The organism is Xanthomonas cissicola (assembly GCF_008801575.1).
GTDB lineage: Bacteria > Pseudomonadota > Gammaproteobacteria > Xanthomonadales > Xanthomonadaceae > Xanthomonas > Xanthomonas cissicola.
In genome coordinates this window covers 1-57,671 of the sequence record NZ_VZPL01000008.1, presented here as the reverse complement: position 1 = coordinate 57,671, position 57,671 = coordinate 1, and the positions used below count along the sequence as shown (strand labels likewise).

The following is a 57,671-nucleotide window of genomic DNA, read 5'->3' as shown; positions in this document are numbered from 1 at the left end:
CAGCTGGTCTGCAGCTCTTGCAGCAGCGCCGGCGAAAAGCGCGCCTTGGGGAAACGCAGGAAACGATACGGCTGCGCGTCGAGCAGGCGGCCAATGCGATCAAGCTGGAAGACCAATTCGTACTTACCCTCCACCTGCGCGCGGCTCATGGTTTTGGGATACGCAAAGCGGTCGCGAATGAGTTTGAAGACCAGCGGATAACTGGGCAGCGTAAAGACCACCATGACCATGCCGGGAGTGCCATCGGCGTGCACCAGCTGTTCGGATGGATGCGCCTGAAAATGGCTGAAAAACGTGCGGTAACGCTCGGTCTTGCCCTGCTTGGCGCGGCCCAGCATCGTGTATAGCTCATCGACCGGCTTGTGGGTGAGCAGGCTGCGCAGGAACACCACCGCATCGCCGACAGTGGACAGGTCGGCTTGAAAATAGCTGCGCGAGTTACTGAACAATTGCGCGACATCGCTGCGTCGGGTCAGCACCGCTTCGGCGCGCAGGCCGGCGTCGTCGTTGATCAGCGCGATCACGCATGGCGAAAAGCGATGTTCGCCGAACACGCGTCCGACCAGATACGCACGCCGCTCGCGATAGAATACCGTCTCCAGCAATTCCACGCTGCGCACCGGATGCTCGCCCCAATGCGCCAGGTCGTCTAGCAGACGCACCGCGATGGCAGCCGCGCAGCGGGTGCGGTGCGCATACGGCACGGCGAACGCGTAGTCGCCCAGCACCCGCACCAGCATGTCGGTCAAGCGGCCGGGCGAGACCGCATAGGTGTGGCGCGCAACAGGCACGGTGATGGCGTCGGTCGGTTCGATATCCAGCGCGATGAATTCGATGTCCGCATCGACCCCGTGGGTACCGAAGTAGCGCCGGGTCAGGGTGTTGTAGAACGTCTTGTACAACTCCTGGTCGATCAACCCGCTCAGCAACGCAGCGTAACGATCGCGCGCACGCATCCATAGCGCGCGGTCGTGCGCCTGACCCAGCAGTACTGCGCGCAGACGCAACATGCATTCGGCGATGTATTGGTCGTAGAGCGCGATGCGCGCCACTGCGTCTTCGCGCGCGCCGCTCCAATCGCGTGTTTCGAACCGCTGTTTGGCGCATGCGGTGATTTCGGAAAAGCGCGCGTGATAGTCCTCGAACGCTTCGTACACGGCCTGGGCGATCGCCAGCGCACGGCGCTCGGATTGTGGTGGCAACGATGGATGGTTCATGGCGACGGTGTCCCGGAGCGCTTGCGGCGGCGCGCGGCCAATGGCGTGGCGGTCGCCTGTTGCGCATGCGCGGCGTGTTCGCGCGCCTGGCCCTGTAGCCAGGTGCGAAACGCGAGAAACCCGCCATGGGTGCTGGAACGCGGCGGATACACCAGGTAATGCGACCAACTGGTCTTGAGCCGTTGCGTGGACAACGCCACCAGCTGACCGGACGCCAGCAACAGACGCGCGCGCGTCACGCGCCCCAGTGCGACGCCGACGCCATCCAGCGCGGCACGATGGTGTGCCTCCGATTCGTCGAGCACGGCGACATAGCGTCGCGGCACATCGCCGCCGAACGCCGCGAACCAGCGCGACCAGGCGTCATCCGGGTCGCCCAGCAGTGGCCACTGATGCAAGGGTGGCGCCTCCACGCCGCCCATGCGGGCGATCAGGGCCGGGCTAGCCATGGGCACCAGCCATTCGTCGAACAATGGCTCGGCGATGACGCCAGGCCATTGCCCGGCGCCGATACGCATGGCGGCATCCACTTGCTGCTGGCGCTCGAAATCCACCAGCCGCTCGCTCGACAGCAGGTTGATTTCGATGGTGGGATGACTTGCCAGAAATTCGCCCAGGCGCGGCACCAGCCAGGCCGATGCCATCGACGGCGTGAGACTCAGCGTCAGGGTGTCTTCGCGACGCGCACCGAAGGGCTCGAACGCCTCGACGATGGCGTCCAGATGCGGTGCGATGCGCTCGAGCAGTTGTTGGCCCTGCGGCGTGGCGGTGACGCCGCGCGCATGCCGTTGCAGCAGCGGATATCCCAGCCGTTGTTCGAGCGCGCGCATCTGATGACTAAGTGCGCTGACGGTCAGATGCATCGCGCAAGCGGCGCGCGACAGGTTACCCAGGCGTACCGCGCTGACGAAGCCTTGCAATGCGTGAAGCGGCGGACGCGACATGGCCAACCCTTGAATGGAATTCAATACTTACTTGTAAAAGCCTCGCTTTTACCTCCCCTAGCCTGCGCCTACTGTGGATTCCACTCAAGTGGAGGTGGGTCATGCGCATCTTTAGCGAACTGTTGTTTCAGCACGGCCACATTGCCGATGTGGCGCTGGCCCAGCGCCTGGCGGAACCGGACACGGCGGTGGAGGCGATGCAACGGCACACCGCAATGGAATCGCTTGGATCTCCCGTGCGGCCACAGCCAAACGTGCAGACGATGACCGATCCGCCTTCGCAAACCCGGCGCGAGCGACGCATGGCGCGGCTCAGCCGACGCCTGCTGCGTGGCGTGACGGGATTGTCGCCGTTTCGCTGAAACGAAAAGGCCCGTCTCTTCCGAGACGGGCCCTGCAGACGACATGCGGAGACAGCAGGCGGCGCGGCGACTCAGGCCTTGAGCGTGGCCAGGATGTCGTTGAAGGTCTTGCTGGGGCGCATCGCCTCGCTGACCTTGGCCAAGTCGGGATGGTAGTAACCGCCAATCTCCACCGGCTTGCCCTGCGCGCCGTTGAGCTCGGCCACGATCGTGGCTTCGTTCTCGGTCAGGGCCTTGGCCAGCGGCGCGAACTTGGCCTGCAAAGCCATGTCTTCGGTCTGCGCAGCCAGGGCCTGTGCCCAGTACATCGCCAAATAGAAGTGGCTGCCGCGGTTGTCGAGCTCGCCGACCTTGCGCGCGGGCGACTTGTTGTTGTCTAGGAACTGACCGTTGGCGACATCCAGCGCCTTGGCCAGCACGGTGGCCGATGGGTTGTCGTAACGGTTGCCCAGGTGCTCGAGCGACGCGGCCAGGGCCAGGAATTCACCCAGCGAATCCCAGCGCAGGCAGTTCTCTTCGACGAACTGCTGCACATGTTTGGGCGCCGAACCACCGGCACCGGTTTCGAACAGGCCGCCGCCGGCCATCAGCGGCACGATGGACAGCATCTTGGCACTGGTACCGAGTTCCATGATCGGGAACAGGTCGGTGAGGTAGTCGCGCAGCACGTTGCCGGTGACCGAGATGGTGTCCTGACCCTTGCGGATGCGCTCCAGCGAGAAGGTCGTCGCTTCCACTGGCGGCAGGATGCGGATATCCAGGCCGTTGGTGTCGTGATCCTTCAAATACTGCTCGACCTTGGCGATCACCTGCGCATCGTGCGCGCGCGCCTTGTCCAGCCAGAACACGGCCGGCGTCTCGCTCAGGCGGGCGCGCTCCACGGCCAGCTTCACCCAATCCTGGATCGGCGCGTCCTTGACCTGGCACATGCGCCACAGATCGCCGGCTTCCACTGCGTGCTCGAACACCGTTTTGCCGTTGCCATCGGTGACCTTGACGGTGCCGGCGCCGGACATCTGGAAGGTCTTGTCGTGCGAGCCATATTCTTCGGCCTTCTGCGCCATCAGCCCCACGTTGGGCACCGAGCCCATCGTGGACGGATCGAACGCGCCGTGCGCCTTGCAGTCGTCGATTACCGCCTGATATACGTCCGCGTAGCAACGATCCGGAATCACCGCCTTGGTGTCCTGCAACTTGCCTTGCGCGTTCCACATCTGGCCGGAGTCGCGAATCATCGCCGGCATGGAAGCATCGACGATCACGTCGCTGGGCACATGCAGGTTGGTGATGCCCTTGTCCGAATTGACCATCGCCAGGCCCGGACGCTGCGCGTATTCGGCCTGGATATCGGCAGTGATCTGTACCTGCTGCTCTTCCGGCAACGTGCCGATGCGTGCGTACAGATCGCCGATGCCGTTGTTGGGATCGAAGCCGACCGACTTGAGCGCATCGGCATGCTTGCTCAGCGTGTCCTTGTAGAACTCGCCGACCACCACGCCGAACAGCACCGGGTCGGAGACCTTCATCATGGTGGCTTTCAGATGCACCGAGAACAGCACGTCGCAGGCCTTGGCATCGGCAATCTGCGCGTCGATGAAGCTGGCCAGAGCGCGCTTGCTCAACACCGCAGCGTCGACGATTTCGCCGGCTTTGACCGCGACCTTGTCTTTCAGCACGGTGCTGCTGCCATCGGCACCGACGAATTCGATCTTCAACGTGCCGGCGTCGGCGATGGTGGCGGACTGCTCGCTACCGAAGAAATCGCCGGACTCCATGTGCGACACGTGCGACTTGGAATCGCTGCTCCACTTGCCCATGCGATGCGGGTGCTTGCGTGCGTAATTCTTCACCGACAGCGGTGCACGACGATCGGAATTGCCCTCGCGCAGCACCGGATTCACCGCGCTGCCCTTGACCCTGTCGTAGCGCGCCTTGATGTCTTTTTCCGCAGCATCCTTGGGCTCGTCCGGATACGCCGGCAACGCGTAGCCCTGGCCTTGCAGCTCCTTGATCGCGGCCTTAAGCTGCGGCACCGAGGCGCTGATGTTGGGCAGCTTGATGATGTTGGCTTCCGGCGTGGTGGCCAGCTCGCCCAGTTCGGCCAGGTCGTCGGCGATCTTCTGCGTGTCGCTCAAATGCTCGCGGAACAGCGCAAGAATGCGCCCGGCCAGCGAGATATCGCGCGTTTCGACCACGATGCCGGCGGTATCGGTGTAGGCATCGATGATCGGTAGCAGCGACTGCGTGGCCAGGTAGGGTGCTTCGTCGGTGAGCGTGTACAGGATCTTCGGTGTCTTCGACATGAGGTGCGATGGCTCTTGTGGTCGGGAGGAGCGCCGGCATTCACGGACGATGGCAGTGGTGCGCGCGACGGGGGTCGTTGATGCACACCGGTTAGCCAGGGTTGGATGCGGCGATGGATCAGCACGGCATTGTCGCGTCTGAGCCGCGCCCGGGTAAAGCGACCACAGGCGGATGCTTCGTCCCGTCACCAGGGCAATCGACATGGATGCAGCTGAAACAAATGCGATGCAACAAAAAGGCGCGACTTGATCGGTCGCGCCCTGTTTGCGTGGCTCAGTGAAATGTCGAGCCGTCGGTCGACGGGATCGGCGGCGACGCGCACCGATGCTGTACATCGCCAATGTCGCCCAACCTTACTTGACGGTGATGGTCTGCGGATTGCCTGCAGGCTTGCCGTCCACCATGACCTGCGCGGTGTAGGTGCCGGCCGGCCAGCCATCGGGCTTGCTGAAGCTCAGGTTGGTGGTTTCGGCACCGGTGGTGTTCAACGTCGCGTTCTGTTCGCCAGCCACCTGGCCATCCTGGTAGGTCAGCTTTGCCGATACGGCCACGTTGCTCGCGCTGCCGTCCGTCTTGACCGAGACGATGATGGTGTCTTTGCTGCCGACACTGGTCCCCGGGGTCACCGTCTTGTCGGCTGCGGCCTGGGTGCCGACGGCCACGCTGGACACCGTCACTGCGCTACCCGTCGCAGCACCGCCATCGGTGCTGGCCGCACCGGTTGCGCTGCCCTGGGCTGCCTGATCGCTCGCCGGCGGGGTGGCGGCCGGGCCGGCATCGCTTCGGTCGCGGCACCGGAAGTGGGGTCTTTGGAAACGCTGTCGTCGTCGGCCTTCTTGCTGCAGCCAGACACGGCGAGAACGCCCGCCAACGCCAGGGCCAAGCTGCTCGAAACAGAGGTAGTACGCATAAATCGATTCTCCGGTAGCCAGAACGCCTGCAGTGGCAGTGTTCGAGTTGGTTTCTGGGTTTGTTGAATGACGTTGCCGCCAGCGACTGGAAGCCGACCCGCCGTTACGACTTTGCGGGCAAGCGCAGCACCTGCCCGGGAAAGATCTTGTCCGGGTCCTGCAGCGTTTCGCGGTTGGCTTCGAAAATACGTGGCCACAGATTGCCGTCGCCTAGATGGCGCTTGGCAATACTGGAGAGGCTGTCGCCGGCCTGGACGGTCACCGATTCTTCAACGAGCTGTGCGGTGCTTTGTACACTGGTGCGCACGTTGGAAAAATCGGGCGCAGGCGTCACCTCGGCGGTGCTATCGACCGATGAGGTGACGTTGGAGAAATCTGCCTTCTTGTCGACACTCATTGCTGCAATCCCTGTGCATCGCGGTGTCAGCAGGGTGCGCGGGGCGCTGTTAAGCATGGATCGCGCCGCCGTGAAGCCCGCGCGATCCCGCATGAGCGCGATCTACTGACGCAGGTCGCGGAAAATCGACAGCGGCGTCGGGACACTGGCCGAGCTGCGCAGCGGATTGATGTCCAGGCCGCCACGACGTGTGTAGCGCGCTTCCACCAGCAGCCACTGCGGCGCGCACTGCGTCAGCACGTCGTTGAAGATGCGCTCGACGCATTGCTCATGAAACTCGGCGTGGTCGCGGAAACTCACCAGATAACGCAGCAATCCCTCGCGATCGATCGGTGCGCCGCGGTAACGCAAGGTGAGGCTGGCCCAGTCCGGCTGGCCAGTCACCGGGCAATTGGATTTGAGCAAGGCCGAGGTCAGCACTTCTTCCACCACTGGCTGCGCATGCGCGCAGAGATAGGTCGCGTTCGGCGGGCCGTAATCGTCGATGCTGACATCCAGCGCGTCGATCGATTCGCCCTCGCCCACCGCATCGATCGGCGGCAGGCCGAACTCTACCGCCACATCGGCACCGGCGCGCGTGGACAGGTCGGTCGCAATGCGCGTGCGCACCGCTTCGGCGCTGTTGAAGCGGGTGGCGTTGAGCGAGTTGAGATACAGCTTGAGCGACTTGGATTCGATCAACGAGGGCGAATCGCAGGGCACGTGCAAGGTGGCGGTGGCTACGCAGGGCTTGCCCTGTGCATCGAGCCAGCTGAGTTCGTAGGCGTGCCAGCGATCGCGGCCGATAAACGGCAGGTCACCAGTCAGCCCGATGGCCTGGCGCCCGGCCGCACGCGGAATCGGAAACAGCAACGACGGGTCGTAGCCGCTCGGATAGGCGACCTCACGACCGAGGGTGGAATCTTCTGGGGTATTCATGTCGCCATTTTAGGCCGCACGGGCTGGCCGTGAGGTGTATGGCAACGCGTGACAGAGAGCGAATGGAAAACCCGAAGATCGCCGCTCTAGAATCGAGCCACCGGCCCAACCAGCGAAAGCGGGAATCGCCCAGCCACGGACGATTCCCCATTCCCCATCACCCCTGCTGCAGATAATCCAGCGACACCTGCAACAGCGCGCGCAAGCCCACATCCAGCGACGACTCGTCCAGCAGGAACTGCGGCGAATGGTTGCTGGGTGCGGTGGCCGGGTCGATACCCTTGGCGGTGGAGCCGACGAAGAAGAACATCGACGGAACCTGCTGGGCGTAGAACGAGAAATCTTCAGCGCCCATCTGCAACGGCGGTTCGTACACATTGTCGGCACCCACCACGGCCTGCAGGCTTGGCAGCATCCTGGCCGTCAGTGCGGGGTCGTTGACAGTGGCCGGATTGCCCGGCTGATCCGGCACCTGCGCCTGGACCTTGGCCCCATGCGCGGCGGCGGTGTGTTCGGCCACGTTCTTGAGATCGGCAAAGATCTGCTGGCGCATGCCCTCGTCGAAGGTGCGGATGGTGCCGACCATTTCCACATCGTCGGGGATGATGTTGTAGCGGATGCCGCCCTTGATCGCGCCGAAGCTGAGCACCGCCGGCTGCTTGGACAGGTTGGCGCGGCGGCTGATCACCGTTTGCGCGGCGCCGATCATGTCGGCGCTGGCCACGATCGGGTCGATGCCGTTCCACGGCGCCGAGCCATGGGTCTGGCGGCCGATCATCTTGATCGCGAAGCGGTCCGAGGCCGCCATCAGCGGGCCGCTGCGCACCGCGATCTTGCCGGCCTGCACGCTGGAGAACACATGCAGGCCGAACACCGCCTGCGGCTTGAAGTCGGCAAACAGGCCTTCCTTGAGCATCAGCGAGGCGCCGCCCTCTTCGTTGCCTGGGGCGCCTTCTTCGGAGGGCTGGAAGATCAGCATCACCTCGCCGGGCAACTGCTCGCGCATGCCCACCAGCGCTTCGGCCACGCCGAGCAGGATGGCGGTGTGCGCATCGTGGCCGCAGGCATGCATCACCCCGACCTGCTCGCCGCGGTATTCGGCAGTGGCCTTGGAAGCGAACGGCAGCCCGGTCTGCTCTGTCACCGGCAGCGCGTCCATGTCCGCACGCAGCGCGATCTTCGGCCCCGGCTTGGCGCCCTTGATGATGGCAACCACGCCGTGATGGGCGATGCCGGTGCGCGGCTTGAGGCCCAGCTTGCGCAGCTGCGCGGCCACGGTGGCGGCCGTGCGCTCCTCGCGGTTGGACAACTCCGGGTGCTGGTGGAAGTCGCGGCGCCACTGCACCACCTTGGCCTGCAGCGGGGCGGCAGCGGCCTGAACGTCGGGCCGCTGCGCAGTCTGCGCGGTGGCGAGCATGGGCAGGGCGAGCAGCAGCGCGCTGGTCAGCAAGCGGGAGGGGCGCATCGGCAATCCTCAAAAGATGGTTGCCTAATGTAGTGCAGGCGCGTGCCGGATGGGCTGTAGTGGGGCCCGATTCAGCCCGGCGGTCAACCGCGGTCGCCGTGGCGCGTTGCCGCTGCAGTGCAAGTGTGACCGTTGCGGTCGTTTCGCCAGCCGAGCCGTTACTTCAGTAACGCTCAATTGGGAGAGCGCAACGATATGCTTTGCACAGCCGCCCCCACGGTCGCATCCACGCGCCCGGCCCGCCCTCAGGAGTTGTCGCATGTCGCGTTTTTGGAAGGTCACGCTGCTGGTTGTCGCGGTGCTCGTCGTGGTGTTCGTCGCAGTGCGGATGATGGGTGGGGGCAATCACGGCAAGCGCGCAGGCGCGCCGGACGGCAATGACCCGGAGAACAGCGGCCCGGTACCGGTGACGGTGGTGGCGGCCACCACGCAGGACGTTCCGGTCTATGCCAGCGCGCTGGGTACGGTCACCGCGCTCAATACGGTCACGGTCAGCCCGCAGGTGGGCGGCCAGCTGATGAGCCTGAATTTCAAGGAAGGCCAGGAAGTGAAGAAGGGCGATCTGCTGGCGCAGATCGATCCGCGCACGCTGCAGGCCAGCTACGATCAGGCACTGGCGGCCAAACGCCAGAACCAGGCGCTGTTGGCGACCTCGCGGGTGAATTACCAGCGTTCCAACGACCCGGCCTACAAGCAGTATGTCTCGCGCACGGATCTGGATACCCAACGCAACCAGGTGGCCCAGTACGAGGCCGCGGTTGCGGCCAACGATGCGCAGATGCGCTCGGCGCAGGTGCAATTGCAGTTCACCCGCGTCACTGCGCCGATCGACGGCATCGCCGGCATCCGTGGCGTGGACGTGGGCAACATCGTCACCAGCAGCTCCACGATCGTCACCCTGACCCAGATCCGCCCGATCTACGTGTCTTTCAACCTGCCCGAGCGTGAGTTGCAGGCAGTGCGTACCGGTCAGACGGCGGCGCCACTGGCCGTGGCGGCACTGGATCGCGGCGATGCGCATGTGATCAGCAGCGACGGCAAGCTGGATGTGATCGACAACCGCATCTCCGCCGACAGCGGCACCTTCGGCGCACGCGCGATCTTCAACAACACCGACAACGCGCTATGGCCGGGCCAGTTCGTCAATGTGCGCCTGCAGCTGCGCACCATCGCCGGCGGTACCGTGGTGCCGTCCCAGTCGGTGCAGCGCGGCCCTGACGGTGATTACGTGTACGTGGTGGGCAGCGACAACACCGCACAGATGCGCACCGTGGTGCAGGGCGTGGAAGTGGACGACAGCCATGTGCAGATCACCAAGGGCCTCAAGCCCGGCGAGCGGGTGGTGACCGAAGGCCAGTTCCGCCTGAAACCGGGCAGCAAGGTCAGCGCGCTCAAGCCGGGCGAGACGCCGCCGGAACCGACCGAGGCCGAACTCAAGGCCGCGAAGGACAAACAGAGCCGTGGTGGTGGCCCCGGCGGCCGTCGTGGCGGCGGTCCGCGCTAATTCTCGACCATCGGCGACGGAACCTCCGTCGCCGATGTGCGCCGGCGCTGCATGCGCCGGCTTCGCCTGACGTCTTCAGCAAGGACACCCCCCGTGGGCTTTTCGACCATCTTCATCCGCCGCCCGATCGCCACTTCGTTGTTGATGGCCGGCGTCCTGCTGCTGGGCATCCTGGGCTACCGTCAATTGCCGGTCTCGGCATTGCCGGAAATCGACGCGCCCAGCCTGGTCGTCACCACCCAGTACCCCGGCGCCAATGCGACCACCATGGCCTCGCTGGTGACCACGCCGCTGGAGCGCCAGTTCGGGCAGATTTCCGGCCTGCAGATGATGACCTCCGATTCGTCGGCGGGCCTGTCCACGATCATTCTGCAGTTCTCGATGGAGCGCGATATCGATATCGCCTCGCAGGACGTGCAGGCGGCGATCCGCCAGGCCACCCTGCCCTCTTCGCTGCCGTACCAACCGGTCTATAACCGGGTCAATCCGGCCGATGCGGCGATTCTCACGCTCAAGCTCACCTCCGATTCGCTGCCGCTGCGCGAGGTCAACCGCTATGCGGATGCGATCCTGGCCCAGCGCCTGTCGCAGGTGCCGGGTGTGGGCCTGGTGTCGATCGCCGGCAACGTGCGCCCTGCCGTGCGCATCCAGGTCAACCCGGCGCAGCTGTCGAACATGGGCCTGACCATGGAGTCGCTGCGCAGCGCGCTGACCCAGACCAACGTCAGTGCGCCCAAGGGCTCGCTCAACGGCAAGACCCAGTCCTACAGTATCGGCACCAACGACCAGCTCACCGACGCGGCGCAGTACCGCGAGACCATCATCAGCTACAAGGACGGCCGCCCGGTGCGGCTTGCCGACGTGGCCAACGTGGTCGATGGGGTGGAGAACGATCAGCTTGCCGCCTGGGCCGACGGCAAACAGGCGGTGCTGCTGGAGATCCGCCGCCAGCCCGGCGCCAACATCGTGCAGACGGTGGAGCAGATCCGCAACATCCTGCCGCAGCTGCGATCGGTGTTGCCGGCCGATGTGCATCTGGAGGTGTTCTCCGACCGCACCGAAACCATCCGCGCCTCGGTACATGAGGTGAAGTTCACCCTGGTGCTGACCATCGCGCTGGTGGTGGCGGTGATCTTCGTGTTCCTGCGCCGGCTGTGGGCCACCATCATTCCCTCGGTGGCGGTGCCGTTGTCGCTGGCCGGCACCTTCGGGGTGATGGCCTTCGCCGGCATGTCGCTGGACAACCTCTCCTTGATGGCGCTGGTGGTGGCGACCGGGTTCGTGGTCGACGATGCGATCGTGATGATCGAGAACATCGTGCGCTACATCGAACAGGGCAAGAGCGGGCCGGAAGCGGCCGAAATCGGCGCCAAGCAGATCGGCTTCACCGTGTTGTCGCTGACCGTGTCGCTGGTGGCGGTGTTCCTGCCGCTGCTGTTGATGCCGGGCGTCACCGGTCGGTTATTCCACGAGTTTGCGTGGGTGCTGTCGATTGCGGTGGTCATCTCGATGCTGGTGTCGCTGACGTTGACGCCGATGATGTGCGCCTACCTGCTCAAGCCCGATGCCTTGCCCGAAGGCGAAGACGCGCACGAGCGCGCGAGCGCGGCCGGCAAGACCAACCTGTGGACGCGCACCGTGGGCACCTATGAGCGCAGCCTGGACTGGGTGCTTGCCCACCAACCGCTGACCCTGGCCGTGGCGATCGGTGCGGTGGCGTTGACGGTGGTGCTGTATGTGGCCATTCCCAAGGGCTTGCTGCCCGAGCAGGACACCGGCCTGATCACCGGCGTGGTGCAGGCCGATCAGAACGTGGCGTTCCCGCAGATGGAGCAACGCACCCAGACGGTGGCCGCCGCGTTGCGCAAGGACCCGGCGGTGACCGGCGTGGCAGCCTTCATCGGCGCCGGCACCATGAACCCCACGCTCAACCAGGGCCAGCTGTCGATCGTGCTGAAGACGCGCGGCGACCGCGAGGGCCTGGACGAGGTGCTGCCGCGCCTGCAGAACGCAGTGGCCGGCATTCCGGGCGTGGCCTTGTTCCTCAAGCCGGTGCAGGACGTCACCCTGGACACGCGGGTGGCCGCGACCGAATACCAGTATTCGATCTCGGACGTGGACAGCAGCGAGCTGGCCACCTGGGCCGGGCGCATGACCGAGGCAATGCGCAAGTTGCCCGAGCTGGCGGACGTGGACAACAACCTGGCCGACCAGGGGCGTGCGCTGGAACTGAGCATCGACCGCGACAAGGCCAGCATGCTCGGCGTGCCGATGCAGACCATCGACGACACGCTGTACGACTCCTTCGGCCAGCGCCAGATCTCCACCATCTTCACCGAGCTCAATCAGTACCGCGTCGTGCTGGAAGTTGCGCCGGAATTCCGCACCAGCACCGCCTTGATGAACCAGCTGGCGGTGGCCAGCAACGGCAGCGGCGCGCTCACCGGCACCAACGCCACCAGCTTCGGCCAGGTCACCTCGTCCAACTCGTCCACTGCCACCGGCGTAGGCGCGCAGAACACCGGCATCGTGGTCGGTGCCGGCAGCATCATTCCGCTGGCCGCGCTGGCCGAGGCCAAGGTCACCAACACACCGTTGGTGGTGAGCCACCAGCAGCAGCTGCCGGCCATCACCATCTCGTTCAACCTGGCGCCGGGGCATTCGTTGTCGCAGGCAGTGGCGGCGATCGAGAAGGCGCGCGAAGAACTCAAGATCCCGACCCAGGTGCATGCGCAGTTCGTCGGCAAGGCCGCCGAATTCACCGGCAGCCAGACCGACATCGTGTGGCTGCTGCTGGCCTCGATCGTGGTGATCTACATCGTGCTGGGCGTGTTGTACGAAAGCTACATCCACCCGTTGACCATCATCTCCACGTTGCCGCCGGCCGGTGTCGGTGCGTTGCTGGCGCTGATGATGTGCGGGCTGAGCCTGTCGGTGGACGGCATCGTCGGCATCGTGCTGCTGATCGGCATCGTCAAGAAGAACGCCATCATGATGATCGACTTCGCCATCGACGCACGCCGCGAGGGGGCGACTGCGCACGATGCGATCCGGCGCGCCTGCCTGCTGCGCTTCCGCCCGATCATGATGACCACCGCTGCCGCCATGCTGGGCGCGTTGCCGCTGGCGCTGGGCACCGGCATCGGCTCGGAACTGCGCCGCCCGCTGGGCATTGCGATCGTCGGCGGCCTGCTGCTATCGCAGCTGGTCACGCTGTACACCACCCCGGTGATTTATCTGTACATGGAACGCGCCGGCGAGCGCCTGCGCGCATGGCGGGCGCGGCGGGCGGCACGCCGTGACGGCATCAACCCGGCGCCGACCTCGGAGCGCCCGGCATGAGGACCGGTAGCGGCATCGCTGATCGGTCTACTGGCCCGCGGCATCGCCCGCTCGCGCACACGCGGGGTAGCCGCCTTGGCTTCGGCTTTGGTTCTGGCCCTTACCGATTCCCGATTCCCGAATCCCAGTTCCCGAATCCCGATTCCCGATTCCCGGCAGTCACCCCATGAACATCTCCGCGCCCTTCATCAAGCGCCCGATCGGCACCTCGCTGCTGGCGATCGGTTTGTTCGTGATCGGATTGATGTGCTACCTGCGGCTGGGCGTGGCAGCGCTGCCGAACATCCAGATTCCGATCATCTTCGTGCACGCCACCCAATCCGGTGCCGACGCCAGCACCATGGCCTCCACCGTCACCGCGCCGCTGGAACGTCACCTGGGCCAGTTGCCCGGGATCGACCGCATGCGCTCGTCCAGCTCGGAGAGCAGCAGCCTGGTCGTACTGGTGTTCCAGAGCAGCCGCAACATCGATTCGGCCGCGCAGGACATCCAGACCGCGATCAACGCATCGCAATCGGACCTGCCCTCCGGGCTAGGAACGCCGATGTACTCCAAGGCCAACCCGAACGACGACCCGGTGATCGCCATCGCGTTGACCTCGGAGACGCAATCGGCCGATGAGCTCTACAACGTGGCCGATTCGCTGCTGGCGCAGCGGCTGCGCCAGATCACCGGCATCAGCTCGGTGGACATCGCCGGTGCGTCCACCCCGGCAGTACGCGTGGACGTGGACCTGCGCGCACTCAACGCGCTGGGCCTGACACCGGACGATCTGCGCAATGCGGTGCGCGCGGCCAATGTGACCTCGCCGACCGGATTCCTGTCCGACGGCAACACCACCATGGCCATCATCTCCAACGATTCGGTGTCCAAGGCCGCCGATTTTGCGCAGCTGGCGATCTCCACCCAGTCCAACGGGCGCATCGTGCGCCTGGGCGATGTGGCCACCGTTTACGACGGCCAGCAGGATGCCTATCAAGCCGCCTGGTTCGACGGCAAACCGGCGGTGGTGATGTACGCCTTCACCCGCGCCGGCGCCAACATCGTCGAGACCGTCGACCAGGTGAAGGCGCAGATTCCCGAACTGCGTAGCTATCTGCAGCCCGGCACCACGCTCACGCCCTACTTCGACCGCACGCCCACCATTCGCGCCTCGCTGCACGAGGTGCAGGCCACGCTGATGATCAGCCTGGCGATGGTGATCCTGACCATGGCGCTGTTCCTGCGCCGGCTCGCGCCCACCCTGATCGCCGCTGTCACCGTGCCGTTGTCGCTGGCCGGCTCGGCGCTGGTGATGTACGTGCTCGGCTTCACCTTGAACAACCTCAGCCTGCTGGCGTTGGTCATTGCGATTGGCTTCGTGGTCGACGATGCGATCGTGGTGATCGAAAACGTCATGCGCCATCTGGACGAAGGCATGTCGCGCCTGGACGCGGCGTTGGCCGGTGCGCGCGAGATCGGGTTCACCATCGTGTCGATCACCGCCTCGCTGGTGGCGGTGTTCATCCCGATGCTGTTCGCCAGCGGCATGATCGGTGCGTTCTTCCGCGAGTTCACCGTGACGTTGGTGGCGGCGATCGTGGTGTCGATGCTGGTCTCGCTGACCTTGACGCCGGCGCTGTGCAGTCGTTTCCTGTCGCCGCACGCCGAGCCTGAAACACCCGGCCGTTTCGGCGCCTGGCTGGACCGCATGCACGAACGCATGCTGCGCGCGTACACGGTGGCGCTGGATTTCTCGCTGCGCCATGCACTCCTGCTGTCGTTGACGCCGTTGTTGCTGATCGCCGCCACCATCTTTCTGGGCAGTGCGGTCAAGAAGGGCTCGTTCCCCGCGCAGGACACCGGCCTGATCTGGGGCCGCGCCAATTCCAGCGCCACGGTGTCGTTTGCCGACATGGTCAGCCGCCAGCGCCGCATCACCGACATGCTGATGGCCGACCCGGCGGTGAAAACCGTCGGCGCACGCCTGGGCTCCGGCCGTCAGGGCTCCAGCGCATCGTTCAATATCGAGCTCAAAAAGCGCGATGAGGGCCGTCGGGACACCACCGCCGAAGTGGTCGCGCACCTGAGCGCCAAGGCCGACCGTTACCCGGACCTGGACTTGCGCCTGCGGGCGATCCAGGACCTGCCCAGCGATGGCGGCGGCGGCACCAGCCAGGGCGCGCAATACCGCGTGTCGCTGCAGGGCAACGACCTGGCGCAGCTGCAGGAATGGCTTCCCAAACTGCAGGCTGCGCTGAAAAAGAACCCGCACCTGCGCGATGTCGGTACCGACGTGGATACCGCCGGCCTGCGCCAGAACATCGTGATCGACCGCGCCAAGGCGGCGCGCCTGGGCATCTCGGTGGGCGCCATCGATGGTGCGCTGTATGGCGCGTTCGGCCAGCGCTCGATTTCCACCATCTATTCCGATCTCAATCAGTACAGCGTGGTGGTCAATGCACTGCCCTCGCAGACAGCCACCCCCAAGGCGCTGGATCAGATCTTCGTGCCCAACCGTGCCGGCCAGATGGTGCCGATCACCGCGGTCGCCACCCAGGCACCGGGCCTGGCGCCGCCGCAGATCATCCACGAAAACCAGTACACCACGATGGAGCTGAGCTACAACCTGGCACCGGGCGTCAGCACGGGCGAGGCGGACTTGATCATCAAATCCACCGTGGAGGGCCTGCGCATGCCCGACGGCATCCGCCTCAGTGGCGACGACAGCTTCAACGTGCAGCTCAGTCCCAATTCGATGGGCATCCTGCTGCTGGCCGCGGTGCTCACCGTCTACATCGTGCTGGGCATGCTCTACGAGAGCCTGATCCATCCGGTGACCATCCTGTCCACCTTGCCGGCCGCCGGCGTGGGCGCGCTGCTGGCGTTGTTCATCACCAACACCGAACTGTTGGTGATCTCGATGATCGCGCTGGTGCTGCTGATCGGCATCGTCAAGAAAAACGCCATCATGATGATCGACTTCGCGTTGGTGGCGCAGCGCGTGCATGGCATGGATGCGCGCGCAGCCGCACGCGAGGCCTCGATCGTGCGCTTCCGCCCGATCATGATGACCACGATGGTGGCGATCCTTGCCGCCGTGCCGCTGGCGGTGGGCCTGGGCGAGGGCTCGGAGCTGCGTCGCCCTCTGGGTATCGCGATGATCGGCGGGCTGGTGTTCTCGCAGAGCCTGACCCTGCTCAGCACGCCGGCGCTATACGTGATCTTCTCGTGCCTGAGCGAGCGCTGGAAGGCGCGTCGCGCCCGCGCGCGGGCACGCCGTGCAGAACGCGCAGCGGCGCGTCGCCCGGCCGCCCAAGCGCACTGAGGTTTGCGTCGACTGACCGCCCAGCCCGGCAGCGCAGCCTCGGTGAAGCAACCGGAAACACGCAGGAGTTCGTCTGCGTGTCGACCCATGCCGTGGTGCGACGACACCTGCGTAAAGCAAGCACATACGCACGCGCTGAGCCCCACTTGATACCGCCGACGCCGCCGCATGCGGCGCGTGCTACGCCAGCAACCCCTGCAGGGACTCCCGCTCCAACTGCGCATACAGCGCGAATTCGTCGTGCACCGGCGCACCGAGCGCCTGCTCGAAACTGCGCCTGCTCGAATGGGCGGCATAGGCGCGTTGCTCGGCACCACCGAGGTTGGACTGGAAGATGCCGGCCGCGCTGACCGGCAAAAAATCTTCGTAGATGATCGGGTCGGCACTGACCAAGCCGAGCGCGATCGCGGTTTCTGCCGGCATGGCGGCCACCTGCGCGGGATCGGCGCGGCCGGCGTCGGTGAGCGCATAGCGGAAATAGCCCAGCCCTTCCTGCCGCAGCAACGCCTCGTCGTCGGGGAAGGCCACGAAGGCAGTCTGCAGCCGGGTGGCGTAATCGGTGCCGGTGCTGCCGGCGACATCGGCATCGCGCGCCTGCGCCAGCAGCGCGTCGTACAACGCGCGGCCCTTTGGCGTGAGGGCAAGGCCGCGCTGCTCGATCTCGCCAAAGCGTGCGGTATGCGTGCCGTGTTCCGGTTGCCCGTCATCGCCGACAAAACGCACCGGCTCTTCCAGCGCCTTGAAACTGGTCTGCCGCAACAGGATCGGCACGCGCCGACGCGGCGGCCCCTCGATCACCGCCTTGGCATCGATGCCGGCGCGCTGCATCTGTTCCTGCGCCGCATCGATGTCCAACGTGCGTGGCGTGAGGTGATTGATGTGCGGGCCGTGGAAGCTCACCACATCGGCAATCAACTTATGCGCCTGGCTCAGCGCGCGATAGGTCGGCAACGACACCGTGGCATCGCCATGCCAGCGGAAGGTTTCCAGCGTTTCGGCCACGAACTGCCGTGCCTGGTCGGCATCCAGCCCGCCCTGCTGTTCGTAGCGCTCGATCAACTGCAAGGCGCCGGCGGTAAAGATCTGTCGCTGCTGCAGGATCTGCTGTGCCTGTTCGCGCAGGGCGGCGTCTTCGATCAGTTCCAGCCGCAGCAGCGAGGTGAACACGCGAAACGGATTTGCCGACAGCGCCGCCTCATCGATCGGGCGGAACGCGGTGGAATGCACCGGCACGCCGGCCACCGACAGGTCGTAATAGCCCACCGGCTGCATGCCCATCACTGCGAACAACCGGCGCAAGGTGGCCAGTTCGGCCGCCGTGCCGACGCGGATGGCGCCGTGCCGTTCCAGATCCAGCCGCGCGCGCTCGTCGTTGCGCTGCAGCCGCTGCGCCAGCGCCGGATTGGCTTGCAGCGTCTGTGCGTTGACCTGCGCCACCAGCGACATCAGATCGCCATACAACGGCACCTCGGTGCGATACATGTCCGACATCGCCTGGGCGAACCAGCTGCGGATCTGATCGGGAGAGATAAAGGCGGTATCGCGCATGGGCTGGTCTTGGGCAGGTGCCGGCCGAACGCCAGCGGTACCGCATTCTCGCCGACCGCGCCCTGCGTCGACCAGCGGCACGGCAGCATCGCAGGCGACGCGTTAGTACGCAGACGGCCGCGCCATGCCGGGAAGTGCATAGCGCAACGCCACAGCGACCGCGTCAGAGCCCGGCCTGCGCCGCCGCTTCGGCCGCTTCGCTCGCCTGGCGCGCCGCTTCCAGGCGCTGCGCATGATCGCCGAGCTGACGCCGCAGCAATGCGTCCAGGGTGATCGGACGTTCCCAGCGGTCGTAGCTGGCGACGATGGCATGCCGCAGTGCGCGCATGTGCAGGTTGTCCGGTGCCACCGACAGCCGCGTGACCACACCCTCCCAGCCATCGCGATGGTCGCGGCTGTAGGCGCGTACGGTGTCGCGGCACGACAGCTGCACGGTCTGCGCCCAGAAGCACGCGAAATAGATATCCCCGGCATGCCAGCCGTGCACTTGCAGCAGCGCCTGCACGTATGCGCGCGGCGTGCCGGTATAGCGTGCCACCTCGTCGATGAAGCTGGCCGGATAGCGCTGCGCATAACTGCCCATATCGGCCAGGTGCTGATCCACCCAGGCGTCGCCGGTGCCTGGCGTCACCGCAGGCGCCGCCTCTTCCGTTGCAGCTGCGGTCGCCGATGCCGGCGGCGCCTGCGCGGCGCCCAGCGCCGGCCACAGCGATGCCACCAGCAATGACACGGAGCGCAACACGGATGAGCGGGATACGGGCATGCAGCGATGATGCCGCATGCGTGCGGTGCTGTCAGGCGGACGCCGGATCAAGCGCCGCTGCCGGGCGCCAGGCACTACGCTTTTCAACGACCCACGCCTGGCGAGGAAGCGCACCGGAGCCCTAGGTGCGTTATCGGGCACAGATGAGCGCGTAGGCCGCAGCGGCCCAGTGCGCTCTGATTCCGACCAGCCCTTGCGGTGCTGATCGGCAACGGCGCGCAATCGAAGGTTAGGGGAAAGATCGGACACTGCGAGCTGCACGGCGATGCCGCACGATACGTCCGGTGGATGGCGCGGGCCATCCCCTGACTCCTAACGCAGGTCGTAAAACCCGAACTGGTGGACCTCGTGGCAACCGCTCAGATCGCAGGAGCCGATGTAGCCAGGACCGATGTCACGCTGGCGCGCGTCGCGGTTGTGCGGACTGCTGTACGGATCCGGACCATAGAGACCATTTCCATAGTAAATCTGGCCGTAGGGGCGATTGCGCGAAGCGCCAAGGCGAAGTGGGCCACCAACAGCCCGATATCCGCCATCGCCCACATACCGCTCGTCGTACCCGGCGCCGACAAACCCGGCGCCGCGATCGCGATCGCTCGGTCGAGCCTGCAACCTGGCGACACTCTCGCCCTGCGCATCCACGTAGCCCTGCTCGCGATCGAAGCGCACGGTGCGAAAATACACCGGCTCGCCATCCACCTGACGGGTCTGCAGGCGGATGTAGTCGCCACCGTCGTCGTAGTAAGGCTGCCCGTTGCGAAAGATGACTTCGCTCGGATGGATGATTTCTTCTTCCAGCTCGGCGGCGGCCAGTGGCACGGCACCGATCAGCAGCAAGAGCAACAAGGCCAGGCTGGCGCGCTGGGTCATGGACAACATGGTCATCGGCACTCGCTCCAAGCTCGGCCATGCACACATGCACGGCCGTAAACATCCTGTCGTTGGGCGCCATGCAGCGCCCGCATGTGACGCATCGAGCCAGATCCGTGTCGCCAGCCCGCGGCGCCCCGGCACAGCTTAGAGCGTGTTATGCACGTTGAGATGAAATGCGTTGGCCGCCAGCGGTGCGGAGCGGGTGCTGCGCGGCGCCCGCTCCGTGCCGCTGGCCGCCCACCCTCCGGGAAGCGCGCTGTGGCGCGCCGAGACCGCGTTGCGCGCCCTGCCCAGGCGGGCCAGCCTGGGCCGCAGCGCACGCCTTGTCTCGACGCGCCACAGGACGCTTCGCACTCACCTCAACGTACATGACACGCTCTAGCCCTGCCGCCGCGCCAACGCTTCCAGCGCCTGCACCGCTGCCGGCCAGCCGGCGGCGTCGGGCACTTCGCGCATGCGCGGTTCGTCGGCAGCGACACCGTGCTCCTGTTCGTGCGCCCAGGTCACCGCGTACGGGGTGTAAATGCCCCAACCACCGATGGCCAGCACCGGTTCCACATCCGAACGCAGCGAATTGCCGATCATTGCAAACTGCTGCGCCGGCAAACCGAATTCGCCGAGCACGCGCGCATAGGTCCGGGGATCCTTTTCGGACACCACTTCCACGCGCGGGAACAGATCGGCCAGGCCAGATTGCTCGATCTTCTGCTCCTGGTGAAACAGGTCGCCCTTGGTGATCAGCACCACCTGATAATCGGCGGCAATCGCACCGACTGCCTCGCGTACGCCGGCAATCACTTCCACCGGATGCTGCAGCGTGGCACGGCCGATCTCGACGATGCGCTGGATATCGTGCGCGGCAATGCGCGCCTGGGTCAGTTCGATCGCGGTTTCGATCATCGACAGCGTCATGCCCTTGGCGCCATACCCGAAGACCTTGAGGTTGCGCCGCTCCACCGCCAGCAGATGCTGCTGCATGCGGCTGTCGCCCAGATCCAGGTACCCGGCCAGGATCGCTTCGAAATCCGCTTCGGCAGTGCGGTAATAGTCCTCGCTTTTCCAGAGGGTATCGTCGCCATCGAAGCCGACCAGTTGGATCGCCTGGCCGTCGCGCTGTGCAAGTGAGCTCATGGGGCAAGTTTAGCAGCGCACCGGTATGGCGCCGTGCTCAATCGCCTGCGGCATCGCCCGGGCCAGGTTGATAGCTGGCGAATTCCTCGCGCGACAGGCGCCCGTCGCCGTTGCTGTCGAAGCTGGAGAAGTTTTCGCGCAACACCGGGTCGGCGCTTGCTTCGGCAAGCGTCAGCGATCCGTCGGCGTCTGTATCCAGGCTACGGAAACTGCGCGGTGCCAGGCTGCCGGCGACGGCAGCGGATGCCTCGGCACCGCTCGTGGACCTGGCGGGCCCGGGTGCCGTCGGCAGCAAGGGCGTGGTGGCCGGAGCCGGCGGATCGATCGGCAACGGCGACATCGCCGGTGTGGTGTTGCCAGCGCTCGCCGGCACCGACGCCGTCGGGGTGGCGCGTGGCAGCTCCGGCGGCGCGGCGAGCGCAGACACGGGGTTCGCCAACCCGAGCAGAAGTGCAAGACGTAAGTGCAACATGATGGATGAGCGCCCGACGTGGAACGGCTCACCCTAACGCGGCAGACGTCAACAAAACGGGAGCGACCCTGGCAGATCGCTCCCGCGTGTCCATCCTGTTGCTAATGCTGGTTAGTGCTTGTCGCAGAGCGCTGACGGGGCTGTATGCCAGCGCTCTGCATGCGTCACTCTTAAAACCTCAAAGGTGCCTGACCCTTGCTTAGTTGCCCTGCGAACCGGTGGCACCGCCACCCTGCTGCTTGGCGACGAACGCCTTGTACTCATCAGGGGTCAGCTTGCCATCGGTGTTGCCGTCGGCCTGATCGAAGATCTGCGCAAGGCCGGCGTTGACCTGCGCTTCCTGCTTGCTGATGGCGCCATCGCTATCGGTATCCACGCTGGCCCAGGTCTGGCCGCCACCGGAGCTTGCACCGCTCGACTGTGCCGCGGTGGCCGAACTGCTCGACTGCGCCGCGGCGTCCTGAGAGGTGCTTTGCGCCATCGCCGGCAGCGCCAAGGCGGCAGCAAGAGCGGCGGTAGCGGCGAGCAGCGAGGTGCGGTTGCGATTCTTCATTAGGGTGGTCTCCTTATGCTTGGGAATGCGCGGTGTCGCCGCACATGGCACCACCCTACCCATCGCAAATGAACGCCCAACCCGGCGCAATTTCGCGCAAAACAGTCTTTTAACCACAGCCTGAATGTTTGCGGCTAACCGCCTGTTAGGCACGAGTGAGTCAAACCGAAGCACCTCATTCAATGCATGAAAATGTGCGACCCGCCCCGCACTTTATGCCGCACGCTCAGGCACTCGGCGGGTCGTTCTCCCAACCCCCGGAACTGAACAGTTGCCAACCCAGCACCACGCCCGCGAGCCCGCCGGCCACTTCCAGCACCACGCGCGAGCCCAGTTCGTTGGGGTCGTGGATCCTGGCCAGCGCCAGGCGCGCATACAGCGGCGATTCCAGTCGCACGATGCTGGTGTAAACGAGATGCCAGATGTCGTATCCGGCACCGATGGCCACGGCCAGCAGACACGCAATGCCCAGCGTGTGCCCATGGTTGAACTGCAACCGCCGCCCGCCCCGCTCCACCGCCGCAAAGACCACCACGCCCAGGATGAGCGCAATCAGCCCGGCCTCCAGTGAACCGAGCAGGCCGAAATGCAGGGGCAAATTCATTGTGACGATCCAGGCAGCAGGCGCACCAGTCTAGCGGCTGCAGCGCCTGGATCCGCGCGCCTCACGATGCAGGCGCCCTGAACGAATTGGAGACTGCCAGGCCGGTGGCAGCCGTGGCGACCTGCAGATGGCAGGCGATTGCCGGCATCCGGACGCTGTCGGGCGCGCTACTGTCGCGCATCGCAACCCAAGCGGGCCAGATGCGGCGGCCCGCACAATGGCTCAGGCGTCGTCCTGACCGCGCGCACTCACCTGCGCTTCGCCTTCTTCGTCCCAGCGCACGCTCACCGCAATCGGCTTGCAGCAGACCTGGCAATCTTCGATGTAATGCTGGTCGCCGCCCGTCAGATCCAGCGCCAGCGTGATCCACTCCCCGCAGTACGGGCAGGCGATATCGACAAAGCGTTCCGGGTCGGACATGGCGGTTCCTTGGATCTGTCGAGGCGAGTGACCGGACGTGGCGGGCGACGCCGGCCGGTGCTGCTGGCGGGCATCGGAGTGTACGACTGGCCCTGCGCTGATGCTTGCGCCGTTGCTGGTGAGGCGAGCGAGCGCCTGACGTCGACACGATGCACTGCATCCACACTAGCTGCTTGCGTGTCGCATCCACGCGTCTTGCAAGCGGCCAACCGATCGCGAGCAGCACCGGATCGATCAGCGACGAAGAGCGTGTTGCCCGACCGCTGTTAGTCCACCGGAACATCGTAGGCCGTCTCGGGCGTGGGTTCGGGACGAAACGTGAAATGCCACCATTCCATCGGATAGTTGGCAAATCCTTCGGCCGCCATCGCCCGCAACAGGCGCTGGCGGTGCGCGCGTTGCGCTGCGCTGATGTCGGGCGCGTCGGTGTGCGCCCGCGCATCGAAGAAATCGAATCCTGTGCCCATGTCCACTGCACGGCACCCGGCAGGCCGGCACTCCAGCAAGCCCAGGTCCAGCGTCGCGCCACGGCTGTGCCCGGAGGTGGGCGCAATGTAATCGCCCAGCAGTGCGCGCTTGGCCACCCGCGGGTAGTACTGCGGCTTGGTCGCCTGATCCTGCAGATCCGCAGCCCAGGTGACGAACGCGTTCACCGACCGCACCGGCCGATAGCAATCGAACACCTGTAGCCGATAGCCGTCGGCCTTGAGCGTCTGCGCCACCCGTGCCAATGCGTCGGCAGCCGGCCGCAACAGGTAACACCGCGGCGCGTCATACCCCGGCACCACCCGTCCGGTGAAGTTGTTGCTGCTTGCATACCGCATGTCCAAGGCGATGTCCGGCGCGAGGGCGTGCACGTCCACAAGGCCGGCCTCTGCAGCGGTCCTTGCCGAGGACACATGCACCTCGCCGGCGACCAGTGCAAATGGCGCCACGGCGCTCATCAGCAAAACGCCTTGCACAACACATTGCCGCCAGCAGCGCCCATTCCGAAACAGCAGGTTGTCCGTCATGTCCGTTCCCTTGCAAGATGCCGCGTTTGCGCGGCAGATCAAGCCGCGCGTCTTTCGCCACCGCCTACAGCATGGCGCGATCCCTGTGGGCCTAGCGGTTGTCGCCTTCAGTTGGCTCAAGCGCCGGCCGCAGGCTGGAAGGTCTCGCGTGGTTGGTCAACGCAGACAGGATGCGCAGGTCTTCGGCATCCAGGGTGGTGGCGCTGTTGCCGCGATAGTGGTGGTGAAACGCCTGCAGGGTGGCGGCGGGATCGTCGATGCTGTAGCCGATCAGGGCAAGCGCCTGCCATGGGTCGAAATCTTCCGGGGCTGCGGGCGCGTCCGCAGCGGGCCAGCGGCCGAAACCGGCGTCGGCCAGGCGCTTCCAGGGGAAGAGCGGGCCAGGGTCGTTCTTGCGCGTCGGGGCCACGTCTTCGTGGCCAACGATCTGCGTGCGGGGGATACGCAGGCGTTGACACAGATCGTCCAGCAACACCAGCAGGCTGTCGATCTGCGCCGGCGCGAACGGCTCGCTGCCGTCGTTGTCCAGTTCGATGCCGATCGAGGCCGAATTGATGTCGGTGATGGTGCCCCAGCGACCGGCCCCGCCGTGCCAGGCGCGCTGCCCATCGCTGACCAATTGGTAGCGCTGCCCGTCTTCGCCGATCAGGTAGTGCGCACTGACGCGACCACCGCTGTTGCGGCCGCGCAGGGTACTCAGGCTTTGCCGGACTGAATGCTGGTCGGTGAAGTGCAACACGATCAGGATCGGTCGCCGCGTGTCGTAATTGGGCGATGGCACCCACTGCGCCAGCGGATTGCGCTGCGGTGCGTGCGCACAGGCACCCAGCGACAGCGCGACCAGGCAAACGGCAGTACGCAGCCAGGCCGGTGACGAGAGAGGACAGCTGGGCAGCATGGATTGCTCCTGGGAAGGCCGGACGACCTGCGCCGTCGCATTATCCGCCGAGTTGTGCTTGCGCGGCCGTCTGCAGGTGGGAGCGTCGGCAGCGCGGTGCCCTGCGCGCTGCCGTCGTCGGGCGTAGGCGGTGTCTCGCATCTTGGCAAGCATCGCCATTGCGGTGACGGCAGTAACGGCCACTCGCGCGTCCACGGCTGCGGCAAAGAGCCTCACTCACTTGCTGCACGCTCCGCTACCAACGCGCCCCCGAATGTCCATTGCCGGCAGTGGTCGCTACGCAGCCAGGACCTATGGATACGCTCTGCGCCGCATGCCACTATCGGCCTTGCCTCGCAGCTCGCCAGCGGCTGCCTTCCTCCTGAGCCCTGCATGCCACTGTCGCGCCACCTGCTGATGTTGCTGCTGATCGCGCTCGCCTTGCCCTACGGTGCCGCCCCCGCGCTTGCTGCCACGCCGGTTGCGCAAGCATCGCCCTTCGTCGTCAGCGATGCGCAGCTCACCCCGGAGTATTGGATCCGGCGCAGCCGCAACGCGCAGCTGCCGCGGATCAATCCCGCGCAGATCGCTGACGTCAATGCACGCCTGCTGCGCGACGATGCATCGATGCACGACATCGCGCAGCTTCCCCGGACACTGCCCGCAACCGATGTGAGAGCGCGCATCGACGCGTTATCGGCAATACCGACGCGTCCGCTCTACGACGCAAATGGGCGGCTTCTGGATACCGCACGCTTGGCGCCATTGCGCAAGGCCTTGGCATTGGATGCGATACCCGCACAGGTGCCACTGCACTTTGCGCTGGTCGTCACACGTGGAGCATTGCGTACCTTCCCCACCGCGCAGCGTGTGTTTACCAGTACCGACGACCGCGATATCGACCGCTTCCAGGAATCGGCGCTGTATCCCGGCACACCGGTGGCGATCCTGCACAGCAGCGCCGATGGGGCGTGGAAGTTCGTGGTCGCCGCCAATTACGCTGCCTGGATCGCAAGCACGCAGCTTGCCGAAGGCAGCCGCACCGAGGTGCTAAATTACGCACAACGCGGCCCGCGCCTGATCGTTACCGCAGCCCGCGCGCAGACCGCCTACACGCCCGAAAGTCCGGCGATTTCTGCACTGACGCTGGATATGGGCACCAGCCTGCCCTTGCTCGGCGACTGGTCGCCGCAGCAGCCAGTCAACGGACAGTTGCCGCTAGCGGCCTACGTGGTGCAACTGCCACTGCGCAGTGCAGATGGGCGTCTGCAGCTGGTGCCCGCATTGATGCCGCGCGGCGCCGATGTGCGCATCGGCGCCTTGCCCGCCACCGACGCCGCACTGCTCCGGCAGGCCTTCAAATTCCTTGGCGAACGCTATGGCTGGGGCAACGATTACGATGCGCGCGATTGCAGCGGCTTCGTGCTGGATGTCTATCGCAGCCTCGGCCTCGCACTGCCTCGCAATACCGGCGACCAGGCGCGCAGCACGGTGCTGCACAGTGTCGCGTTCGACGCTGGTGCACCGTTGGCGCAACGCCTGCAACAGCTCGCACAGCTGCAGGTTGGCGATCTGGTCTACATTCCAGGCCATGTGATGCTGGTGATCGGACATGCAGGCGGTGCGCCATGGGTGATCCATGACGTGGCCGGGGCCAGTTACCGCGCGGCCGATGGCAGCGTGCAGCGCGCGCGTTTGAATGGTGTGTCGGTCACCCCATTGCTGCCCTTGCTCACCAGCGATGGCACTGCATTCATCGACCACATCACCCGCATTCAAAGGGTTTTTCCAACGGGCACATTATGAAGATCACCGGCTTCCGGCTTGGCATGGTGCGCGTGCCCCTGAAAACACCGTTCAAGACGGCCGTGCGCACGGTGCAGGCAATCGAGGACGTGGTGGTGCTGTTGCAAACCGACAGCGGCCACATCGGGTACGGCGCCGCGCCCGCCACCGCGCCCATCACCGGCGATACCCATGGCAGCATCGTTGCCGCGATCGAACACTGCATCGGCCCCAAGCTGATTGGACAGGACGTGGCCGATCTCAACCGGCTATGCGGGCTCGTTCAACACGCGCTCGAACGCAACACCAGCGCCAAGGCCGCGGTGGAAATCGCACTGTACGATCTGTGGGCGCAGGGTTTTGGTGCGCCGCTGTACCAGTTGCTCGGTGGCGGCACGCCGCGCGTCACGACCGACATCACCATCAGCGCCGATACCATCGACACCATGGTGGCGCAGGCGCAAGCGGCGCTCGCGCACGGCTATCGCGCACTGAAGATCAAGGTCGGCAAGGACATCGAGTCGGATGTCGAACGCGTCACGGCAATTCATGCCGCAGTCGCTGGGTGCGCATCGCTGCGGCTGGATGCCAATCAAGGCTGGACGCCCAAACAAGCGGTGCGCACCATGCGTACGCTGGAAGATGGCGGCATCGCGCTGGAGCTGCTGGAGCAGCCGGTCAAGGCCGCCGACCTCGACGGGCTCGCCTTCGTTACCGCATGCATCGACACGCCGGTGATGGCCGACGAGAGCGTCTTCTCGCCCATGCAGGTGATCGCGCTGATTCAGCGTCGCGCCGCCGACATCATCAACATCAAACTGATGAAGACCGGCGGGCTGTCCAATGCCATCCGCATCGCCGACATCGCCGGGTTGTACGGGTTGCCATGCATGATCGGCTGCATGATCGAATCCAGCATCAGCGTGGCCGCCGCGGTGCATCTGGCGGTGGCCAAGGCCGACAGCATCACCCTGGCCGATCTGGATGCGCCCGCGCTTGGGCAGTTCGACCCCACCGAGGGCGGCGTGCGGTTCGACGAGGCACAGATCCACATCGACGATTCGCCGGGACTGGGCATCCGCCGCATTCGTGGGCTGGAGCTGTTGCCGGCGTGAGAGCGGCCGACGCGGGCGGCGAACAGCCCCCAAGTGGAAGCAGACCACGCTGTAACGTTGGTGTGACCAGCGTTACTCGCCGATTCCGAGCAAGGGCCGCGCCTGTCTGGTGCGCGGCACGCACATGCACCACGCAACAGCATTGCTGAGTACAGTAGCGACAACGCGGCGTCGGTCACGCACCACCGTAGCGCGCCGTTTCCAGACAACCGTGTCTCGCCTTTAGACTCATCCCGCTCGACCATTGCCCGGAGCCTGCATGCGCCTTGCCATCGTGTTTCGATCCTTTGTGCTGCTGGTGCTGACAAGCTGTAGCAGTCTTGCCATCGCGGCCAGCCCGATCGATGCGTTGAACCATGCACGCACGTTGATCGTGGTGACCACCGCGGACTGGGACAGCACCCAGGCGCGTCTGCGCACCTTCACCCGTGTGGATGGCAAATGGCAACCGGCTGCCCAGAGCTTCGCCGTCGCGCTCGGGCGGCATGGCAGTGCCTGGGGCGAGGGCCTGCATCCTGCGCAGATGCAAGGCCCGCAAAAGCGCGAAGGCGATGGCCGCAGCCCTGCCGGCGTCTTCGCCCTTGGCCCGGCGTTCGGCTATGCGTCGAAGATCGACAGCGCGATGCCGTACCAGGCGATGAGCGCTACCCATTACTGCATGGATGTGCCCAGCTCGCCGCTGTACAACCGCATCGTCGATGCCGCGCAAGTGGGCGAGGCGGCCGTTGCCGGCTCGACCGAGCCGATGCGTCTGGATCTGCGCCACGCAGGCGATGCGCGTTACAGCGAGGGCTTCGTCATCGCGCACAACCCCAGGGCCGTTCCCGGACGCGGCAGCTGCATCTTCGCGCACGTGTGGCGTACCCCGGGCCAGTTCACCGCCGGCTGCACCGCGATGGCGGCGGCCGACATGCAACGCTTGCTCGCCTGGCTGAAGCCGGACGATCACCCGCTTTTCGTGCTGTTGCCACGCGCCGAATACGCGCGCCTGCACACTGCATGGCAATTGCCCGCACTGACCGGGGACGCGCCATGAGCACACCGCAGCCCGCGCCGGACGCGACAGGCTTGGTCCGCGTCGTCAGCCGATGGCAGATCGTCGGCCTGTCGATCAACGATGTCATCGGCAGCGGCATCTATCTGCTGCCTGCCGCAACCGCCGCGCTGCTCGGGCCGATGAGCCTGTGGGCCGTGATGCTGGCCGGCCTTGCGGTCGCCTTGCTGGTGCTGTGCTACGCGCAGGCGGGCAGCTACTTCGATACGCCGGGCGGCAGCTACCTCTACACGCGCGAAGCATTCGGCCCGTTCGTCGGTTTTCAGATTGGCTGGATGATCTGGCTCACGCGCATCAGTTCGGCGGCTGCCTTGAGCAATGGCCTGGCCGACGCAGTGGCGCGGTTCTGGCCCACCGCCGCCACCGATACCTGGGCGCGCTTGCTGGTCGTCGTCGGCTCGCTGGGCCTGCTCACCGCGATCAACGTGATCGGCGTGAAATCGGCCGCGCGTACCGGCATCGCGCTGGTGATCGGCAAGCTGGTGCCGTTGTTGCTGTTCGTGGCGATCGGCCTGTTCTATGTCGATTGGTCATGGGCGTTTGCCGGCACCGCGCCCGATCTGCGCGACCTGGGCAATCTCGGTGAAGCGGCCTTGCTGCTGCTGTTCGCCTACGCAGGTTTCGAAAACATTCCCGCAGCCGCTGGCGAATACCGCAACCCGCGGCGCGATGTGCCATTTGCGTTGATCACCATGATCGTCACCGTCACCCTGATCTACGCCGCGGTGCAGGTGGTGGCGCAGGGCACCCTGCCCAACCTTGCGGCCTCGCCGACGCCGCTGGCAGATGCCGCAAGCCGATTCGGTGGCGAAGCGTTGGCACTGATCCTCACCGTGGGCGCCACCATTTCCATCCTCGGCACCACCAGCAACACCGTGATGCTCGGCCCCCGCTTTCTGTTTGCGCTTGCGCGCGATGGCTATGGCCCTGCGTTTCTGGCACGCGTGCATCCGCGCTTCCACACGCCCGCAGCGGCGGTGCTCACGCAGGGCGCGTTGTCGCTTGCATTGGCATTGTCGGGATCGTTTACGCAGCTGGCGTTACTGTCGATGGTCACCCGCCTGTTCGCCTACATCGGCACCGCCGCGGCAGTGATCGTGCTGGCGCGCAGGTACCGGCAGCGCACCGACACGTTGCGCCTGCCCGGCGGACCGGCCATCCCCATCGCCGCCTTGGTGCTGTCGCTGGGCCTGCTGGCCAGCGCCAGCTGGCAGAATCTGGCCGCAGCGGGCGTGGCGCTTTTGGTCAGTTGGGTGTTTTATCTGTTTCCGCGCAAGCGGGTCGAAGGCGGCTGAGGGCACAACGAACTGCTGTTGAGCAGCCTTTGAAGCGGCATGCCCGCACCACACCATGTTTTGTGTAGGTTCCCGTGCATCGTTTTGTGTAGGTTCCCGTGCATCGGACAGTGAGACGCTCCCCGCGCGGTGACCTGCGATTTCGCGGCATGCTCGCGCAGCGCTCACGCACGCCTAACCGCGTGCACTCAACGCTGCGCTTCTATCTGCATGGGAGCTTGCGATGAAACTTCGCCATGTCTACAGCACCGCCGATCTCGACAGCGCTCAGCGCGTGCTGCAGGCCGCGCGCAGTGCCGGCATCGACAACGATGAGCTGTCGTTGATCGCCCGCTCCGATATCGAGCTGCAGGACGTGCCAGACGAACGGAAGGACGTCAAAACCGACTTCCTCCCTGCTGCCGCGCGCGGCGCCGCCACCGGTGGTGCGGCTGGCCTGGTGGCTGGCCTGGTCGCCATTGCAGTACCCCCGATCGGGCTGACCTTGGCCGGCGCGGGCGTCATGGCACTGGCTGGCGCGCTGGTCGGTAGCTGGTCGTCGGCGTTGATCGGCGCCACGGTGCCCGATCCGGTACGCCGTCAGTTCGAAGAGCAAATCCAGGCCGGGCGCGTACTGGTGATTATCGATGCAGAGCAGCCGGCGCTGCAGGAGGCCGAGGCCGCCATGGTGGCTGCCGGTGCAACCCCGTTGCCGTATGAAGCGGCCTCGGCGACCACCTGAAGCGCCATCCAAGACCGCCCTCCATGCCGCGCAACGCTGTCGCGATCGCGCGTTGAAAAGCCTGGTCTACGCCGCCGTGTCGAACCTGCTGCGTTGATGTACTCCTCACCTGCCATGGCAATGAAATTAACGGCAAGCGACCTAGGGTAATGCGCACATCCACCACGGAGACGCGCATGAACGTGCCGTATCAGATTCCGGGCCGGGCGCCGGACGAAGACCGCAGCCAGAACGTATCGACGTATTGGCGCGAACGCTTCACCGAAGAGCCGTATTACACCGAAGGCGATCGCTACGAAGACTACGAAGGTGCTTATCTCGCAGGTCATGAAGCGCGTATCCGCGACAACGCGCGCGCTTACGATCAGGTCGAAGCCGAGTTGCATCGCGATTGGGAAGCCAAGCGCGGCACCTCGTCGCTGAGTTGGAGCAAGGCGCGGCATGCAGTCAAGCGCGCCTGGGAAAACGCGGCCGATTTCGTCACTGGCGACGACACGCATAAACGCTAGAAACGGCAACGCCACCGTCAAGGTGGCGTTGTTGCATCGCGCGATCTTTAGCGTATCAGTCCAGTGCCGGCGGCACGTTGCGCGCACTACGCGATGCGTCACTGATCTCCATCGCATCGCGGGTATTCTTTTGTACCGCAACTGCACCAAACAGGCTCAGCGCATAGGCCATTGCGTAAAATCCTTTCTCGCTCAGCAACAGCGTGGCATTGATCAAGCCGATGGTCAGCAGCACCAACGCAACAATCAGCGAAAACCAGCAGATGGCATAGTACAAGCTGGTCACCGGAATTCCATCTGCGCGGTCACGTACGCTTTTCTGCAACGAGACAGAGGCGAACAAACCGAACAACAATAGCGTGAAGTAGTAGCCCTTCTCGTTGAGCAACATCTGGGCATTCCACAAACCCACCAGATACGCCGCACCGCCCAGCAATAATGCGGCCCAGGATGCGGCGACAAAAGCAGGCGAGGTTTTTTGCGTGGCCATGGAAACTCCTTTTCATGGTGGAACGATGCACGACATACGACGATGTGAGACGCGGGCGTCTTGCAGACAGTGATCTGCAACAAGGGCGACCCTCGCGACGTCGTGTAAGGTACTTGAAAACCCGACGCGGGACACGTTGCGGGAGGGCTGCAGCGTACCGTGCCCATCCCCAGGAGGACCCCATGTCTGTCCGTCGTCTGCTTGCCCTGGCCTGCTCGGCCAGCCTGTTCACTGCGGGCACTGCAGTTGCCGCGCCCGCAGCCGCCCCCGCGGCCTCCATCCCCAAAGCACAGTGGCCATTTCAGGCCACCACGGTCGCCGATTTCGACGAACCCTGGGCAATGACCTTCCTGCCCGATGGCAGCTTGCTGGTCAGCGAAAAGCGCGGTGCCTTGATGCGCCTGGACACTAAGACCAAACGCAAGAGCGCCGTCACCGGAGTGCCGACGGTTGCCTACGGTGGTCAAGGCGGTTTCGGCGATGTTCTGGCGCATCCGCGCTTCGCCAAGAACGGGCTGGTCTACCTGAGTTATGCCGAGCCGGGCGAAGGCGACACGCGCGGCGCTGCGGTAGCGCGCGCCAAGCTCACGCTGGATGCAACCGGCGGCGGCACGCTCTCGGACCTGAAAGTGATCTGGCGCCAGGACCCCAAAGTCACCGGCAATGGTCATTTCGGGCATCGGCTCGCGTTCGGGCCCGATGGCAAGCTGTGGATCAGCTCCAGCGAACGGCAGAAGTTCACTCCTGCCCAGGACATGAAAGCCAACCTCGGCAAGCTGATCCGGCTCAACGACGACGGCAGCGTGCCGGCCGACAACCCGTTCGTTGCGCAAGGCGGCGTTGCTGCGCAGGTGTGGTCGTTGGGCCATCGCAATATTCTTGGCCTGGCCTTCGACAGCAAGGGCCGCCTGTGGGAACACGAAATGGGTCCGCTCGGCGGTGATGAGTTGAACCTGATCCAGCGTGGCGCCAACTACGGCTACCCGATCGTCTCCAACGGCGACAACTATGACGGCACGCCGATCCCTGATCACAACACGCGCCCGGAGTTCGCCGCGCCCAAGATCAGCTGGACGCCGGTGATTTCGCCGGCAGGGTTTGTGATCTATAGCGGCAAGCAGTTCCCGACATGGCGCGGGAATGGCTTTATCGGTGGGCTGTCGTCGATGGCGCTGGTGCAGGTGTCGCTGGGTGACCAGCCGCGCGAAGTGGCCCGTTACGACATGGGCGCACGCATCCGCGAAGTGGAGCAAGGCCCGGACGGCGCGCTCTGGCTACTGGAAGACGAAGCCAGTGGCAGTACCGGGCGTCTGCTGAAACTCACGCCCAAGAGCAAGGCCGCGGTCGAAAACGACGCCTGATCGATTCCGCAGCATAAGCCGGTGCATCCGATGCGCTGCACCGGCAAGGGCGATGGCGACATTGGACAGTCGTCATCGCGTTTGACCACGACGTCAGCGGGCGCTTCGTGCTGTAGCCAAGTGTGCCAAGCGCGCTTCTATCAGCGTTCCAGCAGCTCGAAGGTGATTGCCTCGCCGCTCTTGGCCGACGCGCACACCCATACATCGAACAGACCCGGCTCCGCACCGAAGACGCCCTTGTGGTTGGTGAATGCCAGCGCATCGCGCTCCAGCGTGAACACCACGTCCTGGCTCTCGCCGGGCTGCAGCAATACCTTGCGAAACCCCTTGAGTTCGCGCACCGGACGCACGCGACTGGCCACGCGATCGTGCACATACAACTGTACCACTTCCTCGCCGGCGACCTTGCCGGTGTTGCTGACGCGCGTGGTGATGGTCAGCGCCTCATCCCAGCCGAGTTGCGCCGCGCTCAACTGCGGCTGCGCATACGCAAACGTGGTGTAGCTCAAGCCATGCCCGAACGGATACAACGGCTCGTTTGGCATCTCGCGCCAACGCGCCTTGTACTCGGACAGGGTCGGCAATTCCGGGCGCCCGGTGCGCAGATGGTTATAGAAATAAGGTTGCTGCCCGGTCGCCTGCGGGAAGCTGATCGGCAGACGCGCCGACGGGTTGTAGTCGCCGAACAACACATCGGCCACACCGGTACCGGTCTGCGTGCCCAGGTACCAGGTCACGGCAATCGCGTCGGCATCGCGCACCGCGCCACTCAAGGCCAGCGCGCGGCCATTGCGCAACAACACCACCATCGGGGTGCCGGTCGCTGCAATCGCTTCAGCCAGTGCCTGTTGCGCCGGCGGCAAGGTGATCTCGGTGCGCGATTGCGCCTCGCCACTGAAACGCTGCGGCTCGCCCAACGCCAGCACCACCACATCGGCCGCCTGCGCCGCATCGATCGCAGCGGAAATCCCGCCCGGCAGCGCCTCTTCCAGTCCGCAGCCCGCCACCACGCTCAGATCTTCGGTGCCGACCACCGCACGCACGCCCTGCTCCAGGGTCACGTAGCGTTCCTTGTCGCCGAACAGGGTCCAGCAGCCCTCGATGTTTTCGCGGTCCTGCACGAACGGGCCGATCAACGCGATGCGCTGGCCGCTCTTCTTCAGCGGCAACACGCCGCCTTCGTTTTTCAGCAGCACGATCGAACGCCGCGCCGCGTCGCGCGACAGCGCATCGTGCGACGGCAGATGCGTGGTGTCGGCTTCGCGCGCCGGGTCCAGCGAGCGATACGGATTGTCGAACAGCCCGATCGCTTCTTTCAGCTGCAGGATGCGCCGCACGCTGGCATCCAACGTGGCCATCGGCACCTCGCCGCTTTCCACCAGCGACGGCAGATGCGCGGCATAAAAGCCGCTTTGCATGCTCAGGTCCAACCCGGCCAGGAAGGCCTTCTTGGTCGCGTCGCGCTCGTCGGCGGCATAGCCATGGGCGATCAATTCCATGTCGGCGGTGTAATCGGAAATCACCACGCCGGGGAACTGCCATTCCCCGCGCAGGATCTCGGTCAGCAACTCATGGTTGGCGCTGGCCGGTACGCCGTTGATGTCGTTGAAGGACGACATCACGGTCAATGCGCCGGCATCGAAGGCGGCCTTGAACGGCGGCAAATGCACATCGCGCAGCGTCTGCGGCGCAATGTCGACGGTGTTGTATTCCATGCCTGCCGCCACTGCGCCATAGGCGGCGAAATGCTTGGGCGTGGCCAGCAGGCAATCGTGGGCGGTCAGGTCGCTGCCCTGGAACCCGCGCACACGGGCAGCGGCAAAGGCCGCGCCCAGCATCACGTCTTCGCCGGCACCCTCGGCGCCACGGCCCCAGCGCTGGTCGCGCGCGATGTCCACGGCCGGCGCGTAGGTCCAGTGCAGGCCGGCAGCGGTGGCCTCGATCGCGGTGGCGCGCGCGGTGCGCTCGGCCAACGCCGGCTCGAAACTGGCCGCCTCGCCCAGCGGGATCGGGAACACCGTGCGCATGCCGTGGATCACGTCGGCGGCCAGGATCACGGGGATCCCCAGGCGACTCTCTTCCACGGCGACTTTCTGGATCTGCACGCCCAGGGCGGCGCCCACGCCATTGAACAGCGAGCCGACCCGACCCAAGCGCACCTGCTGCAACACCTCGTCGGCATTGAGCACGTTGGCCTCGGGATTCACGTCCGGCGCGAACGGCCGCATCATGTCGGCGAACACACCCAACTGTCCGACCTTCTCTTCGACGGTCATTCGGGCAATCAGGGTTTCGATGCGATCAGCAGCCATGAGATCCTTGAGAAAACGTTTACATGGCCGTCAATTCTAGCCTGACGCGCCTGCGGGGAGGCAAGTTTTGAAGGCCGGGATTCGAGATTGGGGATTTGTAGAGGCCGGTTGCACGGCATGTTGCCCGCCGGAGCGGCAGCGGCGCAGCGCCTGGGCCGCCGCAACCGTCGATATTCCGGGATCCAAGCATGCAGCGATAAGCCAGCCAGGCGAGCGGCTTGCGACAATCAGGCGGCGCGTTCCCGCTCGATGATCACGCCCACCGCCTGCGCGCCGCGCACTGCCCCCGGCTTGCTCAGCTTCAACCGCAGCCAGTGCACGCCGAATTCGTCCAGCACGAGCGCCGCGCAGCGCTCGGCCAGCGTCTCCACCAGCCCGAAGTCCGAGGCTTGCACGAACTCGATCAGGCGCTTGCTCACCGCCTTGTAGTTCAGCGTATCGGCGATGTCGTCGCTGGCCGCCGGAATGCGGTTGTCAAAGCCCATTTCCAGATCGAACCGCAAGGTCTGCCGGATGCGCCGTTCCCAATCGTAGATGCCGATCAGCGCATCGATGTCGAGACCTTCAATAAACACTTTATCCATGGGGAATCGGGAGTCGGGAATAGGGAATTGGTAGGAGCAAAGACAACAGCGCACGTACGGATAGGATCGGAGTAGAGCTTTTCACTATTCCCGATTCCCCACTCCCGATTCCTGCGCCGCCAGTGGCGGCAGCGCCGCCATATCCCACCGCGGCGTCACATGCACCGCCGCATCCGCATGCTCACCGGCCTGCAGCCGCAGCGCGCCGGCGAAGGCGATCATCGCGCCGTTGTCGGTGCACAAGGCCGGGCGCGGGAAGCAGACCCGGCCGCCGCGGCGCTGGGCAGCCTCTTGCAGGCGCGCGCGCAGGCGCTTGTTTGCGCCCACGCCGCCGGCCACCACCAGGGTGTCGCAGCCGGCCGCGTCCAGCGCGCGCAGGCACTTGATGGCCAGGGTGTCCACCACCGCGTCTTCGAAGCCGCGCGCGATGTCCGCCCGGGTGGTGTCGGACTGGTCGCTGGACCGCCAGGCCAGCAGCACCTGGGTCTTGAGCCCACTGAAACTGAAATCCAGACCGGGCCGGTCGGTCATCGGCCGCGCGAACTTATAGCGCCCCGGCGTGCCGGTTTCGGCCAAGGCGGCCAGCTGCGGGCCGCCCGGGTACGGCAGGCCCATCATCTTGGCGGTCTTGTCGAAGGCTTCGCCGGCCGCATCGTCCAGCGTCTCGCCCAGCACTTGGTAGCTGCCCAGCGCCTTCACCGACACCAGTTGGGTATGCCCGCCGGATACCAGCAAGGCCACGAACGGCGCCTGCGGCGGGTCGTCTTCCATCAACGGCGCCAGCAAGTGGCCTTCCATATGGTGCACGCCGATCGCCGGCACATCCAATGCCCAGGCCAGCGAGCGCGCCACGCCGGCACCGACCAGCAATGCGCCGACCAGCCCCGGCCCCGCGGTGTAGGCCACACCATCCAGTTCGTCGATGCGCAGTCCGGCCTCGCCCAGGGTCTGGCGGATCAGCGGCAGCAGCTTGCGCACATGGTCGCGGCTGGCAAGCTCCGGTACCACGCCGCCGTATTCGGCATGCAGCGCGATCTGGCTGTAGACCGCATGCGCGCGCAGCGCCGGCACGCCGGATAATTCGGTGTCGTAGACCGCTACGCCGGTCTCATCGCACGATGATTCGATCCCAAGAACTTTCACGGCAGCTCGGCATGGGGAGATGCAGCTATTTTCGCAGCTTTTGTGCTGCGCAGATCGGCCGATGGCAAGATGCTGCATCGCCCTACCGTGCCGGCCGCATATGGCCCGGGCGCATGCTTTATTCGCGTCGCGGCGGCAAATTCTGCCGGGGGCTTGCAGGTCGTCGGCAAGTCGTTATAATACGCAGCTCGCCGGGGCAACCCGGAAATTCCGTCACGCGAGTCTGCTCGCACCCGCCCGGGGCTCCCGGACGGAAATCCCATTTCTGGAGAACACATGCCCAGCGTTAAAGTCCGCGAGAACGAGCCCTTCGAATTTGCGCTCCGTCGTTTCAAGCGCACCTGCGAAAAGGCCGGCGTGCTGGCCGAAACCCGCAAGCGCGAGTTCTATGAAAAGCCGACCCAGGAGCGTAAGCGTAAGGCTGCCGCTGCCGTGAAGCGTCAGCTGCGTCGTTCCTCGCGCGACGTCACCAAGCGTCAGCGCTTGTACTGATCGAATGCGGTTCCTTGCCGATGGGTCTGCGCTGAAGGCGCGACCTATCGGGAGCGAACCCAAGAGCCGGCACGCGCAAGCGTCGCCGGCTTTTTTTATTGGTCCGCTACACGGCATTGCACTGGAGACATTAAGCAATCCGCGCGACGCGCGAGGCGCTGCAAGGCATCTCTCCACGCACGCCCTGCCCCCCGTTCGGCCGAGGTACCCAGCCCGCTTAGGCGCCTTGTCCACCACTCGATACCTACACTCAGGAGTTACCGCATGTCCATGAAGCAGCAGCTCACCGATGACATGAAGGCCGCCATGAAGTCCGGCGACAAGCACAGCCTGGGCGTGATCCGGCTGATCAACGCCGCCATCAAGCAGAAGGAAGTGGACGAGCGCATCGAGATGGACGATGCCGCCGTGATCGCCGTGCTGGACAAGATGGTCAAGCAGCGCAAGGACTCGGTCACCCAGTTCGAAGCCGCCGCGCGCGATGACCTGGCGCAGATCGAGCGCGAGGAGATCGTGGTGATCGAGCGCTATCTGCCGGCCAAGATGGGCGAAGCCGAGATCGTGGCTGCCATCCGGGCCGCGATCTCCGAGACCGGGGCAAGCAGCCCGGCCGATATCGGCAAGCTGATGGGCGCACTCAAGCCCAAGCTGGCCGGTCAGGCCGACATGGGCCTGGTCTCGACTTTGGTCAAGCAGCAGCTGGCAGGCTGATCGATCGCCGCAGTGCCCTGTGCCACGGCCAGGGCCAGGGCCAGGGCACTGCGGCGAGTGCGGCACTGCCTGCCGCACCACCGAGCGGCTTTTCCAATGGAAGGCGGACCTCTTAACGCGCAGTGATGTTGCAAGACGCGCTGGAGCGCCAAGGCCGTTGCACATCTGCGACACGCAACGCATCGGGCAGGGCGCGCGCCCTCGTTCAAACGCGCATGGCCCAGCATGCGGCCGAAGCGCTCTGCACAGTCTGCGTCCCGGTCGTCGCGTGGACTCCGGCAGTGCCAAGCACGCGGCCCTACAGGTGCACCGGCGACTGGCGCACATTGAACGCGCTGACAGGCACGCCGCGCGCGTTGCTCACGACGCGCAACAGACTGCGCATATCAGGTGCGCCGCCTGCTGCTTAGCCCGCAACACGTGCGCGCTTTCACCCGTCCTTCGATCCGGCCCTGCTAGAACGGATACGCCAGCGCAGGCATGGGCAAGGTCTTTCCGCATACCGTCTTTGCCCTGACGTCGCCTCCGCGCCAACGGTATGCGCCAAGGATCCTCCCACCGGTGACGACGCTTTCCTCCGCCTATCTGCACAAGCATCTGAGCCGTCTGCAGCGCAGCGTGCCGATGGCGCTGCTGAACCGCTTCATCGAGATCGACGTGATGACGCAGGCGGCGTCGTTGTCGTTCTACGCGCTACTGTCGCTGGCCCCGTTGCTGGTGCTGCTGTTGTGGCTGACTGCCTCGCTCTATCCGCCAGCGCAGGAAGCATTGGTGCAGCAAATCGGGCAATTGGCCGGCGGCAGCGCGGCCGAAGTCGCGCAGACCGTCATTCGCAATGCCACCGATCAACCTGGCGTTGGCTCGCTGGCCGGGGTATGGAGCACGCTACTGCTGTTCATCGGCGCCACGGCGGTGTTTGCGCAGTTGCAGAACGCCTTGAACCTGATCTTCCGCACCGATAAGCAACGCCTGGACGGCTTGATGGCCTGGCTGCAGAAGCGGGTGTTCTCGTTCGGGGTGATCCTGGCGTTGGGCTTCTTGCTGATCGTGTCGATGATTGCCACCACCGCACTGCAGGTGGTCTTTGCGCGCCTGCCCTCGGTCCTGCCGGCAGTCGGCTACGTGACCACGCTGGCCCTGTACTCGCTGGCGTTCGCGTTCCTGTATCGCTACCTGCCCGATCGCACCGTCGACTGGCGCCAGGCGTTCCTGGGCGGCGTCATCACCGCGGTGCTGTTCGCGCTGGGCCGCTACGCCATCGGCGTGTACATCGCCACCGCAGCGCCGGGCAGCGCCTACGGTTCGATGGGGACATTGGTCATCCTGCTGGTGTGGATGTACTACGCCTCGGTGGTGTTCTTCGTCGGCGCCTTAATCACCGCGGTGATCGACGAGCGGGTGCGCTCGCATCGCAAGCTGCGCGAGGCGGGCGTGGATCCGGAACATCCGCCGGTGATCGTGCCGCCTGCCGATGCAGCGCCTGCATCTTCAGCATCGGAGTCGCACGCGCTGCCACGCGGCTGAGGACTCTGCTGCAGTGCCGGCCTCCCCGGCCTCGTCGGCGGGGGCGACGAAGTACTGGCAGGCCGCTGAGATATCCTAGCGGGATGGCCCGCATCCCCGACGCGTTTATCGACGAACTGCTTGCACGCACCGACATTGTCGAGGTGGTGGGCGGTCGCGTGCCGCTCAAGCGTCAGGGCAAGGAATATTCGGCGCGCTGCCCGTTCCACGACGAGCGTTCGGCCTCGTTCACGGTGTCGCCGACCAAGCAGTTCTATCACTGCTTCGGCTGTGGCGCGCACGGCACCGCAATCAGTTTCCTGATGAATTACGACCGCCTCGAATTTCTCGATGCGGTCGATGAGCTGGCCAAGCGCGCCGGCATGGACATCCCGCGCGAGACGCAGCAGCGCACGCCGCAGCAGCAGGACGACAGCCGCGAGCTGTACTCGGCATTGGAAGCGGCCACCAAGTTCTTCCAGCGCCAGCTCGAGGGCAGCGAACGCGCCCGCGACTATCTGGACGGGCGCGGCGTGGATGCCGACAACCGCGCGCGTTTCCAGATCGGCTATGCGCCCGACGGCTACAGCGCATTGAAGGACACCCTGGGCACCGATGCGCGGCGCATGAGCGTGCTCGAGCGCGCCGGGCTGTTTTCCAAGAACGATCGCGGCCATGTGTACGACAAGTTCCGCGACCGGGTGATGTTCCCGATCTTCGACCGCCGCGGCCGCGTGATCGCCTTCGGCGGACGCATCATGGGCGCGCCGGCCGATGGCCGCGACCCGGGGCCGAAGTACCTCAACTCGCCGGAAACCGCGCTGTTCCACAAGGGCCGCGAGTTGTACGGGCTGTGGCAGGTGCGGCAGGCCAATCAGAAGATCGAGCGGCTGATCGTGGTGGAAGGCTACATGGACGTGGTCTCGCTGTTCCAGTTCGGCGTCACCCAGGCGGTGGCCACGCTGGGCACCGCCACCACGCCCGAACATGCCGAGCTGCTGTTCCGCAACGCGCCGGATGTGTATTTCTGTTTCGATGGCGACAACGCCGGGCGCAAGGCCGGCTGGCGCGCGCTCGAATCGGTGCTGCCGCGCATGAAGGATGGCCGCCAGGCGTTTTTCCTGTTCCTGCCCGATGGCGAGGACCCGGACACCATCGTACGCAAGGAAGGCGCACAGGCCTTCGATCAGCGCCTGAAACAGGCCACGCCGCTGTCGCAGTTCTTCTTCGACGAGATGTCGCGTGAGATCAACCTGCACACGCTGGACGGCAAGGCGCGCCTGGCCGAACGTGCGCGCCCGCTGTTGGCGCAAATCCCCGAGGGCGCATTCGGCGATCTGATGAAACAGGAACTGGCGCGCCTGACCGGGGTTGGCGCCAATGCGTCTGCGCAGCAGCCCGCACCCAGGCCGCGGCCGCCTGCCCGCATGGGCGCGCCCACACAGAAACGCAGCCTGGTGCGTGCGTCCATCGCCATCCTGCTGCAACGGCCGTCATTGGCGATGAGCCTGGAGGGCGTGCATGATTTTTCCGGGCTGCGCCTGCCCGGGATCGACTTGTTGATGGAATTGCTGGACCTGGTCCGGCAACGCCCGGAAATCAGCACGGGCGCGCTGCTGGAGCACTTCGCCGAGCGCGAGGAACTCGCTGCCTTGCAGAAGCTGGCGGCGCAGGAGCTTCCCGGCGACGAACACAGTTGGACGCTTGAGCTGCATGACGTCGTCGCGCAACTCGACAAGCAGTTGCTGCGTCAGCGCGTGGAGGAGCTGCAGGCCAAACAGCGCGCGCAAGGGCTGGACGACACCGACAAATACGAAATGCGCGAACTGCTCAAGGCGCTCGCAGCGTTGTGATGCAGCGCTGTGCGGCTGGATGCAGCGCAAGGCAATCGCGCACCGCCGGGCCGTTTCAGGCGTGAACGGTGGCGTCGATGCCACAGCACGCATCGTAGAATGGTCCATACCAGGCGCAAGATCGCGCGCTACCGTTGGACCTCGATGAAGAAGCTGCTGGCGCGGTTGCGCATTGACCCCTTCACCCTCGCGCTGCTGTGCACGGTCGCACTGGCCTCGTTTCTCCCGGTCTCGGGTACGGCTGCTGCGGTCATGGACGATGTCACCGACGTGGCGATCGCGGCGCTGTTCTTCCTACACGGCGCGCGGCTGTCGCGCGAAGCGGTCAAGGCCGGCGCGTTGCACTGGCGCCTGCATCTGGTGATTCTGGGCTGCACCTTCCTGCTGTTCCCGCTACTGGGGCTGTTGTTCAAACCACTGGCGCATCTGGCACTGACGCCGGAGCTGTATGTCGGCGTGCTGTTCCTGTGCGCGTTGCCGTCCACGGTGCAGTCCTCGATCGCGTTCACCTCGATGGCGCGCGGCAATGTGCCGGCCGCGGTCTGCGCCGCTTCGCTTTCCAGCCTGCTGGGCGTGTTTTTCACCCCATTGCTGATGGGCGCACTGGTCGGCAGTCAGGGCGCCATGGCGCATCCGGCCGAAGCGATCGGCAAGATCCTGCTGCAGTTGCTGGTGCCGTTTCTGGCCGGCCATTTCATGCGTCCGTGGATCGGCGGCTGGGTCGAACGTCACCGCGCCGTGCTGCGTTACACCGATCAAGGCACCATTCTGCTGGTGGTCTATACCGCCTTCAGCGCATCGGTGAACGAAGGGCTGTGGCAGAAGACGCCGCTGCCTGCACTGCTGGCGGTACTCGGCGCTGCAGCGTTGTTGCTGGCCATGGCGATGCTTTCGATCACCTGCATCGCGCGGCGCCTGCATTTCAGCCGCGCCGATGAAATCGCCATCGTCTTCTGCGGCTCGAAAAAGAGTTTGGCCACCGGCGTGCCGATGGCCAAGGTGATGTTTGCCGGCGGCGGGCTGGGCGCGATCGTGCTGCCGATCATGCTGTATCACCAGTTGCAGCTGATCGTCTGCGCCGTTGTGGCCGCACGGTATGCGCGCAGTGCATCGGGCCAGCCGCAAGGCGCAGCCGAGCGTCATTGACGATGCACCACGCCAGCACCTGCCCGCTGCGTATCGCGTAACAGCAGTTCGCGTCGCCGCACATCCGGGTTGTAAGCAGATGTATAACGGTAATGACGCCCGCCCGCCTGGGCCCGCCAGCGGCTACTAGAGTGCGCGATCGACCTTCTGCCGCCCCACGGTGATTTGCCATGACGCTGTCGCTGCCACGCCCTTCTCCTTCCTTGATCGCGCTGCTGGCAGTGCTGGCTACGCTGACTGCCTGCAACAAGCCAGCACCGCCTGTGGCACCCGCACCACCCAAGACGGCGTCCACGCCGACACCCGTTGCCGGCATCGCCTGGCGCGAGGGCAACGTGGACGATGCCTTCGCCGAAGCCAAGGAAAGCGGCAAGCCGATCCTGTTGTACTGGGGCGCGGCCTGGTGCCCGCCCTGCAACCGACTGAAGGCCACGCTGTTCAAGGACCCGGCATTCATCGCCCGTACTCGCGCCTTCGTGGCGGTGCATCTGGACGGCGACTCGGAAAGTGCGCAAGCCTGGGGCGACCGCTTCGGGATCAAGGGCTATCCGACCATCATCGTGCTGCGTCCGGACCGTAGCGAAATCACCCGTCTGGCCGGCGACAGCGACACCGCCCATCTGGCCGAGGCGCTGCGGGTAGCGTCAACCCATACCTCCAGCTCCGCACAATTACTGCAGCAGGCCTTGAGAGAACCGGCCACGCTCAGCAACGACGACTGGACCATACTCAGCCAATACGACTGGAGCGTAGATGCCGCGCACTTGATCAAGTCAGAAGACGCCGCTGACGTGCTGGCACGCCTGGCCGCCGCCGCGCCACAGCCTGTACTGCAACACCGCTTCGCGTTGTTGGCGCTGAGCATGAAAGAAACCGGCACGCCGACGCCTAAACAGCGCGCCGCCAATCGCGCCCTGCTACAGGCCGTGCTGTCCGATCCCGCCGAAGTGCGTGCCAACCTCACCACACTAATCTACTCGGCACGCGAACTGGTAAAAGCAGCAGCGGCGAATGCAACCGAGCGCGCCACGTTGTCGAGCGCGCTGACGCAGGCACTGGACAAGGTTTACAGCGACAGTCGCTTGCCGATCAGCGACCGCCTGGACACGGTCTATGCCGATATCGCGCTGGCGCAGCTGGCACAGGGTCAGCCGACGGCGGAAACGCGTACGCCGCCGCCACTGCCGGCGGCCTTGGTCGAAAAAATACGGCAACGCGCGCACTGGGCCGAACAGGCCGCACACAGCGATGCCGAACGCCAGTCCACGATCAGCAGCGCCGCCGACCTGCTCTATTTCGTCGGCGACAAAGCCGACGCCGAACAGTTGTTGCTCGCCGAACTCGGACGCAGCAAGACGCCTTACTACTACATGCCCGAGTTGTCCGGCATGGCCGAAGAGCGCGGCGACAAGCAAACCGCGCTGTACTGGCTGAAGAAGGCCTATGCGAGCGCACAAGGCCCGGCCACACGGGTGCAATGGGGCGTGGTCTATGTCAAGGGCCTGATCCGCCTGCAACCGGACAACGCAACCGCCATCGAAAACGTCGCAGGGCAGGTCATCGCCGAACTGGCTAGCCAGCCCGATGGCTACCATCAGCGTACCCAGCAGCGCTTCGACATCATGGGCAAGGCGCTGAAAGCCTGGAGCAAGACTCACAACGGCAACGCCGTGCTGGCACGCCTGCAGCAGAAAATGCAGCGGAACTGCGGCAGCCAGGACACGGGCAACTGCAAACACTGGCTGAGTTGAACCGAATCGCAGTTGCGAAGGACGCGGTACCGACGGTGCCGCGCCCTAACCCGGCAGCAACCAGTGATCGACCATCAGGAAGGCGAACAACGCCATCAGGTATACGATGGAGTACCCGAACATCTTCATCGAAAACAGTTCGTCCGGCGGGTTCAGCATGCGCCACGCGTACCAGAGGAACACCGCATTGAGCACGGCTGCGCCGCCCAGGTAGAACATCCCGCTCATGCCCACCGCCACCGGCGCCAAGGTCACGATCGCCAGCAATACGGTGTAGACCAGGATCTGCTTGCGCGTATGCGGCACACCATGGGTCACCGGCAACATCGGGATGGCCGCCTTGGCGTAATCGGCGCGACGAAAGATTGCCAGCGCCCAGAAATGCGGCGGCGTCCAGATGAAGATGATCAGCACCAGCAACGAGGCATTGATCCAGTCGGCGCTGGTCGGCAGCCCGGTCACCGCGGCCCAGCCCAGCATCGGCGGCGTGGCGCCGGCCAGGCCGCCGATCACGATGTTCTGGGAGGTCGCGCGCTTCAGGTAGACGGTGTAGATCACCGCATACCCGATCAGCGAGGCGAAGGTCAGCACGGCGGTGATGACATTCACCCACACCACCAGAATGGTCATGGAGATCACGATCAGCACGCCGGCGAACACCAGCACCTGCCAGGGCCGCACCTTGCCCACCACCAATGGGCGCCATGAGGTGCGCGCCATCTGTGCGTCGATCTTGGCATCAAGCAATTGGTTGATCGCCGCCGCCGCCGAGGCGGCCAGCCAGATGCCCAGGAAGCCCAGCGCGCCGGTGCGCACCTGCAGCCAGGTCGGCATGTCGGGAATAGCCAGGAACATCCCCACCAAGGCGGTGAACACGATCAGTGCCACCACCTTGGGTTTGGTCAGATCCCAATAATCGCGTGCGCTGACAGCCATGCTCACTCCGGCGCGCGCAGCCGCGCCAGCAGCGAGACCAGCACGAACAACAACGCCACCGCCCCGCCGTTATGCATGACCGAGACCTCCAGCGGCAGCGCCAGCTTCACGTTGAGCATGCCCAGGGTCACCTGCACGGCCACCAGCAGCGCCAATGCGCCGGCCCACACCCGCATGCCCGGCGAGCGCGACAAGCGCCAGGCCAGCCACCATAAGTACAGCGCGGTCGCAATTGCCCATAGCCGGTGCGCCATCTGGATCGCGATACGTGCCGCACCGTCCAGCACGCCGCCTTCGTAATCCACCCCGATGCCGCGCCATAGCGTGAAACCTTCACGGAAATCGTGCGGCGGCCACCACTGGCTGACGCAGCGCGGGAAGTTGTCGGCCGACCAGCTGCCGCCGCCGCACGCCAGCGCGGCGTAGTTGGCGCTGACCCAGCCACCGAGCGCGATCTGCAGACCCAGCACCGCCACGCCCAGGCGCAGCAGCCACTTCAAGCGCGATGCATCGGCCAGGGTGATCGGCAGATGCGTCGCACGCCAGGCCATCCACACCAGCAGCGAGAACATCAGCATACCGCCCAGCAAGTGCCCCATCACCACGATCGGCTTGAGCAGCAACGTCACCGTCCACATGCCCAGCAAGGCCTGGAAGATCACCACCGCCAGCGTCAGCACCGCTGCGCGCGCCAGATCGATGTTGCTCCAGCGCAATGCCGCCAGCAGCAGGATGGCCTCGCCGGTGATCGCCATGCCGAACGCCGTGGCGTGCCAGCCGGACATGTAGAGCGGGATCGACAACGCCACCAGCACCGCAGCCGACACCACCTGGGCAATGCCCATGCGACGGCGACGCACCGCCAGCAACGACAACACCAACACTTCCACGCCCAACGCACCGGCCAGGAAACGGTGAACCTGTTCGCGCCAGGCCTTGTGCGATTCCAGCGGGCGGATCCTGCTGGCCACGTGCGTATTGGCTTCGTCGCTGGTCTGCGGCCAGGTCACACGGCCGTAGCAGGTGGGCCAGTCCGGGCAGCTCATGCCGGCATCGGACAACCGCACGAACGACCCGAACAGGATCGTGCTCGCAGTGAACAGCGCGGCCAGCCAGGCCATGCGATGGAAGTGACGGAACAACGCCGGTGGCGCAAACAGGTTCATCGAAACGGGCTCACATCAGTTTCAGCAGCTTGACCAGATCCGACCGCAGGCCGGCCGGGTCGAAGCCGGGGGCATACCGCAGGATCACAAAGCCATTGGGGTCGATCACATACACCGGCACGCCGGCCGCATCGGTGCCGCGCGGCAATGCCTGGCGCAAGGGGGCATCGTCGCGTAGCACGCGCAATGCGGGCATCGGCGGCAGCCCCGCCGGCGGCGCACCGATCCACAGTACCTCCACCTTGTCGGCACGATGCCCGAGCAGTTGCCATACCTTGTCCAGCTCTGCGGCCAAGGCCACGCACTGCTGCGTGCAATCGGCCGGCGGCGCCACTGCAATGCGCCAGATGCGCTCGCTCGGCGCCCAGGCATGGGGCTGCCCGTTCGCACGTACCGGCACCAGCGCCCGCAGATCCGCGGGCGGCTTCAGCAGTTCGCCGTTGTTGCGCATGGAAGCCGGCTGCCATCCGGAGAAGCGCAGCACGCCGGCCAGCAACATCGAGCCGAAGAACAGCACCGCCAGGGCAATCAGCATCCTGCGGCCGCGTTTGACCGAATGCGGCGTGGCCGATGTGGAGGAGGTCATGACAGCGATTTTCTCATGCCGCAGGCGTCAGTGCCTGCGGCTGCGGCGGCGCGCACGCCATGTCAGCAGCGTTGCGGTCGCCAGGACCGCAGCGGCCAGCCCGAACCATTGCACCGCATAACCCAAGTGCCGCGCGGGCGGCAGGGTGTTTGGCAGCATGTCCAGATCGCGTGTGTAGCCAACCGGCAGTGCAGGGTCCAGGCGCAAGACCTGCGACGAAATGTCGCGCCTGCCAAGCGTGCTGCGTAGGACCTGCAGATCCAGTCGGGTGGCCAGCCAGGTCTGCGCCGCAGCCCCCGGCGCCAGCGCCGGCCCGATCGCCAATCCCGCAGACGGCGGTGCGCTCAAGAGTCCCTGCACCGTCTGCACGCCTTTCAGCGCAACGATGCCGGGCAACTGCCGATCGGCCGGTAATGGCAGCCAGCCCAGATCCACCAGCACGCCTGTCGATACGCCTTCTGGCGCTGCCAGCTGATACACGCGCACGCCGGCACGTCCGTCATGCAGCTGATTGTCCAGCAAGACCAGTTGCGGCAAGAAACGAACGCTTCCACGCACCCATGCCAACTCATTGGGCGTCGCCAGCGCCTGCCCCAAGGGCAGCGTGGTGTCTCGCACATGTGCGGCACGGTCCAGCAAGGCTTGCTTGCTATGCATCCGCTGCAGTTGCCAATGCCCAAGCGCCGCAAAACCCGCGCTCACTAGCAGCGCCAGACACCAGCCAAACACCGCCGTGTGCTTGCGCGTCATGACAAGCGACGCAAAAAGGCGTGCAATGCCATCACCACGCCGACTGCACCCGGGGCTGTTGTGAACGATTCGCTCAAGACGCTGCTGATTGTCGCCTTCCTGATCGTGATCTTATGGAACCTGGGCGCCGGCCTCTACTACCTGCTGACCGACCGCGGCCAGACCAAGCGCACCGTCAACGCCCTGACCTGGCGCATCGGCCTATCGGTGGCGTTGATCGCCATCGTGATCCTCGGCATCTATACCGGCTGGATCAAGCCGCATGGGCTCGGCCGCTGAGGAGTCGGGAAAGGGGAATTGGGAGTAGGGAATCGTAAAAGTCAAAAGCAGGCTCGCTCTGGCGATTCCCGATTCCCGACTCCCGATTCTCAAAGGACATACACGAACAAAAACAGCGCCAGCCACACCACGTCGACGAAGTGCCAGTACCACGCAGCCGCTTCGAAAGCGAAGTGATTGTCGCGGCTGAAGTGCCCTTTCGCCGCGCGCAGCCACATCACTGCCAACATGATCGTGCCCAGCAGCACGTGCATGCCGTGGAAGCCGGTCAGCATGAAGAACGTCGAACCGTAGATGCCCGAGCCCAGCGTGAGATTGAGCTCGGTATAGGCGTGGATGTATTCCTCGGCCTGCAAGAACAGGAACACGCAACCCAGCAGCACGGTCAACCCCAGCCATAACAAGAGCGCGCCACGGCGCCCGCCCTTGAGTGCGTGGTGGGCGATGGTCAAGGTCACGCCGGAGCTAAGCAGGATCAGCGTATTGATCAGCGGCAGGCCCCAGGCCGGGATGGTCTGGAACTGCCCACCGATCGTGCCCGGGCCATTGGTCGGCCAGGCAGCGGAATAGCCATTCCACAGCAGTTCGTTGGTCATCACGCCGTCGCCTTCCCCGCCCAGCCAGGGCAGCGTCAGCACACGCGTGTAGAACAGCGCACCGAAGAACGCGCAGAAGAACATCACCTCGGAGAAGATGAACCACACCATCCCCATGCGGAACGAGCCATCCACCTGGCGGTTGTAGTGCCCGGCATTGGATTCGCGGATGACATCGCCAAACCACATGAACAACGTCGCCAGCAGCATCGCCACGCCGGCGAAGAAGGTCCAGCGCCCCCATGCGGCGTCGTTGAGCCAGCTGGCCACGCCAATCATCATCACGAACATCGCAATCGACCCGACAAAGGGCCATTTGCTCTGGCTCGGGACGAAATACGCGTCGGCGTTGGGACTGTGATCGGCCATGGCGTTGCTTCCGTGTCGTGGTGCGTGTGGATGAAGAATCAGGGTGCGGCGCGCGGCGCGGCAGACGTGCCGCCGCCCTGCAGTTCCGAGGTCAGCGCGTCGTTGCGATAGAACGTATAGGACAAGGTAATCGTGGTGACTTCCGGCGGCAGTGCGGGGTCGACGATGAAACGCAGCGGCATGTCGCGCGTTTCGCCGGCTTGCAAGGTCTGCGCGGTAAAGCAGAAGCACTCGGTTTTGTTGAAGTAGCCCGACGCACGCGCAGGGGCAACCGAGGGCACCGCACTGCCCACCACCGCACGCGCGCCATCGTTGCGCGCGAAATACAGCGCCTCGTTGAGCTCGCCCGGCACCACATCCATCGTCATCTGTTCGGGATGGAAGGTCCACGGCAGTTTGGAATTGACCCCGCCATCGAACTCCACGCGCACCGTGCGCTTGCCGGCGGCAGGTGGCGCGCCCGCGTTTGCGCGCGTGCTGCCAGGCGCACGCTCCATGCGGATGCCAAACACTTTCTCGCAGGCGATGCGGTAGAGCGGCACCAGGGAAAACGTCAGCACAAACACGCCCAGCACCACGCCCAGCAGCTTGAACAAGCCGGCGGTTGGTGCATGTGCGGGCGCGCGTGCACTCACCGCCCGATGACTCCCGAGGCGATGAAGCCTGCATAGATCAGCAACGCGATGATGCCGACCGTGATTGCGGTACGGCGTACCGCACGGCGCTGCTGCGCCTGCCGTTCCGCAGCAGATAGCAAACGCGTCACCGCCGGCTCCGAGGCGGACTCAGTGGCCGATGTCTTCATGCGCAAGATCTCCAGGCTTGATCACCGGCGGCACGGTGAAGGTATGCGCCGGGGCAGGTGACGGCACCGTCCATTCCAGGCCCTTGGCACCTTCCCAGGAACGCGCCTGTGCCCGCGCGCCACTCCGCAACGAGGACAGCAGGATCGCGGCCATCAGGAACGGCGTGACGAACATGCCGAACGCGCCGATCGAACTGACCAGATTCCAGTCGGCGAACACCACGTTGTAGTCGGGAATGCGCCGCGGCATGCCGGCCAAGCCGAGGAAGTGCTGCGGGAAGAACAGCAGGTTGACGAATACCATCGTCCACCAGAAGTGCACCTTGGCCCAGGTCTCGTTGTACATCCGCCCGGTCCACTTGGGCCACCAGTAGTACACCGCCGCAATCAGCGCGAACACCGCACCGGTCACCAGCACGTAGTGGAAATGGGCCACCACGAAGTAGGTGTCGTGATACTGGAAATCCGCTGGCACGATCGCCAGCATCAAGCCGGAAAAACCACCGATGCTGAAGAGGATCACGAACGCCACGGCCCACAACATCGGCGATTCGAAGGTCAGCGAGCCTTTCCACATCGTGCTGACCCAGTTGAACACCTTCACCCCGGTCGGGATGGAGATCAGCATGGTGGCGAACATGAAATAGATTTCGCCACCGAGCGGCATGCCCACGGTGAACATGTGGTGCGCCCAGACGATAAAGCTCAGGAACGCGATCGCTGCGATGGCGTACACCATCGCCTGATAACCGAACAGCGGCTTGCGGCTGAAGGTCGGGATGATTTCGCTGACCACGCCGAACGCCGGCAAGATCATGATGTACACCTCCGGGTGCCCGAAGAACCAGAAGATGTGCTGGTACATCACCGGGTCACCGCCGCCGGCCGCGTTGAAGAAACTGGTGCCGAAGAACTTGTCGGTCAGCAACATCGTCACTGCGCCGGCCAGCACCGGCATCACCGCGATCAGCAGGAACGCGGTGATCAGCCAGGCCCAACAGAAGATCGGCATCTTCAGCAGATCGATGCCCGGCGCGCGCATGTTGAGAACGGTGGCGATGATGTTGATCGCGCCCATGATCGAACTGACGCCGGCCACATGGATCGCAAACACACTGAAGGCGACGTTGTACCCGCCCTGCAGCGACAGCGGGGGGTACAGCGTCCAGCCACCGGCTGGCGCGCCACCCGGCAGGAACAGCGTCAGCAGCAGCAGGGTAAAGGCGACCGGCAACAGCCAGAACGACCAGTTGTTCATGCGCGGCAATGCCATGTCCGGTGCACCGATCTGCAACGGGATCATCCAGTTGGCCAAGCCGACGAAAGCCGGCATCACGCCGCCGAAGATCATCACCAGTGCATGCACGGTGGTCATCTGGTTGAAGAATTCCGGTTTGACGAACTGCAGGCCGGGCTGCATCAATTCCGCGCGAATCACGACGCTCATCGCCGCGCCGATGATAAACATCACGAAGGAGAACAGCAGGTACAGCGTGCCGATGTCCTTGTGATTGGTCGAAAAGAACCAGCGCTCGACGAAACCGGGCTGGTGGTGTCCGTGGTGATCGACTGCGGTATGCGCCATGACGGAACGACCTCTGCGAAGCGAGCGGTTGCGGGCGATTAGAGAGCGGCGGTCGGTGCTGCGGCCTGGGCCGGTACCGCGGCAGGCGCGGCGTCACCTGCCGGAGCGGCCGGTGCACTGGCCGGCGTCGGTGCGGCGGCTGGCGCCGCTCCCGGCGCCGTGCCTGACGCACGACGACGCGACGCCAGCCAGCGCTGGAAGTCAGCCTTGGGCAGCGCCTCCACCACGATCGGCATGAAGCCATGATCCTTGCCGCACAACTCGGCGCACTGCCCGCGATACACGCCCGGTTGCTCGATGTTGGTCCAGGCTTCGTTGACGATGCCGGGAATCGCATCTTGCTTCCATCCCAGCGCCGGCACCCACCAGGCATGGATCACATCGTCGGCAGTAATCACGAAGCGGATCTTGGTATTGACCGGCAGCACCAGGCGGTTGTCGACATCCAGCAGATAATGCGGCTGCGAGGCTGCGGTGGGGCGCTCGCCGCTTTGGCGGATGCGATCGGATTCGCGTGCCAGGCGACTGGTGAATTCCACGCCCTGGCCTAGATATTCGTATTTCCACATCCACTGATAGCCGGTCACCTTGACCGTCATTTCCGATTCGCGGGTGTCGTACATCGCGATCAGTTTCGCCGTCGCCGGCCACGCCATCGCGATCAGCACCAGGACCGGAATCACCGTCCACAGCACTTCCGCGGTAGTGTTGTGACTGAATTGCGCGGCCACCGCGCCCTTGGACTTGCGGAACTTGAACATCGCATAGCCCATCGCCGAAAACACCAGCGCGCCAATCGCCACGCACACCCACAGCGCCACCATGTGCGCCTCGTAGGCCATGCGCGCGGTCTGGGTCACCCCGCGCCCCATGTTGAGCTGCCATTCCTTTGGATCGGCCGATTGCGCCCAGGCCACCGGCGCGCTCAGCAGCGCCGCCATCGCCAGGCCTACTTGTGTGCAGGTGTTGATCGACTTCCAGCTGCTGCGTTGCGTCATTGCCTAGACCCTTACGTCATCGGTGACGGCCATTGGCGGCCGCGAGCAAGCGTTTGAGCGTCGTTGCCAGTTCCACACGTTCGGCCGGCCCGAGAAAACTTCCGATCTCGATCTGCTTGCCGCTGCTGACCAGCAACACCCTGTCATCGCGTTCTATGCAAAGCCGCACCCAGTGCGGATGTGCCTGAAACGCTGGTGGCGCATGCCCGGACGGAAACACCTCGACAACGGCCTCCCCCACCCGGATCGCTTCTTCGCGCTCGCCACTTCGCCACAACTGCCGTAGCGCCAGCGCCACCACACCACTGTGTACCAGGGCAAAAACCGGCGCGAACGCATTGCCGGTCCACCACCCCAGGCCTGCAAATAACCACATCGTTCCCGCCAACACTGCGAACAGCTGCACGAATTGCTTGGCCGACAGTGCCCGCGGAGGTCGCAACCGCAGCTGCGTCCCAACCCCTCCGGACATCAACGGCAGCACTTCGATCATAAACAGCACGCAGCGCACTGCGGGAATAGCCCGATGGTAGACCCGCGCCAACGCATGCGGCAAGCATTTCCGGCGATCAAAAATTTGCTGCAGTGCAGCTAAAAGTGCGTCTAAATTCAATCACTTCCAAGTCTCACGACGATCGTCGTGCCGACACCCCGCACCGCGCACCTGCGCCGGCGGCATGCACAAAACGGCGGGAAAGCCGCCGCTTCCACACAAGTGCGCGAGCCGTTTGGCTCACTAGAATGAGCACGGAATCCAAGGCACTTTTCGCATGAACGCTCAGCTCGACCCGCTTGCCTCCACCTCAGTTGCGCGCCCGCTGCTGGCGCCCGAACTGCCCGCCGCACCTGGCGCTTTGCGTGCCGCCATCACCGCGGCCTGGCTCAAGGACGAAACCGAGCACGTGCGTGAATTGCTCGACCAGGCACGCCTGCCTGTCGCTGAGCAAGCCAACGTGCAGGCGATCGCTGCCGATCTGGTTACCCGTGTGCGGGCGCGTGCGCAGGACCAGGGCGCCATCGAAGCCTTCATGCGCCAATACGACCTGGGCAGCGAAGAAGGCGTGCTGCTGATGTGCGTGGCCGAGGCGCTGTTGCGCATTCCCGACCAGGACACTGCCGACAAGCTGATCCGCGACAAGCTTGGCGATGCGGATTGGAAGAAGCATATGGGCGGCAGCGATTCGGTGCTGGTCAACGCTTCCACCTGGGGCCTGATGCTGACCGGTCAGTTGGTACAGCTCAACGACCTCACCCGCGCCGATGTGCCGGGCGCCTTCAAGCGCCTGATCGGCCGCGTCGGCGAGCCGGTCATTCGCCTGGCCGTGCGCCAGGCCATGAAGATCATGGGCCACCAGTTCGTCATGGGCCGTACCATCGGTGAGGCGCTGTCGCGTTCGCGCAAGGGCGACAACGCCAACTACCGTTATTCGTTCGACATGCTTGGCGAAGGCGCGCTCACCATGAAGGATGCGCAGCGCTATCTGCAGGCGTATCGGGATGCGATTCATGCGATCGGCCGCAGCGGTAGCTTCGTCGGTACCGATGTATTTGCCGCGCCCAGCATCTCGATCAAGTTGTCGGCGCTGTACCCGCGTTACGAGCACGCCAAACGCGCCCGCGTGATGGCAGAGCTGGTGCCGGGCGTGCTGGAACTTGCGCAGTTGGCCAAGTCGTACGGCATCGGCTACACCGTCGACGCCGAAGAAGCCGACCGGCTGGAACTGTCGCTGGACATCATCGAGGCCACCTTCTCCGACCCGTCATTGGATGGCTGGGAAGGCTATGGCCTGGCCGTGCAGGCCTATCAAAAACGCACGCCGTACACGATCGATTTTCTTGCCGATCTGGCGCGCCGTGTCGGACGACGTATTCCGGTGCGCCTGGTCAAAGGCGCGTACTGGGACGCAGAGATCAAGCGCGCGCAGATCGAAGGGCATCCCGGCTACCCGGTGTTTACGCGCAAGCAGAACACCGACGTGTCGTACCTGGCATGCGCACGTCGCATGTTCGCGCACAGCGACGCGCTCTACCCGATGTTCGCCACGCACAACGCGCAGACCATTGCGGCAGTCCGTGCGATTGCGGCAGGCAAGACCTACGAGCACCAGAAACTGCACGGCATGGGCGATGACCTGTATGCCGAAGTGATTCCTGCCGATCGTCTCGATCTGCCATGCCGCGTCTATGCACCGGTCGGCTCGCACGAAGATCTGCTGCCGTATCTGGTGCGACGTTTGCTCGAAAACGGCGCCAATTCCAGCTTCGTCAATCGCATCACCGACGAGGATGTCGCCATCGAAGACCTCATCCGCGACCCGGTCGAGGCTGTGACGTCATTTACTTCCATCCCGCATCCCAAGATTCCACTGCCAGCCGATTTGCTGCGTAGCCAGAACCAGAACAGGAAAAACTCCATGGGCGCCAATCTCGCCAACGACAACGATCTGCGCCAGCTGGCCGAGCAACTCAACGCCGCGATCAAACCCTGGAAGGCCACGCCCCTGGTGCCTGGTGCGCTGATCAGCACGCCCAGCCAAGCGGTGTTGAATCCGGCAGATCGCCGCGAGACGGTTGGACAGTGGCACCCGGCCGATCCGGACACCGTCCAGAAGTCGCTGGCCAGCGCTGTGGCCGCGCAGCCGGCCTGGAACCGCACACCTGCAGCGAGCCGCGCCACCATCCTGGAACATGCAGCTGATCTGCTCGAAACGCGCATGTCCGAGTTCATGGCGATCTGCGTCAAGGAAGCCGGCAAGACGCTGCCCGACGCAGTGGCCGAAGTCCGCGAGGCCGTCGATTTCCTGCGCTATTACGCCGGCCAGGCGCGTGCGCAATTCGGTGCCCCGGAGCGCCTGCCTGGACCGACCGGCGAATCCAACGAGCTGCAGCTGCACGGGCGTGGCGTCTTTGTCTGCATCAGTCCGTGGAACTTCCCGTTGGCGATCTTCCTCGGTCAGGTCGCCGCAGCGCTGGCGGCCGGCAACACGGTCATCGCCAAACCGGCCGAGCAGACCAACCTGATCGGCTTTGCAGCGGTCAAGCTGCTGCACGAAGCCGGCGTACCGGAAGCGGCTGTGCAGTTCCTGCCAGGTGATGGCGCTACCGTTGGTGCTGCGCTGACCAACGACCCGCGCGTTGCCGGCGTTGCATTCACCGGTTCTACCGAAACCGCACGCATCATCAACCGCACCCTGGCCGCACGTGATGCTGCCATCGGCGTCTTGATCGCCGAAACCGGCGGCCAGAACGCCTTCATCGCTGACTCGTCCTCGCTGCCCGAAGCGGTGGTCAAAGACGCCATTTCCAGTGCCTTCATCTCGGCCGGGCAGCGCTGCTCCGCGGCGCGCGTCCTGTTCGTCCAGGACGACATCGCCGACAAGGTCATGACGATGCTGGCCGGTGCGATGGGTGAGTTGAAGATCGGCGATCCGGGCCTGCCCTCGACCGACGTTGGCCCTGTCATCGATGCCGATGCCCTCAAGATTCTCGACGATCACGCTGCACGCATGGATCGGCAAGCGCGTCTGATCGGCAGCACCGCCCTGGCCGGTAACACCGCACACGGTAGCTTTTTCGCTCCACGCGCCTATGAGCTGACATCGCTTTCTCAGCTCCAGCGGGAAATTTTCGGGCCGGTGCTGCACGTGATTCGCTGGAAAGCCGACCAGCTCGATGCCGTCATCGAGCAGATCAACGCAACCGGTTACGGCCTCACGTTGGGTGTCCATTCGCGTATCGATGAGACGATCGACCGCATCACCTCGCGCGTGGCGGTAGGCAACGTCTACGTCAATCGCAACCAGATCGGCGCCGTGGTCGGCGTACAACCGTTCGGCGGCCAGGGCCTGTCCGGCACCGGCCCCAAGGCCGGCGGCCCGCATTACCTGCTGCGTTTCGCAACCGAGAAGGTCGTCACCGTCAACACCACCGCGGCAGGTGGCAATGCCTCGCTATTGACCTTGGGTGACTGATTGCCGGCCAGCAGATGCTGGCGTCTGCACGATGAACGGTTCCCCATTACCGATTGCAGCCAGATGTACTGTCAGCACAACAACAAAAAACCCCGCTCATGCGGGGTTTTTTGTTGGCTGGCGCAGCTTTTCAGATTGTCAGTCGTGGTGGATATCCCAACGATCCAGAGCATCGGTCACAGCTCGGCGAACAATGGGCGGGCCTTCGTGGCGCACTTCGCCAGCTATTCGAATCGACGGCTCCCAGGCGGGCGCCCTGATGGCGTACATCCCTGGATTCGATCCAAGAGTTATCGGACACCTCCACCGCGCGTCGTGTTACCACTGGTGCCTTGCATCTGGTCTCATCAAAGATGTGGGAAACATCGCAGATGCCGTGATCGATCTGCTTTAGGCCGTCCTTTGTGTCAAGGATATGCCGGCAAGGACGTCGGCCAAGCAGGCTGTCATGGGCAATGTCTGTTATCGCTACAACGACTGCCGCACCGTGCGTCTGGCATTGGCCAGGCAGGTTGACGCCCAGAGAGGCGGAGCACACCCCTTTTCCAAGGGATTTGCGAGTGCTGCGTTGCAAGGCTTCGTGCCAACACCCGTGCGGGACACTTGGCCTGGCTCTGTTGCCGCGAGCAGGGCGATCTCGGTGCCGAGGCGCCGATCAGCAAGCGGCGCAATGCGCCAACTCCCCCCGGACGCAGCCACGGCGTGGCGGGATGTGAGTCGCGTTGCGCGCAGTGCTGTCCAGCGCTGGCGCAAAAAAAGAAACCCTCAGTCCATTGGACTGAGGGATTCGGGGTAAAGCCCCTGGCGATGACCTACTCTCGCATGGCTTGAGCCACACTACCATCGGCGCAGCTGCGTTTCACTTCCGAGTTCGGGATGG

At 64.9% G+C, this 57,671-nt stretch carries 49 protein-coding genes, 1 rRNA gene and 1 pseudogene (1 of these 51 running past the window's edge); 19 read left to right on the top strand and 32 right to left on the bottom strand.

The window, feature by feature from the left end; all coding sequences use genetic code 11:
* Positions 1–1,217 carry the 5' portion of a bifunctional isocitrate dehydrogenase kinase/phosphatase gene (gene aceK / locus F7R02_RS05425; protein WP_078586402.1) on the bottom strand. The gene continues 523 nt to the left of window position 1, outside the view, so 1,217 of the gene's 1,740 nt are visible here — the first part of the coding sequence; it begins with the start codon at positions 1,215–1,217; the stop codon falls past the left edge of the window.
* The gene (locus F7R02_RS05420; RefSeq protein WP_078589535.1) at positions 1,214–2,161 is read right to left on the bottom strand and encodes a LysR substrate-binding domain-containing protein; all 948 of its coding nucleotides are present in this window, start codon (positions 2,159–2,161) and stop codon (positions 1,214–1,216) included. The genes aceK and F7R02_RS05420 overlap by 4 nt, the downstream gene beginning before the upstream one ends.
* A 101-nt stretch (positions 2,162–2,262) precedes the next feature.
* On the opposite strand from F7R02_RS05420, the gene F7R02_RS05415 reads away from it, so the two are divergent.
* A complete protein-coding gene (locus F7R02_RS05415; protein ID WP_078589537.1) occupies positions 2,263–2,523 on the top strand; it encodes a hypothetical protein in 261 nt (86 codons plus the stop codon).
* 71 nt (positions 2,524–2,594) lie between these two features.
* On the opposite strand, the gene F7R02_RS05410 is transcribed toward F7R02_RS05415, so the two are convergent.
* The 5 genes and pseudogenes from F7R02_RS05410 to F7R02_RS05390 form a co-directional block, all read right to left on the bottom strand.
* The gene (locus tag F7R02_RS05410) at positions 2,595–4,826 is read right to left on the bottom strand and encodes an NADP-dependent isocitrate dehydrogenase (RefSeq protein ID WP_078589539.1); all 2,232 of its coding nucleotides are present in this window, start codon (positions 4,824–4,826) and stop codon (positions 2,595–2,597) included.
* Positions 4,827–5,180: 354 nt separating this feature from the next.
* A pseudogene (locus tag F7R02_RS05405) lies at positions 5,181–5,737 on the bottom strand (hypothetical protein).
* Between the two features lie 104 nt (positions 5,738–5,841).
* Complete coding sequence (locus tag F7R02_RS05400) at positions 5,842–6,135, bottom strand: LysM peptidoglycan-binding domain-containing protein (protein ID WP_003484545.1); 294 nt, start codon at positions 6,133–6,135, stop codon at positions 5,842–5,844.
* A 102-nt stretch (positions 6,136–6,237) separates the two neighbouring features.
* Complete coding sequence (queF, locus tag F7R02_RS05395; RefSeq protein ID WP_078589541.1) at positions 6,238–7,053, bottom strand: NADPH-dependent 7-cyano-7-deazaguanine reductase QueF; 816 nt, start codon at positions 7,051–7,053, stop codon at positions 6,238–6,240.
* Between the two features lie 157 nt (positions 7,054–7,210).
* Positions 7,211–8,518: a M20 family metallopeptidase gene (locus F7R02_RS05390; RefSeq protein WP_003484547.1), complete on the bottom strand. Its 1,308-nt coding sequence runs from the start codon at positions 8,516–8,518 to the stop codon at positions 7,211–7,213.
* 259 nt (positions 8,519–8,777) lie between these two features.
* On the opposite strand from F7R02_RS05390, the gene F7R02_RS05385 reads away from it, so the two are divergent.
* From F7R02_RS05385 to F7R02_RS05375, 3 genes are all read left to right on the top strand, one after another.
* Positions 8,778–10,022 (top strand): efflux RND transporter periplasmic adaptor subunit, encoded by a 1,245-nt coding sequence (locus F7R02_RS05385; protein ID WP_078589543.1) that lies wholly within the window; start codon positions 8,778–8,780, stop codon positions 10,020–10,022.
* Between the two features lie 93 nt (positions 10,023–10,115).
* Positions 10,116–13,364, top strand: coding sequence for an efflux RND transporter permease subunit (locus F7R02_RS05380; protein ID WP_167520972.1), 3,249 nt, complete (start codon positions 10,116–10,118; stop codon positions 13,362–13,364).
* A 166-nt stretch (positions 13,365–13,530) separates the two neighbouring features.
* Positions 13,531–16,671 carry an efflux RND transporter permease subunit gene (locus F7R02_RS05375; protein WP_151210055.1) on the top strand — a complete coding sequence of 1,047 codons (3,141 nt, stop codon included), beginning with the start codon at positions 13,531–13,533 and terminating at the stop codon, positions 16,669–16,671.
* 180 nt (positions 16,672–16,851) lie between these two features.
* Here the strand turns inward: F7R02_RS05375 and hglS are convergent, their stop codons facing one another.
* The 10 genes from hglS to F7R02_RS05310 form a co-directional block, all read right to left on the bottom strand.
* Complete coding sequence (hglS, locus tag F7R02_RS05370) at positions 16,852–18,219, bottom strand: 2-oxoadipate dioxygenase/decarboxylase HglS (RefSeq protein WP_078588716.1); 1,368 nt, start codon at positions 18,217–18,219, stop codon at positions 16,852–16,854.
* A gap of 163 nt (positions 18,220–18,382) precedes the next feature.
* The gene (locus F7R02_RS05360; RefSeq protein WP_046830697.1) at positions 18,383–19,000 is read right to left on the bottom strand and encodes a hypothetical protein; all 618 of its coding nucleotides are present in this window, start codon (positions 18,998–19,000) and stop codon (positions 18,383–18,385) included.
* A gap of 294 nt (positions 19,001–19,294) precedes the next feature.
* Positions 19,295–19,867 (bottom strand): hypothetical protein, encoded by a 573-nt coding sequence (locus tag F7R02_RS05355; RefSeq protein ID WP_015463679.1) that lies wholly within the window; start codon positions 19,865–19,867, stop codon positions 19,295–19,297.
* 366 nt (positions 19,868–20,233) lie between these two features.
* Positions 20,234–20,986 (bottom strand): HAD family hydrolase, encoded by a 753-nt coding sequence (locus F7R02_RS05345; protein WP_003484555.1) that lies wholly within the window; start codon positions 20,984–20,986, stop codon positions 20,234–20,236.
* A gap of 37 nt (positions 20,987–21,023) precedes the next feature.
* Positions 21,024–21,425: an EF-hand domain-containing protein gene (locus F7R02_RS05340; protein ID WP_033479829.1), complete on the bottom strand. Its 402-nt coding sequence runs from the start codon at positions 21,423–21,425 to the stop codon at positions 21,024–21,026.
* Positions 21,426–21,657: 232 nt separating this feature from the next.
* Positions 21,658–22,011 (bottom strand): EF-hand domain-containing protein, encoded by a 354-nt coding sequence (locus F7R02_RS05330; protein ID WP_078588714.1) that lies wholly within the window; start codon positions 22,009–22,011, stop codon positions 21,658–21,660.
* 226 nt (positions 22,012–22,237) lie between these two features.
* Positions 22,238–22,615 carry a hypothetical protein gene (locus F7R02_RS05325; protein ID WP_078588712.1) on the bottom strand — a complete coding sequence of 126 codons (378 nt, stop codon included), beginning with the start codon at positions 22,613–22,615 and terminating at the stop codon, positions 22,238–22,240.
* Between the two features lie 222 nt (positions 22,616–22,837).
* Entirely contained in the window at positions 22,838–23,035 is a 198-nt protein-coding gene (locus F7R02_RS05320; RefSeq protein ID WP_003484563.1) for a CPXCG motif-containing cysteine-rich protein, read from the bottom strand.
* A gap of 266 nt (positions 23,036–23,301) precedes the next feature.
* A complete protein-coding gene (locus tag F7R02_RS05315) occupies positions 23,302–24,048 on the bottom strand; it encodes a M15 family metallopeptidase (protein ID WP_003484565.1) in 747 nt (248 codons plus the stop codon).
* 91 nt (positions 24,049–24,139) lie between these two features.
* The gene (locus F7R02_RS05310) at positions 24,140–24,946 is read right to left on the bottom strand and encodes an N-acetylmuramoyl-L-alanine amidase (RefSeq protein ID WP_139370840.1); all 807 of its coding nucleotides are present in this window, start codon (positions 24,944–24,946) and stop codon (positions 24,140–24,142) included.
* A gap of 372 nt (positions 24,947–25,318) precedes the next feature.
* On the opposite strand from F7R02_RS05310, the gene F7R02_RS05305 reads away from it, so the two are divergent.
* The 6 genes from F7R02_RS05305 (at position 25,319) to F7R02_RS05280 (ending at position 31,404) form a co-directional block, all read left to right on the top strand.
* On the top strand, positions 25,319–26,731 hold the full coding sequence (locus tag F7R02_RS05305) for a C40 family peptidase (RefSeq protein WP_078588710.1): 1,413 nt from the start codon (positions 25,319–25,321) through the stop codon (positions 26,729–26,731).
* Positions 26,728–27,825 (top strand): dipeptide epimerase, encoded by a 1,098-nt coding sequence (locus F7R02_RS05300; RefSeq protein WP_078588709.1) that lies wholly within the window; start codon positions 26,728–26,730, stop codon positions 27,823–27,825. The genes F7R02_RS05305 and F7R02_RS05300 overlap by 4 nt, the downstream gene beginning before the upstream one ends.
* A gap of 259 nt (positions 27,826–28,084) precedes the next feature.
* The gene (locus F7R02_RS05295; RefSeq protein WP_078566535.1) at positions 28,085–28,861 is read left to right on the top strand and encodes a L,D-transpeptidase family protein; all 777 of its coding nucleotides are present in this window, start codon (positions 28,085–28,087) and stop codon (positions 28,859–28,861) included.
* Complete coding sequence (locus tag F7R02_RS05290) at positions 28,858–30,174, top strand: APC family permease (RefSeq protein ID WP_078588707.1); 1,317 nt, start codon at positions 28,858–28,860, stop codon at positions 30,172–30,174. Before F7R02_RS05295 ends, F7R02_RS05290 begins: the two co-directional genes overlap by 4 nt.
* Before the next feature lie 223 nt (positions 30,175–30,397).
* Positions 30,398–30,895, top strand: coding sequence for a hypothetical protein (locus F7R02_RS05285; RefSeq protein ID WP_078588706.1), 498 nt, complete (start codon positions 30,398–30,400; stop codon positions 30,893–30,895).
* Between the two features lie 176 nt (positions 30,896–31,071).
* The gene (locus F7R02_RS05280; protein ID WP_003484585.1) at positions 31,072–31,404 is read left to right on the top strand and encodes a hypothetical protein; all 333 of its coding nucleotides are present in this window, start codon (positions 31,072–31,074) and stop codon (positions 31,402–31,404) included.
* A gap of 55 nt (positions 31,405–31,459) precedes the next feature.
* Here the strand turns inward: F7R02_RS05280 and yiaA are convergent, their stop codons facing one another.
* Positions 31,460–31,894, bottom strand: a complete 435-nt coding sequence (gene yiaA / locus F7R02_RS05275; protein ID WP_078588704.1) for an inner membrane protein YiaA — start codon at positions 31,892–31,894, stop codon at positions 31,460–31,462.
* A 182-nt stretch (positions 31,895–32,076) separates the two neighbouring features.
* Between yiaA and F7R02_RS05270 the strand changes: the two genes are divergently transcribed.
* Complete coding sequence (locus F7R02_RS05270) at positions 32,077–33,255, top strand: PQQ-dependent sugar dehydrogenase (protein ID WP_005911488.1); 1,179 nt, start codon at positions 32,077–32,079, stop codon at positions 33,253–33,255.
* A 140-nt stretch (positions 33,256–33,395) separates the two neighbouring features.
* Here F7R02_RS05270 and F7R02_RS05265 read toward each other — a convergent pair whose 3' ends face one another.
* The 3 genes from F7R02_RS05265 to tsaD form a co-directional block, all read right to left on the bottom strand.
* Positions 33,396–35,567, bottom strand: coding sequence for a glycoside hydrolase family 3 N-terminal domain-containing protein (locus F7R02_RS05265; RefSeq protein WP_078588703.1), 2,172 nt, complete (start codon positions 35,565–35,567; stop codon positions 33,396–33,398).
* Positions 35,568–35,794: 227 nt separating this feature from the next.
* Entirely contained in the window at positions 35,795–36,151 is a 357-nt protein-coding gene (folB, locus tag F7R02_RS05260) for a dihydroneopterin aldolase (protein WP_003484603.1), read from the bottom strand.
* 84 nt (positions 36,152–36,235) lie between these two features.
* Entirely contained in the window at positions 36,236–37,294 is a 1,059-nt protein-coding gene (gene tsaD, locus F7R02_RS05255) for a tRNA (adenosine(37)-N6)-threonylcarbamoyltransferase complex transferase subunit TsaD (RefSeq protein WP_003484605.1), read from the bottom strand.
* Positions 37,295–37,570: 276 nt separating this feature from the next.
* Here tsaD and rpsU point away from each other — a divergent pair, with 276 nt between their 5' ends.
* From rpsU to F7R02_RS05220, 6 genes are all read left to right on the top strand, one after another.
* Positions 37,571–37,786, top strand: a complete 216-nt coding sequence (gene rpsU / locus F7R02_RS05250; RefSeq protein ID WP_002808376.1) for a 30S ribosomal protein S21 — start codon at positions 37,571–37,573, stop codon at positions 37,784–37,786.
* Between the two features lie 264 nt (positions 37,787–38,050).
* On the top strand, positions 38,051–38,497 hold the full coding sequence (locus F7R02_RS05245) for a GatB/YqeY domain-containing protein (RefSeq protein WP_005911504.1): 447 nt from the start codon (positions 38,051–38,053) through the stop codon (positions 38,495–38,497).
* Between the two features lie 561 nt (positions 38,498–39,058).
* Positions 39,059–40,021, top strand: coding sequence for a YihY/virulence factor BrkB family protein (locus F7R02_RS05235; RefSeq protein ID WP_005911507.1), 963 nt, complete (start codon positions 39,059–39,061; stop codon positions 40,019–40,021).
* 83 nt (positions 40,022–40,104) lie between these two features.
* Positions 40,105–41,853: a DNA primase gene (gene dnaG, locus F7R02_RS05230; RefSeq protein ID WP_078588700.1), complete on the top strand. Its 1,749-nt coding sequence runs from the start codon at positions 40,105–40,107 to the stop codon at positions 41,851–41,853.
* A 99-nt stretch (positions 41,854–41,952) separates the two neighbouring features.
* Positions 41,953–42,999 (top strand): bile acid:sodium symporter family protein, encoded by a 1,047-nt coding sequence (locus F7R02_RS05225; protein ID WP_139370839.1) that lies wholly within the window; start codon positions 41,953–41,955, stop codon positions 42,997–42,999.
* Positions 43,000–43,169: 170 nt separating this feature from the next.
* Complete coding sequence (locus tag F7R02_RS05220; protein ID WP_078588699.1) at positions 43,170–44,750, top strand: thioredoxin family protein; 1,581 nt, start codon at positions 43,170–43,172, stop codon at positions 44,748–44,750.
* A gap of 45 nt (positions 44,751–44,795) precedes the next feature.
* Here the strand turns inward: F7R02_RS05220 and cyoE are convergent, their stop codons facing one another.
* Genes cyoE through F7R02_RS05200 form a run of 4 tightly spaced genes read right to left on the bottom strand, consistent with a single transcriptional unit; the run spans position 44,796 to position 48,188 of the window.
* The gene (gene cyoE / locus F7R02_RS05215; protein WP_078588697.1) at positions 44,796–45,686 is read right to left on the bottom strand and encodes a heme o synthase; all 891 of its coding nucleotides are present in this window, start codon (positions 45,684–45,686) and stop codon (positions 44,796–44,798) included.
* A gap of 2 nt (positions 45,687–45,688) precedes the next feature.
* Complete coding sequence (locus F7R02_RS05210) at positions 45,689–46,852, bottom strand: COX15/CtaA family protein (RefSeq protein WP_033485563.1); 1,164 nt, start codon at positions 46,850–46,852, stop codon at positions 45,689–45,691.
* 10 nt (positions 46,853–46,862) lie between these two features.
* The gene (locus F7R02_RS05205; RefSeq protein WP_078588696.1) at positions 46,863–47,438 is read right to left on the bottom strand and encodes a redox-active disulfide-containing membrane protein; all 576 of its coding nucleotides are present in this window, start codon (positions 47,436–47,438) and stop codon (positions 46,863–46,865) included.
* 27 nt (positions 47,439–47,465) lie between these two features.
* Positions 47,466–48,188, bottom strand: a complete 723-nt coding sequence (locus tag F7R02_RS05200) for an SURF1 family protein (RefSeq protein ID WP_005926993.1) — start codon at positions 48,186–48,188, stop codon at positions 47,466–47,468.
* Positions 48,189–48,248: 60 nt separating this feature from the next.
* Here F7R02_RS05200 and F7R02_RS05195 point away from each other — a divergent pair, with 60 nt between their 5' ends.
* Positions 48,249–48,467, top strand: coding sequence for a twin transmembrane helix small protein (locus F7R02_RS05195; RefSeq protein ID WP_003484642.1), 219 nt, complete (start codon positions 48,249–48,251; stop codon positions 48,465–48,467).
* Between the two features lie 89 nt (positions 48,468–48,556).
* Here F7R02_RS05195 and F7R02_RS05190 read toward each other — a convergent pair whose 3' ends face one another.
* From F7R02_RS05190 to F7R02_RS05165, 6 genes are read right to left on the bottom strand one after another with little or no spacing between them, the layout of a single operon-like run.
* A complete protein-coding gene (locus F7R02_RS05190; protein WP_005911522.1) occupies positions 48,557–49,432 on the bottom strand; it encodes a cytochrome c oxidase subunit 3 in 876 nt (291 codons plus the stop codon).
* A gap of 38 nt (positions 49,433–49,470) precedes the next feature.
* The gene (locus tag F7R02_RS05185; RefSeq protein ID WP_003484651.1) at positions 49,471–50,067 is read right to left on the bottom strand and encodes a cytochrome c oxidase assembly protein; all 597 of its coding nucleotides are present in this window, start codon (positions 50,065–50,067) and stop codon (positions 49,471–49,473) included.
* The gene (locus tag F7R02_RS05180) at positions 50,064–50,237 is read right to left on the bottom strand and encodes a hypothetical protein (RefSeq protein WP_003484652.1); all 174 of its coding nucleotides are present in this window, start codon (positions 50,235–50,237) and stop codon (positions 50,064–50,066) included. The genes F7R02_RS05185 and F7R02_RS05180 overlap by 4 nt, the downstream gene beginning before the upstream one ends.
* Positions 50,218–51,822 carry a cytochrome c oxidase subunit I gene (gene ctaD, locus F7R02_RS05175; protein ID WP_005911527.1) on the bottom strand — a complete coding sequence of 535 codons (1,605 nt, stop codon included), beginning with the start codon at positions 51,820–51,822 and terminating at the stop codon, positions 50,218–50,220. The genes F7R02_RS05180 and ctaD overlap by 20 nt, the downstream gene beginning before the upstream one ends.
* 38 nt (positions 51,823–51,860) lie before the next feature.
* Positions 51,861–52,820 (bottom strand): cytochrome c oxidase subunit II, encoded by a 960-nt coding sequence (coxB, locus tag F7R02_RS05170; RefSeq protein WP_033485565.1) that lies wholly within the window; start codon positions 52,818–52,820, stop codon positions 51,861–51,863.
* A 16-nt stretch (positions 52,821–52,836) separates the two neighbouring features.
* Positions 52,837–53,313, bottom strand: a complete 477-nt coding sequence (locus F7R02_RS05165; protein ID WP_003484655.1) for a DUF2244 domain-containing protein — start codon at positions 53,311–53,313, stop codon at positions 52,837–52,839.
* A gap of 277 nt (positions 53,314–53,590) precedes the next feature.
* Here F7R02_RS05165 and putA point away from each other — a divergent pair, with 277 nt between their 5' ends.
* Positions 53,591–56,791: a bifunctional proline dehydrogenase/L-glutamate gamma-semialdehyde dehydrogenase PutA gene (putA, locus tag F7R02_RS05160; protein WP_078588695.1), complete on the top strand. Its 3,201-nt coding sequence runs from the start codon at positions 53,591–53,593 to the stop codon at positions 56,789–56,791.
* A gap of 799 nt (positions 56,792–57,590) precedes the next feature.
* Here putA and rrf read toward each other — a convergent pair.
* Positions 57,591–57,671, bottom strand: a 5S ribosomal RNA gene (rrf, locus tag F7R02_RS27480); the annotation flags it as partial.

Excerpts from the sequence above, each read along its gene's own strand:
- putA (WP_078588695.1), top strand. The coding sequence starts at position 53,591 with ATGAACGCTCAGCTCGACCCGCTTGCCTCCACCTCAGTTGCGCGCCCG.
- F7R02_RS05385 (WP_078589543.1), top strand. The coding sequence starts at position 8,778 with ATGTCGCGTTTTTGGAAGGTCACGCTGCTGGTTGTCGCGGTGCTCGTC.
- F7R02_RS05285 (WP_078588706.1), top strand. The coding sequence starts at position 30,398 with ATGAAACTTCGCCATGTCTACAGCACCGCCGATCTCGACAGCGCTCAG.
- F7R02_RS05205 (WP_078588696.1), bottom strand. The coding sequence starts at position 47,438 with ATGACCTCCTCCACATCGGCCACGCCGCATTCGGTCAAACGCGGCCGC.
- F7R02_RS05200 (WP_005926993.1), bottom strand. The coding sequence starts at position 48,188 with ATGACGCGCAAGCACACGGCGGTGTTTGGCTGGTGTCTGGCGCTGCTA.
- F7R02_RS05300 (WP_078588709.1), top strand. The coding sequence starts at position 26,728 with ATGAAGATCACCGGCTTCCGGCTTGGCATGGTGCGCGTGCCCCTGAAA.
- F7R02_RS05210 (WP_033485563.1), bottom strand. The coding sequence starts at position 46,852 with ATGAACCTGTTTGCGCCACCGGCGTTGTTCCGTCACTTCCATCGCATG.
- F7R02_RS05415 (WP_078589537.1), top strand. The coding sequence starts at position 2,263 with ATGCGCATCTTTAGCGAACTGTTGTTTCAGCACGGCCACATTGCCGAT.
- F7R02_RS05295 (WP_078566535.1), top strand. The coding sequence starts at position 28,085 with ATGCGCCTTGCCATCGTGTTTCGATCCTTTGTGCTGCTGGTGCTGACA.
- F7R02_RS05360 (WP_046830697.1), bottom strand. The coding sequence starts at position 19,000 with ATGCGGCATCATCGCTGCATGCCCGTATCCCGCTCATCCGTGTTGCGC.
- F7R02_RS05245 (WP_005911504.1), top strand. The coding sequence starts at position 38,051 with ATGTCCATGAAGCAGCAGCTCACCGATGACATGAAGGCCGCCATGAAG.
- ctaD (WP_005911527.1), bottom strand. The coding sequence starts at position 51,822 with ATGGCGCATACCGCAGTCGATCACCACGGACACCACCAGCCCGGTTTC.
- F7R02_RS05305 (WP_078588710.1), top strand. The coding sequence starts at position 25,319 with ATGCCACTGTCGCGCCACCTGCTGATGTTGCTGCTGATCGCGCTCGCC.
- F7R02_RS05190 (WP_005911522.1), bottom strand. The coding sequence starts at position 49,432 with ATGGCCGATCACAGTCCCAACGCCGACGCGTATTTCGTCCCGAGCCAG.
- F7R02_RS05270 (WP_005911488.1), top strand. The coding sequence starts at position 32,077 with ATGTCTGTCCGTCGTCTGCTTGCCCTGGCCTGCTCGGCCAGCCTGTTC.
- F7R02_RS05420 (WP_078589535.1), bottom strand. The coding sequence starts at position 2,161 with ATGTCGCGTCCGCCGCTTCACGCATTGCAAGGCTTCGTCAGCGCGGTA.
- F7R02_RS05345 (WP_003484555.1), bottom strand. The coding sequence starts at position 20,986 with ATGAGCTCACTTGCACAGCGCGACGGCCAGGCGATCCAACTGGTCGGC.
- F7R02_RS05220 (WP_078588699.1), top strand. The coding sequence starts at position 43,170 with ATGACGCTGTCGCTGCCACGCCCTTCTCCTTCCTTGATCGCGCTGCTG.
- F7R02_RS05315 (WP_003484565.1), bottom strand. The coding sequence starts at position 24,048 with ATGACGGACAACCTGCTGTTTCGGAATGGGCGCTGCTGGCGGCAATGT.
- queF (WP_078589541.1), bottom strand. The coding sequence starts at position 7,053 with ATGAATACCCCAGAAGATTCCACCCTCGGTCGTGAGGTCGCCTATCCG.
- F7R02_RS05355 (WP_015463679.1), bottom strand. The coding sequence starts at position 19,867 with ATGACCATGTTGTCCATGACCCAGCGCGCCAGCCTGGCCTTGTTGCTC.
- F7R02_RS05265 (WP_078588703.1), bottom strand. The coding sequence starts at position 35,567 with ATGGCTGCTGATCGCATCGAAACCCTGATTGCCCGAATGACCGTCGAA.
- F7R02_RS05310 (WP_139370840.1), bottom strand. The coding sequence starts at position 24,946 with ATGCTGCCCAGCTGTCCTCTCTCGTCACCGGCCTGGCTGCGTACTGCC.
- F7R02_RS05375 (WP_151210055.1), top strand. The coding sequence starts at position 13,531 with ATGAACATCTCCGCGCCCTTCATCAAGCGCCCGATCGGCACCTCGCTG.
- hglS (WP_078588716.1), bottom strand. The coding sequence starts at position 18,219 with ATGCGCGATACCGCCTTTATCTCTCCCGATCAGATCCGCAGCTGGTTC.
- folB (WP_003484603.1), bottom strand. The coding sequence starts at position 36,151 with ATGGATAAAGTGTTTATTGAAGGTCTCGACATCGATGCGCTGATCGGC.
- F7R02_RS05410 (WP_078589539.1), bottom strand. The coding sequence starts at position 4,826 with ATGTCGAAGACACCGAAGATCCTGTACACGCTCACCGACGAAGCACCC.
- F7R02_RS05225 (WP_139370839.1), top strand. The coding sequence starts at position 41,953 with ATGGTCCATACCAGGCGCAAGATCGCGCGCTACCGTTGGACCTCGATG.
- F7R02_RS05290 (WP_078588707.1), top strand. The coding sequence starts at position 28,858 with ATGAGCACACCGCAGCCCGCGCCGGACGCGACAGGCTTGGTCCGCGTC.
- F7R02_RS05180 (WP_003484652.1), bottom strand. The coding sequence starts at position 50,237 with ATGAAGACATCGGCCACTGAGTCCGCCTCGGAGCCGGCGGTGACGCGT.
- F7R02_RS05320 (WP_003484563.1), bottom strand. The coding sequence starts at position 23,035 with ATGTCCGACCCGGAACGCTTTGTCGATATCGCCTGCCCGTACTGCGGG.
- rpsU (WP_002808376.1), top strand. The coding sequence starts at position 37,571 with ATGCCCAGCGTTAAAGTCCGCGAGAACGAGCCCTTCGAATTTGCGCTC.
- F7R02_RS05280 (WP_003484585.1), top strand. The coding sequence starts at position 31,072 with ATGAACGTGCCGTATCAGATTCCGGGCCGGGCGCCGGACGAAGACCGC.
- cyoE (WP_078588697.1), bottom strand. The coding sequence starts at position 45,686 with ATGGCTGTCAGCGCACGCGATTATTGGGATCTGACCAAACCCAAGGTG.
- F7R02_RS05390 (WP_003484547.1), bottom strand. The coding sequence starts at position 8,518 with ATGCGCCCCTCCCGCTTGCTGACCAGCGCGCTGCTGCTCGCCCTGCCC.
- yiaA (WP_078588704.1), bottom strand. The coding sequence starts at position 31,894 with ATGGCCACGCAAAAAACCTCGCCTGCTTTTGTCGCCGCATCCTGGGCC.
- dnaG (WP_078588700.1), top strand. The coding sequence starts at position 40,105 with ATGGCCCGCATCCCCGACGCGTTTATCGACGAACTGCTTGCACGCACC.
- coxB (WP_033485565.1), bottom strand. The coding sequence starts at position 52,820 with ATGACGCAACGCAGCAGCTGGAAGTCGATCAACACCTGCACACAAGTA.
- F7R02_RS05325 (WP_078588712.1), bottom strand. The coding sequence starts at position 22,615 with ATGAATTTGCCCCTGCATTTCGGCCTGCTCGGTTCACTGGAGGCCGGG.
- F7R02_RS05330 (WP_078588714.1), bottom strand. The coding sequence starts at position 22,011 with ATGAAGAATCGCAACCGCACCTCGCTGCTCGCCGCTACCGCCGCTCTT.
- F7R02_RS05400 (WP_003484545.1), bottom strand. The coding sequence starts at position 6,135 with ATGAGTGTCGACAAGAAGGCAGATTTCTCCAACGTCACCTCATCGGTC.
- F7R02_RS05165 (WP_003484655.1), bottom strand. The coding sequence starts at position 53,313 with ATGATCGAAGTGCTGCCGTTGATGTCCGGAGGGGTTGGGACGCAGCTG.